This is a genomic window from Bacillus sp. GMa5/1 (genome assembly GCF_050172015.1).
Taxonomy (GTDB): Bacteria; Bacillota; Bacilli; order Bacillales; family Bacillaceae_G; genus Bacillus_A; species Bacillus_A cereus.
Map to the genome: position 1 here is coordinate 1 of NZ_JBNLYC010000033.1, position 41,551 is coordinate 41,551.

Here is a 41,551-nt window from a genome sequence, read left to right on the forward strand (position 1 = left end):
TAGCATCTAAAATAAAAATTGACGTTTCACGTTGTTTGTTTCGTTTAGTTTTCAAAGTTCAATATCGCGTTTCAGCGACTTTTATAATATATCATAGTATATTATTTTCGTCAACAAGTTTTTTCGATAAGTTGTATCTCTTATTTGCTGACTCTGCCTATTATATAGGCTTTCTCTTCCCTATGCAAGTATTATTATAAAAAAATAAAGAGAGGGAAAATCCCCTCTCTTATTCTTCTGAAGAAACCTCTTCACTCGTTTCTTCCTCTTCATCTTTTTGTGCTTTTGCTACCGTCGCTACCTCTTGGTCTTCCTCTAATCGAATTAGACGAACACCTTGTGTATTACGTCCCATTTGAGAGATTTGATCAACTGGCATACGAATAATAACGCCTGCCGCTGTAATTAACATAATATCTTCTTCACCTGTAACAGATTTAACAGCTACTAATTTACCGTTCTTATCTGTAATGTTACAAGTTTTCAGACCTTTACCACCGCGGCTTTGCAGACGGTATTCATCAATCGGTGTACGCTTTCCGTAACCATTTTTCGTTACAATTAGAACATTTACATCCTCTTCGACAATTTCCATACCTACAACTTGGTCTTCATCGCCCAACGTAATAGCTTTAACACCTGCAGCATTACGTCCCATAGAACGAACATCTTGTTCATTGAAACGAATTAGCATACCGTTACTTGTCCCGACAATAATATCCTTATCACCCGATGTTAAACGTACAGATATTACCTCATCCTCTTCACGAAGAGAAATTGCAATTAAACCATTTGTACGTATATTTGCAAATGATGAAAGTGGCGTTCTCTTAGAAACCCCTTGTTTTGTCGTAAAGAATAAGAACTGATCGTCACCAAATTCACGAATCGGAATAATAGCGTTAATCCACTCACCCTTATCTACCCCTAATAGGTTAATAATTGGTAGTCCTTTTGCAGTACGACTATACTCTGGAATTTCATATCCTTTCGTACGGTATACTTTACCCTTGTTTGTAAAGAATAAAATATGATCATGAGTAGACGTTGTTAATAAATGTTCAACAAAGTCATCATCATTCGTACCCATTCCTTGCACACCACGTCCCCCACGGTTCTGTGTTTTGTACGTAGAAGCTGGTAACCTCTTAATATAACCGTTATGAGTTAACGTAATCGCAATGTTTTGTTCAGGAATTAAATCTTCATCTTCAATAAATTCCATACCGCCAATTGTAATTTCTGTTCGTCTCTTATCATTGAAACGCTCTTTTACTTCTGTTAATTCTTCACGAATAATCTCAAGAACTTTTTCTTCATCTGCTAAAATCGCTTTTAATTCAGCAATTAACTTCATTAAGTCTTGATATTCTTGCTCAATTTTTTCACGTTCTAATCCAGTTAAGCGTTGCAGACGCATATCTAAAATCGCTTGCGCTTGTTTCTCACTTAAACCAAAACGTTCCATTAAGCCTTGCTTGGCAATATCTGCCGTTTTTGAACTACGAATTAACGTAATAACTTCATCAAGATGATCTAAAGCAATTCGTAATCCTTCTAAAATATGAGCACGTGCTTCTGCTTTTTCTAATTCATAAGCAGTACGTCTACGAATTACTACCTTCTGATGCTCTAAATAATGATATAGATTTTGTTTTAAATTTAGTACTTGTGGCTCCCCATTTACAAGAGACAACATATTAATACCGAAACTTGTTTGAAGCGCTGTATGTTTATATAGATTGTTTAATAGTACGTTTGCATTAGCATCACGACGTACTTCCATGACAATACGCATACCATTACGATCTGATTCATCACGTAAATCTGTAATACCTTCAATTTTCTTATCGCGAACTAATTCTGCGATTTTTTCAATTAATCGTGCCTTATTAACTTGATAAGGTAGTTCAGTTACGATAATAGATTGTTTACCGTTTGACTTCTCTTCAATTTCAACCTTAGCACGAAGCATAATGGAACCGCGACCTGTTTCATAAGCTCTTCGAATTCCACTTCTTCCTAAAATTAAACCTGCCGTCGGAAAGTCTGGACCGGGAATGTATTCCATTAATTCCGCGATAGTAATATCAGGATTATGACTTAATGCCAGCACACCATCAATTACTTCGCCAAGCTGATGCGGCGGTATATTTGTTGCCATACCAACAGCAATACCTGTTGTACCGTTTACTAATAAATTAGGGAAACGCGCTGGTAGTACTATCGGTTCTCTTTCGGAACCATCATAGTTATCTTGATAATCAATTGTATTTTTTGAAATATCACGTATTAATTCCATAGAAATCTTAGACATTCTTGCCTCTGTATAACGCATTGCAGCTGCTGAATCTCCATCTACAGAACCGAAGTTACCATGCCCATCTACAAGCATATAACGTTGACTAAAATCTTGCGCCATACGTACCATTGTTTCATAAACGGCTGAATCACCATGAGGGTGATACTTACCGATTACTTCACCGACAATACGTGCTGATTTCTTATACGCTTTATCAGCTGTAATTCCTAAATCATTCATCGCATATAAAACCCTACGATGCACAGGTTTTAATCCATCACGAACATCTGGTAATGCACGAGATACGATAACACTCATTGCGTAATCTAAAAATGAGGTACGCATTTCATGACTAATATTAATTTCTCGAATTCGTGCTTGTTGTTGATTGTCTGACATCAACGAGCACCTCCTCTTACATTTCCGTTACACATACATTGATTTATATGTAGAAGACAGGAATACTTAGATTCCTGTCATTACTCATTTAAATATCAAGGTTCTTCACGTATTTTGCATTCTCTTGGATAAAGTTACGACGTGGCTCTACTTTATCTCCCATTAAAATTTCAAATGTTTCGTCTGCTTCAATTGCATCTTGAAGGGAAACTTGAAGTAATGAACGTACTTCTGGATCCATTGTCGTCTCCCATAGCTGAGTTGGATTCATTTCCCCTAGACCTTTATAACGCTGAATCCCTGGCTTAGGTTGGGCCGGTAATTCTGCTAAGATTTTTTCAAGTTCCTTATCGTTGTAAGCATATTGAATTTTTTTACCTTGTTGTATTTTAAACAACGGCGGCTGTGCAATATAGATATAACCACACTCAATTATTTGACGCATATAACGATAGAAGAACGTTAATAATAGGGTACGAATATGTGCACCATCAACATCGGCATCGGTCATAATAATAACCTTATGATAGCGTGCTTTTTCAATATCGAAGTCTCCACCAATATTTGTACCAATCGCCGTAATAATTGTACGAACTTCATCATTTGATAAAATCTTATCTAAGCGTGCCTTTTCCACATTAATAATTTTACCCTTCAGCGGTAAAATTGCTTGGAAATGACGATCGCGTCCTTGTTTTGCAGATCCACCCGCAGAGTCACCCTCTACGATGTAAATTTCACTAATTGCTGGATCTTTCGAAGAGCAATCAGCTAATTTACCAGGTAAACTTGAAACTTCTAACGCACTCTTTCGACGTGTCAATTCACGCGCTTTTTTCGCAGCTACACGTGCACGTGCAGCCATCGTACCTTTTTCTACAATTTTTCGCGCTACATTAGGATTTTCTAGTAAGAACTTTTCAAACGCCTCTGAGAATACAGACTCTGTAATTGTTCTCGCTTCACTATTCCCAAGTTTTGTCTTCGTTTGTCCTTCAAATTGTGGATTTGGATGCTTGATTGATACAATTGCTGTTAAACCTTCACGAACATCCTCACCAGTTAAATTACTGTCCGCATCTTTTAAAATGCTATTTTTACGACCATAGTCGTTGATTACACGAGTTAAAGCTGTTTTAAAACCTACCTCATGTGTACCACCTTCATACGTATGGATGTTATTCGTAAATGAGTAAATATTATTTGTGTATCCCTCGTTATATTGAAGAGAAACCTCAACCTGAATACCATCTTTTGAACCTTCTACGTACACAGGCTCTTCATGAATCGGTTGTTTTGAGCGATTTAAATGCTCAACGTATGATTTAATTCCACCTTCGTAATGGAATTCTTTCTTTTGCTTATGTTCACGTTTATCTTCAATTGTTAATTTAATATTACGATTTAAAAACGCTAATTCACGCATACGAGTTGCTAGCGTATCAAAATCGTATACTGTTGTTTCTTGGAAAATTTCCGGATCTGGTTTAAATCGAGTTATTGTTCCTGTTTGATCTGTGTCACCAATGACTTTTAAATCCGCAACCGGAATACCTCTTTCGTATTTTTGGTAATGGATTTTACCTTCACGATGTACAAATACTTCTAATTCTGTTGATAGAGCATTTACAACCGATGCCCCAACACCATGTAAACCACCAGAAACTTTATAACCGCCACCGCCAAATTTACCACCGGCGTGGAGAACAGTCATAATAACTTCTACAGCTGGACGTCCCATTTTTTCTTGTATACCAACCGGAATACCACGCCCATTATCCGTTACACGAATACTATTATCTTCTTCGATACTAACATTAATTTCATCACAATAACCTGCAAGTGCTTCATCAATACTATTATCTACGATTTCCCACACAAGATGGTGAAGCCCTTTTCCACTTGTAGATCCAATATACATACCAGGGCGTTTCCGAACTGCCTCTAGTCCTTCAAGCACCTGTATCTGACTTTCATCATATGCATTTTCTTGCATTTGCTTTTGTTCCATTGACACAAAGATCACCTACTTTTCCATTTAAACAGGGGTTATTCCCTATCTATTTCACAATCTACAGTGCCGTTCGTTACATGAATTGTTTTCGCTTCTTTTAATGTTTCGTGTTCAATTCCGTCGACACTCGTCGTTGTAACAAATGTTTGCACTTTTCCTTGAATTGTATTTAAAAGATGTGATTGACGATAATCATCTAATTCTGATAAAACATCATCCAACAAAAGGATTGGATATTCTTTAACCTCTGAATAAATCAATTCAATTTCAGCTAATTTTAGGGATAGTGCGGTCGTTCGTTGTTGTCCTTGCGAACCAAAGACTTGAACATTTTTACTATTAACGAAGAATTGTAAATCGTCACGATGAGGACCAATTAAAGTCGTACCACGGAAAATTTCACGTTGTTTCACAGATTGAAAACTTTCATAGTATACTTCTTTTATTTTCGACAAATCCATTGATTCTGATACATCTACACTTGGTTTATAGACAATTTCTAACTCTTCTAATCCACGGCTTATACCTCGATGAATTGGAGCTGCCCATTCCTGTAGCAAATGCAAAAATTCAAAACGTTTTTGCAGTATTTTCGCACCATGCTCAATTAGTTGAAGTGTAAATACATCCAACATCGTTTCCTCATTCTTACTATTCCCTTGCATTTTTTTCAACAAGTGATTTCGTTGCGTGAGCACCTTTTGATATTGACTTAATTCATACAAATATACAGGAGCTATTTGTCCTAATTCCATATCTAAAAAGCGTCTTCTTACTTGAGGGCTTCCTTTTACAAGATTTAAATCTTCTGGGGCAAACATGACAACGTTCATCACGCCAATATATTGACTTAACTTTTGTTGTTCAAGTTGATTTAATTTTGCCTTTTTACCTTTTTTCGAAATATTTAATTCCAAAGACAAAGAACTGTTTCTTTTTTGTAATTTCCCCTTTATTTGACCAAAATCTTCATCCCAGCGGATAAGTTCGCGATCATTAGAGGTTCTATGAGATTTCGCCATCGCTAAAACATAAATAGCTTCCATCAAATTTGTTTTCCCTTGTGCATTTTCGCCGATAATTACATTTACCTTATCTTCAAAGGAAAGCTCTAATTTTTCATAATTGCGATAGTTTTTTAATTGTATTTCTGAAATAAACAAAGGGCTCCCCCTTTATGCCTGAACTTGGAAAGTTCCGCTTCCTGGAATTTCAATAACATCATTCGCATATAGTTTGCGACCTCTTCTATTTTCAAGTTCGTTGTTCACGTACACTTCATATTCTTGTAAAAACCATTTTACAGCGCCACCTGTATCAATTACATCAGCTAACTTTAAAAATTGTCCTAGTGTAATATACTCTGTTGAAATTTTAATACGTTTCATAAAATCGCTCACTTTCTGAAAGTGTTCATTCTTTCATTGTACTAAATAAACTAGCATTAGGAAAGTAATACCCAAAAATCAAATAAGGGCCACTAGCATCTTTAAACTAGCAACCCTTATTCCTTACCTAGTAAGTACGAACCGGTAAAATTAATTGAATAATTGAATCATCATTTACTGTACGAATTAAGAACGGTCTCATTGCTCCAGTAAAGCTAACTTTAATCTCTGTACTATCCAAAGCTTTTAATGCATCCATCATATATTTTGCACTAAAAGATATTTTTAACTCTTCTCCATCTACTTTTTCACATTGTACTTCTTCGACAACTTTTCCGATTTCTGGTGAATTTGAAGAAATCTCTAGCATTTCTTGCTCTAAAGTTGACAATTTAACAACGTTATTGCGGCCATCTCTTGCTAATAGTGAAGCACGATCAATTGCTTGTAGGAATTCTTTTGTATTTACAAAAATATCCGTTTTACTCTCTGCTGGAATTAAACGTGTCGTATCAGGATAATTTCCTTCTAACAATCTTGAGAAGAATAATAAATGTTTTGTACGGAATAATACTTGATACTCCGTAATAACGATATCTACCATTTCTTCAGACTCATCTAAAATTTTACTTAATTCATTTAAGCTCTTACCTGGAATAACAACATTAGCTTGGAATTCATCTGCAATGTTATGTCCTTCAATTTTTGCTTTTCGAAGTGCCAGTCTATGACTATCTGTTGCAATACAAGTTAACTCGCTGTTATATACCTTCCAGTTTACACCTGTCAAGATCGGTCTTGTTTCAGAAGTAGAAACTGCAAATACAGTTTGTCTGATCATATGCTTAAGTAAATCTGTTGGTATCTTAAATACATGATGTTCTTCAATCTGTGGCAATAACGGATATTCTGCAGAATCTAAACCATTTAAGTTAAACTCTGATTTTCCAGATTTTATTTTTGTCATAAAATGATTTTCTACAGAGATTTCGACAGTGTCTTTAGGTAGTTTTTTTACAATCTCACTAAAATATTTTGCCTGTAAAACAATGCTTCCTGATTGAGCAATTTCTACGATTTCTTTTCCATCTTCTTCGACTGGAATAAACGATTCAATAGAAATATCAGCATCGCTTCCTGTTAATGTAACCCCTTCTTCAGTAGCTACAACTTTAATTCCCGTAAGGATGGGGATTGTTGTACGAGAAGAAACTGCCTTCATTACATCTTGTACACCTCTTACAAGATAGTCTTTTTGTATTGTAAAACGCATAAAGAAAAACCTCCGGTAAGTATAAGATTTTATTTAATTAATAAAGATAAAAAAATAGTAGTAATAGTAATAGGGCTTGTGGATATGTGGATAACCCCTATAAAGGATGTAAAAACAGTCTATCTACATGTGGATAGACTGTGCGTAAAACAAGGTAAGTTATTCACACTATTCAGCTACTACTTTAAAATACCATTAATTTCTTCAACTTGCTTTTGTAATTGCGTATCGGTTTTTAGTAGTTTAGAGATTTTTTCATGGGCATGGATAACTGTTGTATGATCACGTCCACCAAATTCTTCACCTATTTTTGGTAAAGAGGAATCTGTAAGCTCGCGCGATAAATACATTGCAATTTGGCGAGGAAACGCAACTGATTTGGTACGTTTTTTCGCTTTAAAATCTTCTAATTTCACTTGATAAACATCCCCGACAGCTTTTTGAATATCATAAATAGAGATAATTTTTGGCTTAGAATTTGGAATAATATCTTTAAGTGCTTCAGCTGCTAAATCAGCATTAATATCTTTATTAATTAAAGATGAATAAGCTACAACTCGGATAAGTGCACCTTCTAATTCACGAATATTTGAATCAATTTGATTTGCGATATAAAGCATAACTTCATTTGGTATATCAAGCCCTTCAGCTTTTGCTTTTTTGCGTAAAATCGCAATTCGTGTCTCTAAATCTGGCGGCGTAATATCTGTAATAAGCCCCCATTCAAAGCGGGAACGAAGACGATCTTCTAAAGTCGGAATTTCTTTTGGTGGTCGATCACTAGAAATTACAATTTGTTTACTTTCTTCGTGTAATGCATTAAATGTATGGAAAAACTCTTCTTGAGTTTGTTCTTTTCCAGCAAGAAATTGAATATCATCTATCAATAAAACATCTACGTTGCGATATTTATTACGAAAATCAACAGCCTTATTATCACGAATAGAGTTAATAAATTCATTTGTAAATTTTTCTGATGATAAATATACAACTTTTGCATTTGGATTATGTTCAATTACATAATGACCAATTGCGTGCATTAAATGCGTCTTTCCAAGCCCAACTCCCCCGTAAATAAAGAGTGGGTTATACGCTTTAGCTGGCGCCTCGGCTACAGCTAATGAAGCTGCATGGGCAAAACGGTTACCAGAGCCGATAACAAATGTATCAAATGTATATTTTGGATTTAACATGCTCTGTGGTAAATGAGCTGAATCATCTTGTGCTGGATTCGGCTTAACTGGAGGCAGATCAATATCCTCTTCAGCTTGACTTTGAGGAATAATAAAGCGAATTGCTAATTTTGCCCCTGTTAAATCGTATAGTGTTTCTGAAATTAGTTCGGAGTAATGAGATTCTAGCCAGTCACGAGCAAATTCATTTGGAGCTGTAATCGTTAATACGTCTTTCTTCAAGTTATGAGCCGTTGTTGATTTTAACCATGTCTCATAACTAGGCTTGCTTACCTTTTTTTCTAATTCTTTTAAGGCACTATTCCATAAATCAGAGATATTTTCCAAAGGTGTCCCTCCTTTACTAAGATGGTAAAAGAATAAGGTTGCGCAACAAATGTACAACCCAATAAATATAAAATGTATATTTATACGAAACGTATTTTAAAACCTAAAAACGTCGTTTGTATATGAGATAGGGTTTTCGACAAAAAAAGCAAATGTGGACAACTATTTACCCACATGTGATTAAAACTGTCCACATGTTATACACAAACTGTGGATAAAATAAAGGTGTGGAAAACTTATTCAAAGTGAAAACACAACTATAATATCAAAAAAAAGTGGCTATAGCAATGAATTTAAGAAAGTTATCCACAAAATCAATACCTTGTGGAATAAACTTGTCCACAACACGATATACTGTGTAAAAGTGCGAAAAAAGTTTGTGGATATAAAAAACGTGAAAAAACATTTATCCACAAGGAAATATAGGTGCTGTGTAAAAGTATGTGAATAGGTTCAAAATGAATATTTGATGAAAATTTCTAGAACCATTGACATTTTCCTAGTTGATTAACTATAATTTATAGGACTGTCTTTAACAGATATTCCTCAGGGAGGTGTCATATAATGAAAAGAACTTACCAACCAAATAAACGTAAGCGCAGCAAAGTACATGGTTTCCGCAGCCGTATGAGCACAGCGAACGGACGTAAAGTGCTAGCAGCTCGTCGTCGTAAAGGAAGAAAAGTATTATCTGCGTAGACCACTGATCGTTCAGTGGTCTTTTTTTCTAATAATAGTGAATTTCCGCTGATGAAATACAGGAGTGTCAATTGATATGAAGAAAAAACATCGTATAAAGAAGAATGATGAATTCCAGGCGGTTTTTCAAAAAGGAAAATCAAATGCGAATCGTCAGTTTGTTGTATACCAATTAGATAAAGAAGAACAGCCAAACTTTCGCATCGGCCTTTCTGTTAGCAAGAAAATTGGAAATGCAGTAGTTCGTAATCGAATTAAGCGCATGGTCCGTCAGGCTATTACAGAGTTAAAAGATGAGATAGATTCTGGGAAAGATTTTGTTATAATAGCAAGGAAGCCTTGTGCAGAGATGACATATGAAGAAGTAAAGAAAAGCTTAATTCATGTCTTTAAACGCTCTGGTATGAAAAGAATAAAAAAGTAGCGTAAGGAAATGAATTACACTATATACATACCGATACAAGGAGGAGTAGGCTTTGAAAAAGAAATTAGGTTTACTAGCCATGGTCGTTGCATTAATGGCGATTGCCACCGGTTGTAGTGAAACGGGTCAGCCGATTACATCGAAAAGTACTGGGATTTGGAATGAATATTTCGTATATCCGCTTTCTCAGTTAATCACGTATTTTGCCGACTTATTTAACAGTAATTACGGTTTAGCAATTGTTATTACAACTCTTATCATTCGTTTTGCATTATTACCACTAATGATTAAACAAACGAAGAGTACGAAAGCGATGCAAGCGTTACAACCGGAAATGGTGAAGTTAAAAGAGAAATATAGCTCTAAAGATCAAGCGACACAGCAAAAACTGCAGCAAGAAATGATGCAGTTATATCAAAAAAATGGTGTAAATCCATTAGCTGGTTGTTTACCAATCTTTATTCAAATGCCAATTCTGTTCGCTTTTTATCATGCAATTATGAGAACAGCTGAAATTAAACAACATAGTTTCTTATGGTTCGATTTAGGACATGCAGACCCGTTCTATATCTTACCGGTCGTTGCAGCAATTACGACATTTATTCAGCAAAAGCTTGCAATGGCAGGAACAGCTGGTCAAAATCCGCAAATGGCAATGATGCTTTGGCTTATGCCGATTATGATTTTAATCTTTGCAATTAACTTCCCAGCCGCATTATCACTTTACTGGGTTGTTGGTAATATCTTTGGTATTGCTCAAATGTACTTTATCAAAGGGCCAGAAATTAAGGCTAGCAAAGCTGGAGGCTCAAGCAAGTGAGTGTAATTACTGCTAAAGGACAAACAGTCGAGATGGCAGTAGAGGATGCTTTAAGGCAATTAAATACATCAAAAGATCGAGTAGATATAAATATTGTCGATGAGGGTAAAAGAGGATTCTTAGGTTTATTTGGGAATCGTCCTGCAGTAGTAGAAGTTGTATTGAAGAAAGATCCAATTCAAGAATGTGAAGAATATTTAAGAAATGTTATTCACGATATGGGTGTGGAAGTTGAGATTAGTAAAATTGTAAAAGGACGCGAAATTGAATTTACAATTTCTGGTGATAATGTAGGTGTTTTAATTGGGAAAAGAGGTAATACATTGAACTCTTTACATTATTTAACAAAACTTGTCGCGAATCGTAACACGAAGCAGTATATCGGTATTACACTAGATGCTGAAAATTATCGTAGTAAAAGAAAAAGTACGTTAGAATCACTTTCTTATCGATTAGCGAAACAAGTATTTAATACGAAAAAAAGAGTTATTTTAGAACCGATGCCATCTTTTGAACGAAAAATTATTCATCAGGCATTATCAAATCATCAAGGTATCAATACAACTTCTGAAGGAAATGAACCACATCGGCATGTTGTAATATCTCCTAAATGACCGGTTGCTCAAATGAGTGCCGGTTTTTTTGAGCGGAAAATAGATGTGGATAACTAAAAAACACTAAACTTATCCACTGTGAATAAGTTTAGTGTTTTTTACATGGGGATATAATAAAATGAGTTATTCTTCTTTTGTAGATAGGTTCGTTATGGTATCCTAATAATTTAGTGAAAGAAATAATCATGTTGAAATAGAGATAAATAAGCAAGTGAGGTGAAAGGACATGGAATTTGATACAATTGCTGCGATTTCCACAGCGCTTGGAGAGGGTGCAATTGCCATTGTTCGAGTAAGTGGGGATGATGCGGTTGAGAAAGTTAATCGTATTTTTAAGGGGAAGGATTTAACAGAGGTTCCTTCTCACACTATTCATTATGGTCATATTGTTGATTTAGATACAAATCAAGTTATTGAAGAAGTTATGGTGTCTATTATGCGCGCACCAAGGACTTTTACACGTGAAAATATAGTGGAAATTAACTGTCACGGTGGACTTGTTTCAGTAAATAAAGTATTGCAACTTATTCTAGCACAAGGAGTACGATTGGCAGAACCGGGCGAATTTACAAAACGTGCTTTTTTAAATGGACGTATCGATTTATCACAAGCAGAAGCTGTTATGGATTTGATTCGAGCAAAAACAGATCGTGCGATGAATGTAGCAATTAATCAAATGGAAGGGCGATTATCTAAATTAATTGGTCTTTTGCGTCAAGAAATATTAGAAACATTAGCTCATGTTGAGGTAAATATAGATTATCCAGAATACGATGATGTAGAAGAGATGACACATAATATTTTAATTGAGAAAGCGACGCATGTTCGTTCGGAAATCGAAAAAATATTAGAAACATCAAAACAAGGGAAAATTTTACGTGAGGGTATTGCTACAGCAATTATCGGTAGACCCAACGTTGGGAAATCATCGTTATTAAATAGTCTTGTTCAGGAGAAAAAGGCAATTGTAACTGATATTGCAGGAACAACTCGTGATGTTATTGAAGAGTACGTTAACGTGCGTGGTGTACCTCTTAAACTTATAGATACAGCCGGTATTCGGGAGACAGAAGATGTTGTTGAACGAATTGGTGTGGAACGTTCAAAAGAAATGATGAGCCAAGCGGATTTAGTATTAGTTGTTGTCAACTATAGCGAGGCTTTAACAAATGAGGATGAAGATCTATTCCGTGCGGTACAAGGAAAAGACTTTATTGTTATTGTGAATAAGACTGATTTACCGCAAGCGATTGATATGGAACGTGTTACAGAGTTAGCCGCGGGAAATCGTGTTATTACAACATCCTTAATTGAGGAACAAGGGATAGATGAACTCGAAAAGGCAATAGCTGATTTATTCTTTGAAGGAACAATCGATTCTGCAGATATGACATATGTTTCTAATGCGAGACATATTGGATTATTAACACAAGCAGGAAAAACAATCTGTGATGCAGTTGAGGCGATTGAAAATGGTGTACCAATTGATATGGTACAAATTGATTTAACAAGAACGTGGGAAATACTTGGTGAAATTACTGGGGACACAGTGCATGAAAGCTTAATTGACCAGTTGTTCTCTCAATTTTGTTTAGGAAAATAATATAGTGAAGTTGTAGAAAGATAGAGATTATTAGGAGGAATAAACAATGGGATACAATGCCGGTTCATACGATGTCATAGTAATCGGTGCAGGTCATGCAGGATGTGAAGCTGGTCTTGCGGCAGCACGAATGGGCTCAAAAACATTAATGTTAACAATTAACTTGGATATGGTAGCATTCATGCCATGTAACCCTTCTGTTGGTGGACCAGCAAAAGGGATTGTTGTTCGTGAAATTGATGCATTAGGCGGAGAAATGGGACGTAATATTGATAAAACTCATATTCAAATGCGTATGCTAAATACAGGTAAGGGACCAGCCGTACGTGCACTTCGAGCGCAAGCTGATAAATTCTCTTACCAACATGAATTAAAGAAAACAATTGAAGAAACACCAAACTTAACGTTGTTCCAAGGAATGGTAGAGCGTTTAATCGTTGAAGAAGGTGTATGTAAAGGGGTAGTTACACAAGCTGGTGCAGAATATACAGCAAAAACAGTTGTAATTACAACTGGAACATTTTTACGCGGCGAGATTATCATGGGCGACTTAAAATATTCAAGTGGTCCAAATAACCAGCAACCGTCTATTACATTATCTGAGCATTTAGAGGAGCTTGGATTTGATCTTGTGAGATTTAAAACAGGGACACCTCCTCGTGTAAACAGTAATACAATTGACTACAGTAAAACAGAAATTCAACCAGGTGATGATAAGCCACGTGCATTCTCTTTTGAAACAACGAAATTTATTATGGATCAAATTCCATGTTGGTTGACATATACAAGTACAGAAACACACCGTTTAATAGATGAAAATTTACATCGTTCAGCTATGTATTCTGGTATGATTAAAGGAACAGGTCCTAGATACTGTCCTTCTATTGAAGACAAAGTAGTAAGATTTAATGATAAACCACGTCATCAAATTTTCTTAGAGCCAGAAGGGCGTAATACACAAGAAGTATATGTACAAGGTTTATCCACAAGCTTACCAGAAGATGTACAACGTGACATGCTTAGAACAATTCCAGGCCTAGAAAATGTTGAAATGATGCGTACAGGTTATGCAATTGAATATGATGCAATCGTGCCAACACAACTATGGCCAACACTTGAAACGAAAAAGATTAAAAATTTATATACAGCAGGACAAATTAATGGAACTTCTGGTTACGAAGAGGCGGCCGGACAAGGGCTTATGGCTGGAATTAATGCAGCATGCCGTTCTTTAGGTAAAGAAGAAGTTGTTTTAGGTCGCGAGGATGCTTATATTGGCGTCTTAATTGATGATCTTGTAACGAAAGGTACAAATGAACCATATCGTTTATTAACGTCTCGTGCAGAATACCGTCTATTATTACGCCACGATAATGCTGATCTTCGTTTAACTGAAGTTGGTCGTAAAATTGGATTAATTAAAGAAGAGCGCTATGAGCGATTTACAAATAAAAAATTACAAATTGAACAGGAAAAGGAACGTTTAAGCAGCATTATTATTAAACCACGTCCTGAAGTTCAAGAATTAATTCGCAATATTGGCGGAAGTGAATTGAAAGATGGAATACGTGCAAGTGACTTATTACGTCGTCCAGAGATGACATATGAGCATATTCATCTTTTAGTACCAAGTGAAGTAGAATTAAGTGATGAAGTTAAAGAACAAGTTGAAATTCAGATTAAGTATGAAGGATATATTGAAAAATCTTTACAGCAAGTAGAGCGTATGAAGAAAATGGAGAATAAAAAAATCCCTGTAGATATTGATTATGATGCGATTTCTAGCATTGCTTCAGAAGCTAGACAGAAATTGAAAGATGTTCGTCCACTTTCAATGGGGCAGGCTTCACGTATTTCTGGCGTAAATCCAGCGGATATTTCCATTTTACTTGTGTATATAGAACAAGGAAAAATTGCACGCGTATCGAACCAATAAATAGTAAGGAGATATTGCTAGATGAACATAGAACAATTTCAATCTATGCTAGAAGAGAAGGGAATCACCCTCTCTTCTAGACAGTTAGAGCAGTTCAAAATCTACTTTGAAACATTAGTAGAGTGGAATGAAAAAATGAACTTAACGGCTATTACAGAAAAAGAAGAAGTATATTTAAAACACTTTTTTGATTCCATTACAGCTGCTTTTTATTATGATTTTTCAAAACCATTCTCAATTTGCGATGTTGGTGCAGGGGCTGGATTCCCAAGTATTCCTTTAAAAATTTGTTTCCCGCATTTAAAAGTAACAATTGTAGATTCGTTGCAAAAACGTATTAATTTCTTAAATCACTTAGCACAAAAGTTAGAATTAAGTGATGTTGCATTTTGTCACGATCGTGCTGAAACGTTTGGGAAAAAAGAAGGTGTACGTGAATCATACGATATTGTAATGGCACGTGCAGTTGCGCGTCTTTCTGTATTAAGTGAGCTATGTTTACCGCTTGTAAAAGTTGGAGGAACATTCATTGCAATGAAAGGTGCAGCAGCAAACGAAGAAATTGAAAATGGCAAGTATGCTTTAGAGGTGCTAGGCGGAGAGTTAAAAGAGATGTCTACGTTCCAATTACCGTTTGAAGAGAGTGAACGTAATATTTTATTAATCGAGAAAAAGCGCAAGACACCAAAGAAATATCCACGCAAACCGGGAACACCCAATAAATTACCTATTGAAAAATAAATCTTATTAGACGTAAGATTAAATTATATAAATGAAAACGTAAATGTTTCATAGGAAACATTTTATGGAGAATAGTCAATAGGCCTAAAAGGTGGTGGAATATGTATGAAAAATACGTTTTCTCGTTTATTTGGCTTTGGAGATAAAGAGAGCGAATTCGAATTACAAGACGAAAGCCATGAAGAGATAGATAAAAAGGTATATGAAGAAATACAAGAAATTCCGATAGTAAATATTACCCCTAACCGTTATCAACCAAGAACAGTTTTTGATGATGCGCGTATTGATGAGCTAGCATTAACAATTCGTACACATGGACTTATTCAGCCGATTGTTGTAAGGCAATATGAGGATGATAAGTACGAGATTATTGCTGGAGAAAGACGTTTTCGCGCGGCAACAAAGTTAGGTTGGGAAAAGGTTCCTGCAATTATAAAGAACTTAAATGATACAGAGACAGCTTCTGTAGCTTTAATTGAAAACTTGCAACGTGAGGAACTAACGGCAATCGAGGAAGCTGTGGCATATCAAAAGCTGATTGAGTTACATAATTTAACACAAGAAGCATTGGCACAACGACTTGGAAAAGGACAATCTACAATCGCAAATAAGTTGCGATTGTTAAAGTTGCCTGAAGAAATAAAAAGTGCATTATTAGAAAAAAGCATTACAGAACGTCATGCCCGCGCTCTCATTCCTTTAAAAAATGAGGAATTACAACTGAAAGTTTTACAGGAAATTGTGGAGAAACAACTAAATGTAAAGCAAACAGAAGAACGAATTGCGAAGTTACTAGAGGAAGCGAAACCGAAGCGTAAGGCAAAGCAAAAAGCAGTAAGTCGAGATACGAGGATTGCTATGAATACAATTAGACAATCTTTACAAATGGTTACTGAAAGTGGTTTGAATGTTAATTCTGAGGAAGAAGAATTTGATGAGTACTATCAAATTACAATTAAAATTCCAAAGAAAAAATAATAATGACGTGCTAGAGACCTTATCCTATTGGAGAGGTCTCTTTTACTATATTTTCTTGTTAAATGAAGAAGGAGTTTAGAAATAAATTTTGAAGTTTAATAAAGGACGTAAAAGAAAAAGTTTTATTTCATGTTACAATAAACGTAATTGTTACTAGAATAAGATAGAAAGGTTGAAAGTAGGTGACATCATGGGAAAAATCATTGCTATTGCTAATCAAAAAGGCGGTGTTGGAAAAACAACAACATCTGTTAATTTAGGGGCTGGATTGGCGCAAGTAGGTAAAAAAGTCCTTCTTGTAGATATTGATGCTCAAGGAAATGCAACGACTGGTGTGGGAATTGAAAAATCTGAATTAGATCAATGTATTTACAACGTTCTTGTGGAAGATGCAGATGTTCAAGGGGTTATACAGAAAACCGCAACTGAAAACTTAGATGTTCTACCCGCTACAATTCAATTAGCTGGTGCTGAAATTGAATTGGTACCGACTATTTCCCGGGAAGTACGTTTGCAAAGAGCATTACAGCCAGTTCGTGATGAATATGACTATATTATTATCGACTGTCCCCCATCTTTAGGGTTATTAACGATTAATGCATTAACAGCAGCAGATTCTGTTATTATTCCTGTACAGTGTGAATATTACGCACTAGAAGGGTTAAGTCAGCTATTAAATACAGTTCGACTTGTACAAAAACATTTAAATAAAAATTTAGCAATTCAAGGTGTATTGTTAACAATGTTGGATGCCCGTACAAATTTAGGAATCCAAGTTATAGATGAAGTGAAAAAGTATTTTAGGGATAAAGTATATCGCTCGATTATTCCGCGTAATGTACGCTTGAGCGAGGCTCCAAGTCATGGGAAACCTATTATGCAGTATGACGCTAAATCAAGAGGAGCAGAAGTATATATAGATTTAGCAGAGGAAGTGATTGCAGGTGGCTAAAGGATTAGGAAGAGGAATTAATGTGTTTTTTCCTGATTTAGATGTGAAAGAAGAGGAAACAATTCAGGAGATTCTTGTAACTGAATTAAGGCCGAATCCATATCAACCGCGTAAACACTTTAATAAAGAGGCGATTCAGGAATTAGCAATTTCGATTAAGGAACACGGTATTCTACAACCATTAATTGCTAGGAAGAGCATTAAAGGATATGAAATTGTTGCAGGTGAAAGACGATTTCGTGCTGCGAAAGAGGCTGGTTTAGAAAAAGTACCTGCGGTTGTAAGACAATTAAATGAACAGCAAATGATGGAATTTGCTTTGTTAGAAAACTTACAACGAGAAGATTTAAATCCTATGGAAGAGGCAATGGCATACCAGATGTTAATGAATGAGCTAAATGTAACGCAAGAACAATTAGCGAAACGTCTTGGTAAAAGCAGACCTTACATTGCAAATTATACTAGGTTATTAAGCCTACCTTCTTTTGTACAAGATATGATTGCAAATGGTCAACTTTCAATGGCTCATGGGAGAACTTTACTTACGATAAAAGATGAAGAACAATTGAAGTCCTTATTGAAACGCATTGAAAAAGAAGGATTAAATGTTCGTCAATTAGAGAAAATCGTCCAAGAGATTAATCAACACGTTTCACGTGAAACAAAAAAAGTGAAAAAAGAGCGAAATATATTTTTCGTAGAACGTGAAACGTTCTTAAGAGAAAAGTTTGGCACAGATGTGAAAATTAAAGAGACGAAAAAAGAAAAAGGTAAAATCGAAATTGAATTTTTTAATAAAGAAGATTTAAATCGTATTTTAGAACTATTAGCACAGAAAAATTAAAAAGCAAACCATCTTATTATTTATAGATGGTTTGCTTTTTTTAATGCGGATAATTTTTGATCCGTCTCTTTTATACTTTGTGCGATTACATCAGCCATTTTCATGACTAAACTTAATCTTGTATTTTGAAGAACGAAAAACTCCATAAACCCATTTAGATTGACGATACCGTGTATGTGCAAATCACCAACTGCAGGTAATTTCTTATTCATAGCAGCTCCAGGTTTACTAGGTCCCTTTCCAGTAGTGATTGATCCGATATTTTGGGACTTTCCTAAACATGCATCAACAGCAATTATAAATGCAGTAGGATATTCTTTCTGTATATTCTGAATTTTCTCTTCTAAATTTAGCGCATGTACTGGCTCATCTAGTGTACCGAATACTTGGAGGTTTTGGATGTCTATTTGTTCAAGTTTTGTACCAACTAATGGGCCGAGTGCGTCACCTGTAGAGCGATCTGTGCCGATACAAACGAGAATGAGTGGTATATTAGTTTTAATAGGAATATGGGTAAGTAAGAAATTACTGATTATCTCGGAGGCTTCTAGATCTTGGTGCATAACGTTTTGAGTTTCTTTCTCAAAAAATGGTAAGCGAAAACTTCCAATATTCATGAAGCACCCATCCTTTTAATAAATTTTCAATATATGTTATATGGTGAGGAAAATGGAAAGTTATAAGTGCGTAATTTTTGCAAAATGTGAATGAAAACGGAAATAATAGTACTAGTATATATATATTCGTTCCATTTTATACCTGGATGTCGGGGATAAAATAGGATTAAAATCATAAAATTTTTTCAGCAATTAGGGGACTTCTGATACAATAATAAGGGTAACTAAAAAGAAATTTTAGCTAGAGAGGTAGAGGTACATGGATTTATTAGCGAAGTGGTTTAATTCTATGAAACAGTATTTATTAGATGCTGATCGTTGGGCTCATATTGGAGTTGCGACATTAAAAATATGTATTATTTTAACAATTGGTGCAGTTGTTGTGCGTATTGCAAGAGCGGTTGTACGAAATGCGTTTCGCATGGGAAGTCGTTCTCCAATTCAAATTTCAGAACGTCGTACAGTTACAGTAGCGAAATTACTTGAAAATATTGTAGCGTACGTTGTTATGTTCATTATGCTAATTGCGATTTTAGGTGTGTTTGATATTAATGCATCAGGTTTATTAGCGGGTGCTGGGGTAATTGGTTTAGCAGTCGGATTTGGTGCTCAAAGTTTAGTGAAAGATGTTATTACAGGTTTATTTATTTTGTTAGAAGATCAGTTTTCGGTTGGCGATTATGTTAAAATCGGTCAATTTGAAGGAGTCGTTTTAGAAATTGGACTTCGTACAACGAAAGTAAAGAGTTGGACAGGTGAAATTCATACTTTACCAAATGGAAGTATTGTTCAAGTTACTAACTACTCAGTTAGTAATAGTGTAGCGTTTGTTGATGTATCTATTTCATATGAGGCTGATATTGCGAAAGCAGAGCAAGTTATTGAAGATTTATTAGTAGAATTACCTTCAAAGTACGAAAAAATGGTAACAACACCTCAATTATTAGGTGTGCAAACATTAGCTGCATCAGAAGTTATATTACGTGTTATTGCTGAAGTAGAACCGATGCAACATGCAGTTATTGCAAGGGCACTTCGTAAAGAGATTAAAAATCGTCTTGATTTACATGGAATTGAAATTCCATATCCACGTATGGTTTTATATAATCGTGAAGAATTAGTTAGTGGAAAAGCAATTTAGTATGGAGAGGAGTTTGGAGAGTGGAGCAAAAGGAATATAACTTGTATGATGTTGTGGAAATGAAGAAAGCCCATCCATGTGGCGAGAATCGTTGGAAAATTATTCGTATGGGAATGGATATCCGCATTAAGTGCGAGGGGTGTGACCATTCAGTAATGATTCCTCGAAGAGAGTTTGATCGTAAGGTGAAAAAAATACTTGTGAAGCACGAAGAATAGAGGGAGAGTAACAGTTACAGTAGGTAACTGTTACTTTTTTTCGTTTGGCGGAAACTTGTCATTTTTTTCGTTACTATCTATAATGATGAAAGATTGAGACATAGGAGTGAAAAATATGGGATTAACGGCTGGGATTGTTGGATTACCTAACGTAGGGAAGTCCACTTTATTTAATGCAATTACACAAGCAGGAGCAGAATCTGCGAACTATCCATTCTGTACAATTGATCCAAACGTAGGGATTGTAGAAGTACCAGATGAGCGTTTAAATAAATTAACGGAATTAGTAGAACCGAAAAAGACTGTTCCGACTGTATTCGAGTTTACTGATATTGCAGGTATTGTAAAAGGTGCTAGTAAAGGTGAAGGTTTAGGAAATAAATTCTTATCTCACATTCGTCAAGTAGATGCAATTTGCCAAGTTGTTCGTTGTTTTGAAGACGAAAATATTACGCACGTTTCAGGGAAAGTAGATCCAATTGATGATATTGAAACAATCAATTTAGAGCTAATTTTAGCGGACTTAGAGTCTGTTGATAAGCGTATCGAGCGTGTTGCGAAATTAGCAAGACAAAAAGATAAAGAAGCGGTATATGAGCATGAAATTTTAGTTCGTTTAAAAGAAGCTTTTGAAGAGGGAAAACCAGCTCGTACTGTTGAATTTACAGAAGAGCAGATGAAGGTTGTTAAAGGCCTTCATTTACTTACAACAAAAGAAATGTTATACGTAGCGAATGTAAGTGAAGACGATGTTATCGATCCTTCGGAAAATAAATACGTACAAATGGTAAAAGAATTTGCAGCAAATGAAAATTCTCAAGTAATCGTTGTATGTGCAAAAATCGAATCAGAAATCGCTGAATTAGACGAAGAAGAGAAAAAAGTATTCCTTGAAGAATTAGGAATTGAAGAGTCTGGTTTAGATCAATTAATTCGTGCAGCATATGACCTATTAGGACTTGCTACTTACTTTACAGCTGGCGTTCAAGAAGTACGTGCTTGGACATTTAAACAAGGAATGAAGGCACCGCAATGTGCTGGTGTTATTCATACAGACTTTGAGCGTGGATTTATTCGTGCAGAAACAGTTTCTTACGATGACTTAATGACAAACGGTTCTATGACAGCTGCAAAAGAAGCTGGAAAAGTACGTTTAGAAGGAAAAGAATATATCGTAAAAGACGGAGATGTTATGCACTTCCGTTTTAACGTTTAATTTAATATTTCCTAGGAAAAATAAAGATATGAGCTTGGCAAATATATTATATGTTTGCCAAGTTTTTTATGTATTGGTGAGTTGATTCATATAACTTACTATGATATAATCTAAACTCGTGAGTAATTACTATAAATTAATTGCTCCTTGCCCATTACGGGCCGTTTAGACCAAAAGGAGGTGAAAGTGTAATGAGAAAGTACGAAATTATGTACATCATTCGTCCTGGCGTTGAAGAAGAAGCTCAAAAAGCTTTAGTTGAACGTTTTGCAGGTGTTTTAACAAACAATGGTGCAGAAATCATTAACACGAAAGAGTGGGGTAAGCGTCGTTTAGCTTACGAAATCAACGACTTACGTGAAGGTTTCTACATGATCTTAAACGTGAAATCTAACGCAGAAGCGATTAACGAATTCGACCGTTTAGCTAAGATCAACGAAGACATCCTTCGTCATATCGTTGTTAAAGAAGAAGAAAAATAATTGATATATAAGGGAGAGTGGTTCGATTGATGAATCGTGTTATCCTCGTTGGTCGTTTAACTAAGGACCCTGACTTACGTTACACGCCCAATGGTGTTGCAGTAGCTACTTTTACGTTAGCTGTGAATCGCGCATTTGCCAATCAACAAGGTGAGCGTGAAGCTGACTTTATTAATTGTGTAATATGGCGTAAACAAGCAGAAAACGTAGCAAATTATTTGAAAAAAGGTAGCTTAGCAGGCGTAGATGGACGTCTTCAAACTCGTAATTACGAGGGACAAGATGGTAAACGTGTATACGTAACAGAAGTTCTTGCGGAAAGCGTGCAATTTTTAGAGCCGCGTAATGGCGGTGGGGAGCAACGTGGTTCATTTAATCAGCAACCATCAGGAGCTGGTTTCGGTAACCAAGGCTCTAACCCATTTGGTCAATCTAGTAATTCAGGTAACCAAGGTAACTCTGGATTTACGAAGAATGACGATCCATTTTCAAATGTAGGTCAACCGATCGACATTTCCGACGACGATTTACCGTTCTAATACAGTAAATTTGTTAGTTTTAACAAAGAATGGAGGGAAATAGACATGGCAGGACGCAAAGGTGGACGTGCGAAACGTCGTAAGGTGTGTTTCTTCACAGCTAACGGCATCACTCGCATTGACTATAAAGATGTTGATTTATTAAAACGTTTCGTTTCTGAGCGTGGTAAAATTTTACCTCGTCGTGTAACAGGAACAAGCGCGAAATACCAACGCAAACTTACAGTTGCAATTAAACGTGCTCGTCAAATGGCACTTTTACCATATGTTGGTGAATAATAGCGTATGAAATGCACAGTAGAGTCGGACTCTACTGTGCATTTTGCTATGCTTTTCTTTTTTGAAAGAGAGGTTAAAATGTGAAACAAGCAAGATTTATTACTGAAGGTGCCGCGTTGTTGGCTATATATGCAATGTTATTGCTTATATCTATGTATGTTCCGATTTTGGGTACAGTTGTAACTTTTGCGTTGCCGTTACCATTTATACTATTAATGATAAGACATAAACTATCTAATGTGCTCGTGGTTTTTGTAGCGGCACTTTTTGTTACTGTTATTGTGAGTCAACCGATGAATTTAGTGAAGACAATTATGTTTGGATTGATAGGGATTGTTTTAGGATATATGTATAAAACAAGAAAAAAGCCAGTGGAAATCTTAATAGCTGGGACGCTTGCATACTTAATTGGTTTTGTACTTATTTATGTTGCGAGTATAAAGTTTTTCAACATAGATATAATGAAGCAAATGCAAAGTATATTTAGTGAAAGTATGGCGAAAAGCGAAAAGATAGTAAGTGCTACAGGTATGCCGATTAGTAAGGAACAAAAAGAGTTACTTGCACAAATGAACGATATATTACAATCGTTACTTCCGAGTATACTTGTGCTAGTTTCAGTATGTTTTTCTTGGATTACAGTGATAATATCAGGTAGTGTTTTGAAAAAGTTAAAACATGACGTTATATCTTGGCCTAAATTTAAAGATATACAATTACCAAAGAGTATCATTTGGTATTACGTTATATTTATTTTGTTAGCAACTTTTATAAAAGTAGAACCAACATCATATTTACATATGGTATTTTCTAACCTAAATGTCATATTTGCACTATTGCTTGTACTGCAAGGTCTGACATTTATCGCCTTTTTAGCGTATAGAAAAGGTTTTACTAAAGGGGTTCCTATTATTAGTTTTATTGCATGCATGTTTATTCCGATGCTGTTTCCTCTTGTGACAATCTTAGGTATAATTGACTTAGGGATTTCATTGCGTTCTAAAATAGGTGGATAAAATAATATTCCTTATACTATTTTAATCTGTTTAACTAACTGGAAGGTGAGTTAGTTTTACTTTATAGGAGTTGTATACATGCCTGAATTTGATAAGAAACAGTGGTTTTTATATCCTGTTTATGTATTGGCATTTTTTGTGTTTGTGCTCATTTCAATTCTCTGTTATTTTCATTTAATTATGGGGATAGCTGCTTTTGTCATTTTTTGTATCGTATTCTTTATCGTTATACGATTTGAACTTAATTTTCAAAGGAATTTTGAAAAGCATACGACAGATATGATTACAAGAGTAAAGAAAGTAAGTAATGAAGCATTTAACCAAATGCCGATTGGTATTTTGTTATACAATAAGGATTATGGGATTGATTGGGCAAATCCTTATTTATCTTCATGTCTGGGACAGCATGCATTAGCTGGATGGCACCTTTACGATGTATCAGAAACATTACTTCTTTTCATTAAAGGAGAAACTTCTGATGATATAGTCTCTTTAAATAATCGAAAGTTTCGCGTTTTTGTAAGGAAAGAAGAAAAGTTAATTTATTTCTTTGATGTAACGGAACAAACAGAAATCGAAAAGATGTACGAGGATCAAAGGACTGTTTTAGCTGTCATCTATTTGGATAATTATGATGAAGTTACACAAGGATTAGATGATCAATTACGTACGAATATAACAAGTCTTGTGACATCGCGACTAAATGAATGGGCACTTAAGTATGGGGCGTATTTAAAACGTGCATCTTCAGAAAGATTCTTCGTTGTGCTAAATGAAAGTATTTTGACGCAGATGGAAAAAGGGAAATTTAGCATTTTAGATCAGGTGCGTGAAGAAACATCTAAAAGGAATATACCACTTACATTAAGTGTGGGTGTCGGATCAGGTGATTTACCTTTATCAGAGCTTGGAGCAATGGCTCAATCTGGTTTAGATCTTGCGCTTGGGCGTGGGGGAGACCAAGTAGCTATTAAACAAGCGACAGGTAAAGTTAAGTTCTATGGAGGTAAGACAAATCCGGTTGAAAAACGTACCCGTGTACGCGCTAGGGTCATTTCGCATGCGTTAAAGGATTTAGTATTAGAAAGTAGTAATGTCATTATTATGGGGCATAGGGCTCCCGATATGGACGCAATTGGTGCTGCGATTGGTATTTTAAAAGTGGCTCAATTAAATGAGCGTAAAGGATATATTGTGTTAGATGAAAATGATTCCGATAAAGGAATTAAGCGTTTGATGGACAAAGTGAAACAAAATGAGGAGTTATGGTCTCGTTTTATTACTCCAGAGCAAGCGATGGAATTTGCAAATGATGAGTCGTTACTTGTTGTTGTCGATACGCATAAACCTTCTATGGTGATGGAGCAAAAACTGTTACATAAAATTGAAAATGTAGTAGTTATTGATCATCATCGCCGTGGAGAAGATTTTATTGAAGACCCATTGCTAGTTTATATGGAACCATATGCTTCTTCAACAGCAGAATTGGTTACAGAATTACTTGAGTATCAACCTAAAAATTTAAAGATGACAATGTTAGAAGCGACGGCATTGTTAGCGGGTATTATTGTCGACACGAAAAGTTTCACATTCCGGACAGGGGCTCGTACATTTGATGCTGCTTCTTATTTACGCTCACATGGTGCAGATACTGTACTTGTACAAGAACTTTTAAAGGAAGATATGGATCAGTATTTACGGGTTGCAAAAGCTATAAAAAATGCGTACATTTATAAAAATGGAATTGCGATTGCTAAAGTTGATAGTGATGATTACTACGATCAAGTGCTTATTGCGCAATCGGCAGACACGTTATTAACGATGACAGGGATTATTGCATCATTTGTTGTTGCGAAACGTGGCGAGAATCTTATTGGAATTAGCAGCAGGTCTTTAGGTGAAGTGAATGTGCAGCTAATTATGGAAAACTTAGGCGGTGGCGGGCATTTGACGAATGCAGCCACACAAATGAAAAATGTTACAGTAGATGAAGCTGAGGAGAAGCTTCGATTTGTTATTGATGACTATTTACAGGGAGGCACACAATCATGAAAGTAATTTTTCTAAAAGACGTAAAAGGTAAAGGTAAAAAAGGAGAAGTAAAAAACGTACCGGATGGCTATGCAAATAACTTCTTACTAAAACAAGGATTGGCTGCTGAAGCAACAAATAGCAGTATGAAAACTTTAGAAGCTCAAAAGCGTAAAGAAGAAAAAGATGCAGCAGCAGAGCTTGAAAATGCAAAAGAGTTAAAAGAGACTTTAGAGAAATTAACTGTAGAATTAAAGGCGAAATCTGGAGAAGGTGGCCGTTTATTTGGTTCTATCACAAGCAAACAAATCGTGGATGCAATGCAAAAATCACACAAGATTAAGCTTGATAAACGTAAATTTGAAATGGACGATGCAATCCGCGCGTTAGGTTATACAAACGTTACTGTGAAATTGCATCCACAAGTAACAGCAACAGTAAAAGTTCATGTTAGTGAACAATAAAAATAAATTAAGCAAGGAGGATTGCGTATGAGTGATGTACTTGCTGATCGTACCCCTCCGCATAATATAGAGGCTGAGCAGGCGGTTTTAGGGGCCATATTGATTGATCAAGATGCGTTAACTTCAGCATCAGAGTTATTGGTACCTGATTCGTTCTATCGAACGAAACATCAAAAGATTTTTGAAGTCATGCTTGGGCTATCTGATAAGGGAGAGCCGATCGACTTAGTAATGATGACATCAGCAATGGCTGATCAAGGATTATTAGAAGAAGTTGGTGGGGTTTCTTACTTAGCAGAGTTAGCAGAGGTTGTGCCAACTGCAGCTAACGTAGAATATTACGCACGCATCATCGCTGAAAAGGCGCTTTTACGTCGTTTAATTCGCACGGCGACTCATATTGTATCGGATGGATATGAGAGAGAAGATGATGTGGATGGTCTTTTAAATGAGGCTGAGAAAAAAATATTAGAAGTATCCCATCAAACGAATGCAAAAGCATTCCAAAACATTAAAGATGTTCTTGTAGATGCTTATGACAAAATTGAACTTTTGCATAATCAAAAGGGTGAAGTTACTGGGATACCAACTGGGTTTACTGAATTAGATAAGATGACAGCAGGTTTCCAACGAAATGATTTAATTATCGTGGCAGCACGTCCATCAGTAGGGAAAACGGCATTTTCATTAAATATCGCACAAAACGTAGCGACGAAAACGGATGAAAATGTAGCGATTTTTAGTTTGGAGATGGGTGCTGATCAGCTTGTTATGCGTATGCTTTGTGCAGAAGGGAATATTGATGCACAAAGACTTCGTACTGGTTCATTAACTTCCGATGATTGGGCAAAATTAACAATGGCAATGGGGAGTCTCTCAAATGCTGGTATATATATTGATGATACGCCAGGTATTAAAGTAAATGAGATTCGAGCAAAATGTCGTAGATTAAAGCAAGAACAAGGTCTTGGTATGATTTTGATCGACTATTTGCAGCTTATTCAAGGAAGTGGGAAATCAGGAGAAAATCGTCAGCAGGAAGTATCTGAGATTTCTCGTACCTTAAAAGGGATTGCACGTGAATTGCAAGTACCTGTTATTGCTTTATCACAGTTATCTCGTGGTGTAGAATCTCGTCAAGATAAACGCCCGATGATGTCTGATATTCGTGAATCTGGAAGTATTGAGCAGGATGCTGATATTGTAGCTTTCCTATATCGTGAAGACTACTATGATCGAGAAACGGAAAACAAAAATACAATTGAAATTATTATTGCAAAACAGCGTAACGGTCCAGTAGGTTCAGTGGAACTTGCATTCGTCAAAGAGTTCAATAAGTTCGTTAACTTAGAACGTCGTTTTGAGGATGGACATGCTCCGCCGGCATAAAGGCAGTATAAAAAAGAAACACATTTCTTATAATAAGATGTGTTTCTTTTTTTTTTATAAGAAAGATAAGGCTTTCATAAGTTAAATATATAATTCTTACGAACGAAAAAGTTTTTTTATGAAAAAATGTTCGCTTTTCGGTTGACTTCTTTTTCGGTTTTGGTACAATTATATTGTTTGAATAGATCGTTTGAAAATTGCGGAGGTGCTTTAATAATGTCTTCAGTAGTAGTTGTAGGAACACAATGGGGCGACGAAGGAAAAGGTAAAATCACTGATTTTCTTTCTGAGCATGCGGAAGTAGTTGCAAGATATCAAGGTGGAAATAACGCGGGACATACAATTGTTTTCGGCGGAGTTAAATATAAATTACACTTAATTCCATCTGGTATTTTCTATAAAGAGAAAATTTGTGTAATCGGAAACGGATTAGTAGTAGATCCAAAAGCATTACTTGAAGAGTTAAAATACTTACACGATCGTGGTGTAAGTACTGATAATTTACGTGTAAGTAACCGTGCACATGTTATTTTACCTTACCACTTAAAGCAAGATGAGTTAGAAGAAGCAAGTAAAGGTGATAACAAAATCGGTACAACGAAAAAAGGTATCGGTCCTGCATATATGGATAAAGCTGCTCGTATTGGTATTCGTATGGCTGATCTTTTAGACCGTGAAGCATTTAAAGAGAAGCTTGAGCGCAATTTAGTAGAAAAAAATCGTTTATTTGAAAAAATGTACGATACAGAAGGTTTCACTGTAGAAGAAATTTTCGAAGAGTACTTCGAGTACGGGCAACAAATCGCGCAATATGTATGTGATACGTCTGTTGTATTAAATGATGCATTAGATAATAATCACCGTGTATTATTTGAAGGTGCGCAAGGTGTTATGCTTGATATTGACCACGGTACGTACCCGTTCGTTACATCTTCTAACCCAATTGCTGGTGGTGTAACAGTTGGAACTGGAGTTGGTCCTGCGAAAGTTACTCGCGTTGTAGGTGTATGTAAAGCATATACAAGCCGCGTTGGTGATGGTCCATTCCCTACTGAGCTTCATGATGAAATTGGTCATCAAATTCGTGAAGTTGGTCGCGAGTATGGAACGACAACTGGTCGTCCACGCCGCGTAGGTTGGTTCGATAGCGTTGTTGTAAGACATGCACGTCGTGTTAGTGGTTTAACGGATCTATCATTAAATTCTATCGACGTTTTAACAGGTATTCCAACTCTTAAAATTTGTGTTGCTTACAAATACAATGGTGAAGTTATTGATGAAGTTCCAGCTAACTTAAACATTTTAGCAAAATGTGAGCCTGTATATGAAGAGCTTCCAGGTTGGGAAGAAGATATTACTGGTGTAAAATCATTAGATGAACTTCCTGAAAATGCACGAAAATACGTAGAACGTGTTTCTGAGTTAACAGGAATTCAAATATCTATGTTCTCAGTTGGACCAGATCGTAACCAAACAAATATTGTTCGTAACGTATACGAAGCTTAATTAATAGTGTTTAGAAAAAACTCATGTCCGCATGAGTTTTTTCTTATTCTTTTATAAAAAAATGAAAAAAGTATTGCAATAAATACAGAATACATGTTATGATACATCTTGTCGTCACGAAAATATGACGTTGGTGAGTATGAGCCATTAGCTCAGTTGGTAGAGCATCTGACTTTTAATCAGAGGGTCGAAGGTTCGAGTCCTTCATGGCTCACCATTTTATTTTTCGTGGCCCGTTGGTCAAGTGGTTAAGACACCGCCCTTTCACGGCGGTAACACGGGTTCGAATCCCGTACGGGTCATGTTTTTTTTTGCTTATTTTTGGTCCCGTGGTGTAGTGGTTAACATGCCTGCCTGTCACGCAGGAGATCGCCGGTTCGACCCCGGTCGGGACCGCCACTTTTGTTTATACCACCATTAGTGGTTTTATATATAGTTTTGGCTCGGTAGCTCAGTCGGTAGAGCAGAGGACTGAAAATCCTCGTGTCGGCGGTTCGATTCCGTCCCGAGCCACTCTCAGGATATTAAGTGGGCCCACTTAATATCCTTTTTATTTATGTAATTTTACAAAACTGAGTAGTTATTTTAAAATAGAACGAGGAGCCTCTAGCAGTTGAAGCTAGAGGTTTTTCTATAGATCGTATAAGATGCCGTGTAAAAGTGGATCATACATGAGTCTATGAGAATAGAGGAGAAAATACTTAAACAAAGGATGCGGTCATATAGGACATACTATGTAAACATCAATATGTTTAGGGATTATTGACCATATTTTTATAAGGAGGAAATAGACGATGATGGGAAAGAAAATTTTAGTAGTTGATGATGAAAAGCCGATTGCAGATATTTTGAAGTTTAACTTAGAAAAAGAAGGTTTTGAAATAGTAATGGCGCATGATGGTGATGAAGCAATTGAAAAGGCTAATGAAGAGCAACCAGATATGGTTTTATTAGATATTATGCTACCAGGTAAAGATGGCTTAGAGGTTTGCCGTGAAATACGTAAAAGCTCAGAAATGCCGATTATTATGCTTACAGCAAAGGACTCTGAGATTGATAAAGTATTAGGGCTTGAGCTTGGGGCAGATGATTATGTAACGAAGCCATTTAGTACGAGGGAATTACTTGCTCGTGTGAAGGCGAATTTACGTCGCCATCAACAAGGTGGTGCTGCGGAAAAAGAAGAAAATACAGAAATGGTTATTGGACCAATTGTGATTAATCCAAATGCATATAGTGTAACGAAGCGCGAGGAAAATATCGAGCTTACACATCGTGAATTTGAGTTGCTACATTATTTAGCGAAACATTTAGGACAAGTTATGACACGCGAACATTTATTACAAACAGTTTGGGGTTATGACTATTTTGGAGATGTGCGCACAGTAGACGTTACAGTACGTCGTTTGCGTGAAAAAATTGAAGATAATCCAAGCCATCCTACTTTAATTGTAACTAGACGTGGAGTAGGGTATTACTTGCGTGACCCAGAGCAGGAATAGTATATGAAGAAAGTTGGTTTTTTTCAATCTATTCATTTAAAATTTGTGCTTATATATATGCTATTAATATTAATAGCGATGCAAGTTATTGGAGTATATTTCGTAAGGGAATTAGAGAAGAGCTTAGTACAAGGTTTTAGGGATTCTTTAACGCAGCAAACAAACTTATTATCATATAATTTGAAGCAAGAGTTTAAAAAAAGTTATACAAAAGCAGAAACAGAGTCAACAGATGAAACGATTAAAACGTCAATTCGAAAATTTGCCTCTGATCAGAAGAAAGTTATACAAGAGGTAAGCGTATTTGATTCGCACAGAAAGTTACTGGCTATTTCAGATGAATCAAAGCAGAATAAGGTGAATCGAACATCAACTGATATAGCTGTTCAGCGAGTGTTAGTACAAAAAAAGCCAGAAGTGAAAATTGAGAAGGATGGTAGTACAGGTCATCGTGTTCAAGTTATGCTTACTCCGATTCTAGATGATAACGGTAAGGATGCGCTTGGTGTTATTTACATTGTGGCATCTATGGAAGATGTATATAAACAAATGAAGGATATAAATCAAATTTTTGCTACGGGAACAGTAATTGCTTTATTAGTAACGGCCGTACTTGGGATTTTATTGGCTCAAACAATTACAAGACCAATTTCAGATATGCGGAGACAAGCAATCGAAATGGCAAAAGGAAATTATTCCAGAAAAGTAAAAGTGCATAGCCATGATGAAATTGGACAACTGGCATTATCCTTCAATAATTTATCGAAAAAATTACAACAAGCTCGTTCTTCTACAGAAAGTGAAAGGCGTAAATTATCATCTGTTTTATCACATATGACAGATGGAGTAATTGCTACTGATCGAAAAGGGGATATTATTTTACTAAATGACCCTGCGGAAAAGATGTTAAATGTTTCTCGTGAAACAGCGCTCGATCAATCTGTTTTAGAGGTATTAGGGATACAGGAAGAATTTACGCTCGATCATTTATATGAAGAGCCAGATTCTGTTTTATTAGATTTTAGTACGAGAAATGAACCATATATTTTACGTGCTAGTTTCTCTGTTATTCAAAAAGAAACAGGGAAGGCAAACGGCTTAATTGCTGTACTATATGATGTAACAGAGCAGGAACGTATAGAACGGGAACGCCGTGAGTTTGTGGCAAATGTCTCTCATGAATTAAGGACGCCATTAACGACGATGCGCAGTTATTTAGAGGCACTTACAGATGGAGCATGGCAGGATCCAAATATTGCACCACAATTTTTAACGGTTACACAAGAAGAAACAGAAAGAATGATTAGACTTGTAAATGCGTTGTTACAGCTATCTAAACTGGATAGTACAGAGCATCGTTTAATGAAAGAATGGGTCGACTTTACTGATTTCTTTAATAATATTATTGATCGCTTTGAAATGTCTAAAGAGCAAAATGTAAGTTTCAAACGATCTTTCTCTAAGAAATCTAGATTTATTGATATGGATACTGACAAAATTACTCAAGTGCTGTATAACATTATTTCTAACGCATTAAAGTATTCACCAGAAGGTGGAACAGTAACATATCGTTTACGTGATCGCGGTGATTTATTAGAAATTAGTGTAAGTGACCAAGGAATGGGTATTCCAAAAGAAAACGTTGATAAAATCTTTGAACGTTTTTATCGCGTAGATAAAGCTCGTTCAAGACAAATGGGTGGTACGGGACTTGGATTAGCAATTGCAAAAGAAATGATTGAGGCACATGGTGGCTCTATTTGGGCGAAGAGTGAAGAAGGAAAAGGGACAACTATTTATTTCACGTTACCAATGGCAGCAGATGAAGAGGACGATTGGGAATGAGTATGGAAAACTTTAAAACAATAGTTTTAATTAACCTAGTTGTAATTAGCCTATTTCTTACTTTTAATCTATGGACGTATGTGCCAGATTCTACATCCATGCAAAACGCGAAATTTGTACAGGGGAATGAAGGAATGAACCAAACTAAAATTTCCGATGTTGTCCGTCCTACTTCTATCATCGTGCATAAAGATAAAAATCATTATGGGAGCAGAAGAGAGGCAGATATAGAATCAATCTATAAGCCTCTAGAATTAGGGGAACTACATGATTTTAGAGAGATATCAATCACTAAGGGTGATTTCCTTTCATATGTGCATGGTGAAGGGAAAGTTGAATTTGTTTTCCCTACCGATATCCCATTTGATGCAGTTAAATCCATGTTCAACATGAAAGAGAAAAGTACAGATAAGCCTAAACATTTTAATCGTATTCTCCTTGATCCTTCTAGAAGTAAGGATCAAGAAATTAAAATTAACTTTGTTTCTGATGGTGATAACTTTAAAATATACGAGGCAAAATTAAGTGGCTTGTATTTAAAAGATATTGTAAATGCCCAAAATCAATTTATAGTATCAGCAAAACCTTATTTTGATTATCAACTTAATGATATGAAAAAATTATTTTTACCAGATGGAACGACAGAGTTAAGCAATATAACATATATTTCATCTAATTTAGCAGTTGATACGTTTAAGAATGCTCTGTTTAGTGATCCTCGTTATTTAAGTCCGATTACCGAGATGTCGAAAGAAACATTTACAGATGGTATTAGATCCATGGAAATTGAAAACGATCGTCACATGCTAAAGTATAAAAACTCTTCTGTCTTAACTGAGAAAACGATAGATAATTTAATGCTTTTACAAAAAAGCTTTGAATTTGTAAGTGGTCACAGTGGGAGTTTGGATTCATATCGTTTGGACTATATGAATAAAGGAGAGACAGTATTTCGCTTAAATGAAGATGGATATCCAGTATTCAATGCAGATGGATTAGCGGAATTAAGACAAGTATGGGGATCAGAAGAAGTAATGGAATATGAAAGACCGTTGCTGTCTTTAAATACTAAAGGTATAGAACAGAAGGTTACTCTTCCGTCAGGGCATGTTGTAATAGCATCCCTAGAAAATAATCCAGAGATAAAGAAACAAGTAATTAAGGATATTGGCATTGGATACAAGTTATCACTAGATGGGCAAGTGGTTAGACTACAACCAATTTGGTATGTAAAGCTTGTTGAAGATGAAACAGGTAAACAGAAAATCTATGAGTGGAGTGAGGGAGGACTAAATGGATTGGGATCGGATTAAAACCATATTTATTGTGACCTTTTTTGTTTTGGACCTCTTTCTCATTTTCCAATTCATTCAAAAGCAAGATAGTAATCAATTGGAGCTTATTGCAGAAACAAAGATAGATCAAGAATTAAAAGCAAATAAAATTACGATGGGAAATATCCCTAAAGAACCGAAAAAAGAGTCATTTATTAGAGCGGAAAATAAAGCCTTTAAAGAAGAAGATATACAGTCTTTGAAAAATCAAACGGTGCATATACAAAATATGTACAAGATAGAAAGTAAGCTAAAAGAGCCTTTTTTAAATACGAAATCATTATCAAAAGATAAGTATAATGAATTTTTGAAGAACTATGTATTGGATGGACAAAAGTATGAATTTGGAGCGGTGAAAGACTCTAAAATTTATTTCTTCCAAAAATATAAAGATAAGCCTATTTTCTATAATAATCAGGCGATGATTGTTGTGGAATTAAATGAAAAAAATGAACTTGTTTCATATACGCAGACAATGCTAACTGATTTAAAAGAAATGGGCGAAGGTGAAAAAACGAAAGAGCAAGAAATTATTACGGCTCAAACAGCTTTAGAAAATTTGTATTTAAAAAATAAAATTCATGGAAATACGCATGTTAAAGAAGCGCAAATTGGTTATGCCACTCTTACCGCATCTACTTCTAATAACCAAGTACTTGCTCCAACGTGGAATTTAAAAACGGAGCAGAAGCAGGACTTCTTTGTGAATGCAATTGAAGGACAAGTTATGGAATTAGGAGAAAAGGAAAATCAAGTGGTTGATGAACATACTGGAGTGAGAAAGAATGGGGTTGCATTTTAGCGTACTTGCAAGTGGAAGTACAGGAAATATGCTATACGTAGGAACCGATGAAAAAAAATTACTAGTCGACGCAGGTTTAAGTGGTAAAGCAACAGAGGCTTTATTTAAACAAGCAGAACTAAATATAAATGATGTATCAGGTATTCTTGTAACGCATGAGCATAGTGATCATATTAAAGGATTAGGTGTATTGGCACGTAAATATGATTTACCTGTTTATGCGAATGAGAAAACATGGAATGCAATGGAACATTTAATAGGAAATATCCCAACTGAACAAAAGTTTATTTTCTCAGTTGGTGATGTGAAAACATTTGGTGATATTGAAGTCGAGTCATTTGGAGTTTCTCATGATGCGGCAGAACCGATGTTTTATGCTTTCCATAACAATAATAGGAAATTAGCGCTTATTACAGATACGGGATACGTAAGTGACCGTATGAAGGGCGTTATTAAGGGAGCTAATGCTTTTGTATTTGAAAGTAATCATGATGTAGAAATGCTTCGTATGGGACGTTATCCATGGAGCATTAAACGACGTATTTTAAGTGACGTTGGGCATGTTTGTAATGAGGATGCTGCATTAGCGATGGCAGATGTAATTACAGATGAGACAAAGCATATTTATTTAGCCCATTTAAGCTTAGATAATAACATGAAAGAACTAGCGCGTATGTCAGTATCACAAGTACTAGAGGAAAAAGGATTTGGAGTGGGTGAATCCTTTGAAATTCACGATACAGATCCAAAAATGCCTACAAAAATTCAATACGTATAATTCTTCATTTTAGTAAACAATAAAGGTGAATATAGTTGTTTTCAGGAAGATAGGTGAACAAATATGTCCTTTATTGATGAAGAAAGTTATCGTATGAAACGTGCAGGAAAAAAGAAGCACAAAGGTATAGTTCTTTCGAGTATAGCGGGAACAATTGTAGGAGCTTCTTTATTTGCGTTTGGAGCGCCTTTATTTTCGAATTCTGCTGATACGCTTCCGCAAGCTGAAGCAAGCGGAAGTAATATGGCTGAAGCTCAAGGGATTAAACAGATTAGCTTTGTAGATGCTGTTGATCGTGCATCTGAAGCTGTTGTGGGTGTTATTAACATTCAACGAGATAATTTTTCAGAGGCAGATTCAGAGGCCGGTACAGGATCAGGAGTAATTTATAAAAAGACAGATGGTCAAGCTTATATTGTAACGAATAATCATGTTGTAGCTGGAGCGAATCGTATTGAAGTAAGTCTAAGTGATGGTAAGAAGGTTCCTGGAAAAGTATTAGGAACCGATGTAGTCACAGATTTAGCTGTATTAGAAATAGATGCAAAGCATGTGAAAAAAATAATTGAAATTGGCGATTCTAATACTGTTCGCAGAGGAGAACCAGTTATTGCGATTGGAAACCCACTTGGACTGCAATTTTCTGGAACAGTTACACAAGGTATTATTTCAGCTAATGAACGTATTGTCCCTGTAGATTTAGATCAAGATGGACATTATGATTGGCAAGTAGAAGTGTTACAAACAGATGCAGCGATTAATCCGGGGAATAGTGGTGGTGCGCTTGTAAATGCAGCAGGACAATTAATTGGTATTAATTCAATGAAAATTGCTGCAAAAGAAGTAGAAGGAATCGGCCTTGCTATTCCGGTGACTAGAGCTGTTCCGATTATGAATGAACTTGAGAAGTATGGAAAAGTAAGAAGACCGTATGTTGGGATTGAACTTAGGTCATTAAATGAAATCCCAAACTATTATTGGTCAAAAACATTACATTTACCAGGTACTGTAACAGAGGGCGTTTGTATTTTGGATGTGAAAAGTCCTTCGCCAGGTGCGGATGCTGGTTTAAGAGAACATGATGTTATTGTGGCAGTAGATGGAAAACCGATTCGCGATATTATTGGATTCCGTACGGCCTTATATGATAAGGAAATTAATGATAAAATGACTCTTACGTTTTATCGTGGTACAAAAAGAGTAACAACAACAGTGAAATTAGGCATTCAAAAGTATTAAAAACAGGAGGGCCTACCTCCTGTTTTCTATTGTAGAAAAGTGAGGTGTAGAAAATGAATTTACCTTGTTGTTTAGAACATGTTGAATTAGCGTTAGATATTATTGTGGATGAGTGTGAAGTTGCACCAGTTATCAACAATGTGGATAACTCAGGAAAAGAGAAAAAAACATGTGAATTTTGTCAAAATGAGGCGACATATGTTGTATCGAACACAGATTCTCACACAATATGTGGGTAGTATTTGTGGATATGTGGATAAGTTTTGTGGATAACATGTTTGTAAGGTGGAGGATACGTGTGAATATCTCGATTATTTCAATTGGGAAATTAAAAGAAAAATATTTGAAACAAGGTATAGCAGAATACTTAAAACGATTATCTGCATACGCAAAAGTAGAAGTAATTGAATTACCTGATGAAAAGGCGCCAGAAAATTTAAGTGAAGCAGAAATGTTAATTGTAAAGGAAAAAGAAGGTATACGTATACTCGATAAAATTTCTGATGACACGCATGTGATTGCATTAGCTATAGAAGGAAAGCAAAAGTCATCAGAAGAATTTGCGGTAAGTCTAGATCGCCTTGCTACATACGGAAAGAGTAAAGTCGCATTTGTAATTGGTGGATCACTTGGACTAAGCTCAGAAGTGATGAAGCGTTCAAATGAATCACTTTCTTTTTCAAAGATGACATTACCACACCAATTAATGCGATTAGTGTTGCTTGAGCAAGTGTATAGAGCGTTTCGGATTAATCGTGGAGAACCGTATCATAAGTAATGTATTCTATGTAAAACACTGATATTATCATATTTATTTTATTATGCCTATAATTGGAGGCTATGTGAATGGTAAGTGATCAGACGAGATATTCTAGACTCGCAAATATAACAAAAATAATAAATACGAAATTAGAACTACGTGACGTATTGCAGCGTGTGACAATGGCGATATCAGAGGAAATTGTTAGGTGCGATGCTGTTGGAATTTATTTACCCCAGGAAGATGGAACATTTAGAGGGTTTGCAGGAAAACCAGAGACTATAAATGGCGTAACGCTCGATACTCAAGTAATTGATCCTGAAATAGACTTACTGGCAAAAGAGGTTATTGAAACGAAAAAAACCATCTATATTCCTGATACCTCAAAGGATCATCGACCAGATCCGAGACCGGTTAATGCATTCAAAATTAAGTCCTTATTAGCTTTGCCTATCTCATTTGGGCAAGAGTTATTTGGTCTAGTTTTTTTATTTGATTATGGAATTCCGATGAACTTAACAGATTCAGAAATTCAAAGTGTTGAAGCTTATGTAAATATGGCTGCGGTTGCAATTCAAAACACAAATAATTTAAAACAAAAGGAAAACCTTATTGCTGAGAAGCAGCTGTTACTAAATGTTACACGTGATTTATCAATGTGTTCCTCGATACAGGAGAGTTTTGATAAATGCTTTTTTTACCTAGAACAGATTTTAGAGAGTAAAAATATGACTGCCCATCTTCTAGATCCGCTAGATAAAACAACAATTAAAACAACGAAATTAAGTAAGGGTTGTCATTGGACAGAAGCGGATTGGACAGAGAAAAGCTATGAAGCCAAGATTCAAGAAGTTATTCAAACAAAAAATATAGATAGTAAGGGTCTATTGATGATTCCATTGGTTTCAATTGGAGAAGTATTAGGGGTAATCGTCGTTGGCAAAGAAGGAAAAGCTCACAATTATGATCATTCTCAACTTCAACTAGCAAAATCTATCGTTGATGCCACAGCCCCTACGTTTTCGAATTTGTCATATATGGATCAACTAGAAAGCATAGTGGAAGAGCGAACGAGAGAGCTAGCTGCTGCTAATGAAAAAGTTACAAGTGTGATTGAATGTATTACGGATGGATTTTTTATTTTAAATAATAAATGGGAATTTACGTACGTAAATAAGCACCAATATTTTCCGAAAAGAAAAACAGCAAAAGATGTATTAGGAAAGAATATATGGGATGTTTTCCCGAGTGAAATCGACACAGTTATGTATAAGGAATTTCATCGTGCGATGTCAGAGCGAACTACAGTTCATTTCGAATTTCTTTCTACTGCAGATGAATATTGGCACGAAGTTATTGCATACCCGTATGATGATGGTATTTGTTGTATTTTTAAAAACATAACGGAAAAAAAGAAATATGAACAGGAATTGAAAAGATTATCCAACATAGATTTAATAGGGCAAATGGCAGCAGGTATCAGCCATGAAATTAGAAATCCAATGACAACAGTACTAGGATTTTTACAGTTATTAAAAGAAGAGAATACCTATGAGAAACATAATAAGTACTTTCATTTAATGATTGAAGAACTTAACCGTGCCAATTCTATTATTACTGAATTTCTCTCAATGGGTAATACAAGGAAATCGGATTTGCAGATGTTAGATTTAAATTCAATTATCCGCGATATTATTCCTTTAATAAAGATTGATACGTACAATCAAAATAAATATATTCAAGTCGATACAAATGACATTCCAGAATTACTTTTAAATCGTAATGAAATACGGCAATTATTAATGAATCTATATCGTAATGGCTTAGAAGCGATGAATACAGGGAAAGTTCTAACCATTAGCACTTACAAGGAATGTCAAAATTGTGTGGTGCTTGTAGTGCGGGATCAAGGAAAAGGTATCAGGCCTGAAGTATTAGAGAAACTGGGTACGCCGTTTTACACGACCAAAGATAATGGAACTGGATTGGGGTTAGGTGTATGTTATGCCATTGCTGCCCGCCATAATGCAAAAATAGAAATTCAAACAGGATCGGAAGGCACTACCTTTTTTGTTAAATTTAATTATAAAAATAATAAAAAATAACCTTATTTAGAATAGTTACGATGAACCGTATCATAAATAAATTTATTCTTTGCATATAAAAGGATAAAAAGACCATTGGACAAAAATTACCGATGGTCTTTTAAATATTATTAGATGGTATGTAGATTTCCTAAAATAAGTATGTTTCTATTTCCATAAAAATATGCTGTAATATGAAGAGGAAAAAGTATAAGTAGTTAGAGAAGTGAGGAATTAAAGGTGAAGAAGTTTAAGAAGTTTTACTTGGAGATTACGAGTGTATGTAATCTTGCGTGTAGCTTTTGTCCGCCGACGGAAAGGCAGAAGCAATTCATTTCTGTGGAGGATTTTGCTAAAAGATTAGACCAAATTAAACCTCACACAGACTACATTTATTTGCACGTGAAGGGTGAGCCGTTGCTCCACCCGAAAATAGATCAACTATTAGACTTAAGTCATGAAAAAGGGTTTAAAGTTAATATTACAACGAACGGAACGTTAATTAATAAGAGAAGACATAGGCTGTTAAATAAGCCTGCGTTAAGACAAATGAATTTTTCACTGCATAGTTTTGATGGACATCCAGGTTCGCAAGATAAAGAGGGCTATGTAAGGAGTATACTTTCCTTCATTAGGGAAGCGACAAGTCAATCAGATTTAATTGTATCGTTAAGGTTATGGAATTTAACTCAGGATAATAAAACGAATGCTGAAATCCAGAAAAATAGAGAGTTATTATCTATAATTGAAAATGAATTTGATCTATCTTATCAAATTGAAGAGAAGCTTACACCAGGAAAAGGTATAAAAATTGCAGAACGTGTCTTTATTAATCAAGACTATGAATTCCAGTGGCCAGCATTACATGAAGAAGAGGATGATGGGAAAGGATTCTGTCATGGACTTCGTAATCAAGCGGGTATTTTAGCGAATGGAACAGTTATTCCTTGTTGTTTAGATGGTGAAGGGATTATTAACCTTGGGAATATTAATAATGATTCATTTTCTAACATTATCGAAGGTGAAAGAGCAACAAACATTGTCGATGGATTTTCGAAAAGAGTTGCGGTTGAAGAACTTTGCAGGAAATGTGGATATCGCAAACGGTTTGGGAAGTAAATATGAAATAAGCCCTCATAAAGCGAGGGCTTATTTTTTATACTTGATAAGAATGCTCTAATTTATCAATTAATGAACCAACGTAAGAAACAGCTTTACGGATTGCGTCTGGTTTTGACATATCTACTCCGGCATGTTTCATTGTACCACCAGCGATCAATAGCAGGTTGTCCTTCCTCTTTAATCATTTGAGCTACTGCAGTGGATGCAGTGTGTGCTGCCTTTTTTGTAGTATTTCTAGTAACGATTTACGGAAAGGTTCAAGTTTTGTTTCTTCAGTTAAATATTTTTCAATTGTTCCTTCGCCGAATATGAGGATTTCATTATGAATAAAGGATAGTGCAGTATGTACTTTCGTCCATAAAGCAGAAATTTTGGAAGAGTTCGCTTGAATACTTGGATTTGTACGATCAGTAGATTCTTTTAAATTTGCATATGAGTACAGTTTTGTTAACGTCATTAAAAGTTCTTCTTCTAAAAGTAGGCAATTTAATAAAGTGTGGGAGCTAGTATGTAAATGTCCTTTAAATGAATCAAGTTTCTGTATATCATTTTCCAATGCGTTTAATGCAGTATGCTATTCGGCATCAGAATTATACAAATCGGATAAATCCCAGGTTAGTTCAGCAGGTACCTCTGCGCAATTAAGACGATTTTCTATTACATTTTTCAAGTCGTATATC

39 protein-coding genes, 4 tRNA genes and 1 pseudogene are annotated in these 41,551 nt (G+C 35.6%); 35 read left to right on the forward strand and 9 right to left on the reverse strand.

Going from position 1 to position 41,551, the window contains the following annotated elements; translation table 11 throughout:
- Positions 1-229 precede the first annotated feature (229 nt).
- From gyrA to dnaA, 6 genes are all read right to left on the reverse strand, one after another.
- Entirely contained in the window at positions 230-2,701 is a 2,472-nt protein-coding gene (gyrA, locus tag ACQGSG_RS10720; RefSeq protein ID WP_001282864.1) for a DNA gyrase subunit A, read from the reverse strand.
- Positions 2,702-2,789: 88 nt separating this feature from the next.
- The gene (gyrB, locus tag ACQGSG_RS10725) at positions 2,790-4,712 is read right to left on the reverse strand and encodes a DNA topoisomerase (ATP-hydrolyzing) subunit B (protein ID WP_000435982.1); all 1,923 of its coding nucleotides are present in this window, start codon (positions 4,710-4,712) and stop codon (positions 2,790-2,792) included.
- Between the two features lie 38 nt (positions 4,713-4,750).
- Positions 4,751-5,878 carry a DNA replication/repair protein RecF gene (recF, locus tag ACQGSG_RS10730; RefSeq protein ID WP_000470745.1) on the reverse strand — a complete coding sequence of 376 codons (1,128 nt, stop codon included), beginning with the start codon at positions 5,876-5,878 and terminating at the stop codon, positions 4,751-4,753.
- Positions 5,879-5,890: 12 nt separating this feature from the next.
- On the reverse strand, positions 5,891-6,103 hold the full coding sequence (gene yaaA, locus ACQGSG_RS10735) for a S4 domain-containing protein YaaA (RefSeq protein ID WP_000821364.1): 213 nt from the start codon (positions 6,101-6,103) through the stop codon (positions 5,891-5,893).
- A gap of 127 nt (positions 6,104-6,230) precedes the next feature.
- Positions 6,231-7,376 (reverse strand): DNA polymerase III subunit beta, encoded by a 1,146-nt coding sequence (gene dnaN / locus ACQGSG_RS10740; protein ID WP_001212884.1) that lies wholly within the window; start codon positions 7,374-7,376, stop codon positions 6,231-6,233.
- 179 nt (positions 7,377-7,555) lie between these two features.
- Positions 7,556-8,896: a chromosomal replication initiator protein DnaA gene (gene dnaA / locus ACQGSG_RS10745; protein ID WP_000428017.1), complete on the reverse strand. Its 1,341-nt coding sequence runs from the start codon at positions 8,894-8,896 to the stop codon at positions 7,556-7,558.
- 564 nt (positions 8,897-9,460) lie between these two features.
- On the opposite strand from dnaA, the gene rpmH reads away from it, so the two are divergent.
- The 10 genes from rpmH to spo0J all read left to right on the forward strand — a co-directional run bounded on the left by rpmH (position 9,461) and on the right by spo0J (position 18,507).
- A complete protein-coding gene (gene rpmH, locus ACQGSG_RS10750) occupies positions 9,461-9,595 on the forward strand; it encodes a 50S ribosomal protein L34 (protein WP_000831901.1) in 135 nt (44 codons plus the stop codon).
- Between the two features lie 76 nt (positions 9,596-9,671).
- Positions 9,672-10,019, forward strand: a complete 348-nt coding sequence (gene rnpA, locus ACQGSG_RS10755) for a ribonuclease P protein component (RefSeq protein WP_000726621.1) — start codon at positions 9,672-9,674, stop codon at positions 10,017-10,019.
- 52 nt (positions 10,020-10,071) lie between these two features.
- The gene (gene spoIIIJ / locus ACQGSG_RS10760) at positions 10,072-10,839 is read left to right on the forward strand and encodes a YidC family membrane integrase SpoIIIJ (RefSeq protein ID WP_000727737.1); all 768 of its coding nucleotides are present in this window, start codon (positions 10,072-10,074) and stop codon (positions 10,837-10,839) included.
- A complete protein-coding gene (gene jag / locus ACQGSG_RS10765; protein ID WP_325842996.1) occupies positions 10,836-11,453 on the forward strand; it encodes an RNA-binding cell elongation regulator Jag/EloR in 618 nt (205 codons plus the stop codon). The genes spoIIIJ and jag overlap by 4 nt, the downstream gene beginning before the upstream one ends.
- A 226-nt stretch (positions 11,454-11,679) precedes the next feature.
- Complete coding sequence (mnmE, locus tag ACQGSG_RS10770) at positions 11,680-13,056, forward strand: tRNA uridine-5-carboxymethylaminomethyl(34) synthesis GTPase MnmE (protein ID WP_098869458.1); 1,377 nt, start codon at positions 11,680-11,682, stop codon at positions 13,054-13,056.
- Positions 13,057-13,102: 46 nt separating this feature from the next.
- Positions 13,103-14,992, forward strand: a complete 1,890-nt coding sequence (mnmG, locus tag ACQGSG_RS10775) for a tRNA uridine-5-carboxymethylaminomethyl(34) synthesis enzyme MnmG (RefSeq protein WP_000541055.1) — start codon at positions 13,103-13,105, stop codon at positions 14,990-14,992.
- Between the two features lie 21 nt (positions 14,993-15,013).
- Positions 15,014-15,733, forward strand: a complete 720-nt coding sequence (gene rsmG, locus ACQGSG_RS10780) for a 16S rRNA (guanine(527)-N(7))-methyltransferase RsmG (RefSeq protein ID WP_001019628.1) — start codon at positions 15,014-15,016, stop codon at positions 15,731-15,733.
- 105 nt (positions 15,734-15,838) lie between these two features.
- Positions 15,839-16,711 (forward strand): nucleoid occlusion protein, encoded by an 873-nt coding sequence (noc, locus tag ACQGSG_RS10785; protein ID WP_000799016.1) that lies wholly within the window; start codon positions 15,839-15,841, stop codon positions 16,709-16,711.
- Between the two features lie 190 nt (positions 16,712-16,901).
- On the forward strand, positions 16,902-17,663 hold the full coding sequence (soj, locus tag ACQGSG_RS10790; RefSeq protein WP_000516114.1) for a sporulation initiation inhibitor protein Soj: 762 nt from the start codon (positions 16,902-16,904) through the stop codon (positions 17,661-17,663).
- Complete coding sequence (gene spo0J / locus ACQGSG_RS10795) at positions 17,656-18,507, forward strand: stage 0 sporulation protein Spo0J (RefSeq protein ID WP_001051829.1); 852 nt, start codon at positions 17,656-17,658, stop codon at positions 18,505-18,507. Before soj ends, spo0J begins: the two co-directional genes overlap by 8 nt.
- A 20-nt stretch (positions 18,508-18,527) precedes the next feature.
- Here spo0J and yyaC read toward each other — a convergent pair whose 3' ends face one another.
- Positions 18,528-19,124 (reverse strand): spore protease YyaC, encoded by a 597-nt coding sequence (gene yyaC / locus ACQGSG_RS10800; protein WP_001020715.1) that lies wholly within the window; start codon positions 19,122-19,124, stop codon positions 18,528-18,530.
- A 259-nt stretch (positions 19,125-19,383) separates the two neighbouring features.
- On the opposite strand from yyaC, the gene ACQGSG_RS10805 reads away from it, so the two are divergent.
- The 25 genes from ACQGSG_RS10805 to ACQGSG_RS10925 all read left to right on the forward strand — a co-directional run bounded on the left by ACQGSG_RS10805 (position 19,384) and on the right by ACQGSG_RS10925 (position 40,868).
- A complete protein-coding gene (locus ACQGSG_RS10805) occupies positions 19,384-20,265 on the forward strand; it encodes a mechanosensitive ion channel family protein (RefSeq protein ID WP_000364815.1) in 882 nt (293 codons plus the stop codon).
- A gap of 20 nt (positions 20,266-20,285) precedes the next feature.
- Positions 20,286-20,483 (forward strand): DUF951 domain-containing protein, encoded by a 198-nt coding sequence (locus ACQGSG_RS10810; RefSeq protein ID WP_000435485.1) that lies wholly within the window; start codon positions 20,286-20,288, stop codon positions 20,481-20,483.
- Positions 20,484-20,598: 115 nt separating this feature from the next.
- Positions 20,599-21,699, forward strand: a complete 1,101-nt coding sequence (gene ychF / locus ACQGSG_RS10815) for a redox-regulated ATPase YchF (protein WP_000524672.1) — start codon at positions 20,599-20,601, stop codon at positions 21,697-21,699.
- A gap of 191 nt (positions 21,700-21,890) precedes the next feature.
- Positions 21,891-22,181, forward strand: a complete 291-nt coding sequence (rpsF, locus tag ACQGSG_RS10820) for a 30S ribosomal protein S6 (RefSeq protein ID WP_001233778.1) — start codon at positions 21,891-21,893, stop codon at positions 22,179-22,181.
- A gap of 26 nt (positions 22,182-22,207) precedes the next feature.
- Positions 22,208-22,720, forward strand: a complete 513-nt coding sequence (gene ssb / locus ACQGSG_RS10825) for a single-stranded DNA-binding protein (protein WP_000981966.1) — start codon at positions 22,208-22,210, stop codon at positions 22,718-22,720.
- A 45-nt stretch (positions 22,721-22,765) separates the two neighbouring features.
- Positions 22,766-22,999, forward strand: coding sequence for a 30S ribosomal protein S18 (gene rpsR, locus ACQGSG_RS10830; RefSeq protein ID WP_000918873.1), 234 nt, complete (start codon positions 22,766-22,768; stop codon positions 22,997-22,999).
- Between the two features lie 80 nt (positions 23,000-23,079).
- On the forward strand, positions 23,080-24,015 hold the full coding sequence (locus tag ACQGSG_RS10835) for a YybS family protein (RefSeq protein WP_000806422.1): 936 nt from the start codon (positions 23,080-23,082) through the stop codon (positions 24,013-24,015).
- A 78-nt stretch (positions 24,016-24,093) separates the two neighbouring features.
- Positions 24,094-26,067 (forward strand): DHH family phosphoesterase, encoded by a 1,974-nt coding sequence (locus ACQGSG_RS10840; protein ID WP_001113788.1) that lies wholly within the window; start codon positions 24,094-24,096, stop codon positions 26,065-26,067.
- Entirely contained in the window at positions 26,064-26,510 is a 447-nt protein-coding gene (gene rplI / locus ACQGSG_RS10845) for a 50S ribosomal protein L9 (RefSeq protein WP_000864228.1), read from the forward strand. Before ACQGSG_RS10840 ends, rplI begins: the two co-directional genes overlap by 4 nt.
- A gap of 27 nt (positions 26,511-26,537) precedes the next feature.
- Positions 26,538-27,899: a replicative DNA helicase gene (gene dnaB / locus ACQGSG_RS10850; RefSeq protein ID WP_001286148.1), complete on the forward strand. Its 1,362-nt coding sequence runs from the start codon at positions 26,538-26,540 to the stop codon at positions 27,897-27,899.
- A 216-nt stretch (positions 27,900-28,115) separates the two neighbouring features.
- Positions 28,116-29,405: an adenylosuccinate synthase gene (locus tag ACQGSG_RS10855; RefSeq protein ID WP_000100238.1), complete on the forward strand. Its 1,290-nt coding sequence runs from the start codon at positions 28,116-28,118 to the stop codon at positions 29,403-29,405.
- A gap of 141 nt (positions 29,406-29,546) precedes the next feature.
- Positions 29,547-29,622: transfer RNA gene (locus ACQGSG_RS10860), tRNA-Lys, on the forward strand.
- Positions 29,623-29,635: 13 nt separating this feature from the next.
- A tRNA-Glu gene (locus tag ACQGSG_RS10865) sits at positions 29,636-29,707 on the forward strand.
- 21 nt (positions 29,708-29,728) lie between these two features.
- Positions 29,729-29,804, forward strand: a tRNA-Asp gene (locus ACQGSG_RS10870).
- Between the two features lie 41 nt (positions 29,805-29,845).
- Positions 29,846-29,918: transfer RNA gene (locus ACQGSG_RS10875), tRNA-Phe, on the forward strand.
- A gap of 281 nt (positions 29,919-30,199) precedes the next feature.
- A complete protein-coding gene (walR, locus tag ACQGSG_RS10880; protein ID WP_000971865.1) occupies positions 30,200-30,907 on the forward strand; it encodes a cell wall metabolism DNA-binding response regulator WalR in 708 nt (235 codons plus the stop codon).
- A gap of 3 nt (positions 30,908-30,910) precedes the next feature.
- Positions 30,911-32,752 carry a cell wall metabolism sensor histidine kinase WalK gene (walK, locus tag ACQGSG_RS10885; RefSeq protein ID WP_000755367.1) on the forward strand — a complete coding sequence of 614 codons (1,842 nt, stop codon included), beginning with the start codon at positions 30,911-30,913 and terminating at the stop codon, positions 32,750-32,752.
- Positions 32,749-34,065 (forward strand): YycH family regulatory protein, encoded by a 1,317-nt coding sequence (locus tag ACQGSG_RS10890; protein ID WP_098869457.1) that lies wholly within the window; start codon positions 32,749-32,751, stop codon positions 34,063-34,065. The genes walK and ACQGSG_RS10890 overlap by 4 nt, the downstream gene beginning before the upstream one ends.
- Positions 34,046-34,888, forward strand: a complete 843-nt coding sequence (locus tag ACQGSG_RS10895) for a two-component system regulatory protein YycI (RefSeq protein WP_000383740.1) — start codon at positions 34,046-34,048, stop codon at positions 34,886-34,888. Before ACQGSG_RS10890 ends, ACQGSG_RS10895 begins: the two co-directional genes overlap by 20 nt.
- The gene (locus ACQGSG_RS10900) at positions 34,872-35,666 is read left to right on the forward strand and encodes an MBL fold metallo-hydrolase (RefSeq protein WP_000522837.1); all 795 of its coding nucleotides are present in this window, start codon (positions 34,872-34,874) and stop codon (positions 35,664-35,666) included. Before ACQGSG_RS10895 ends, ACQGSG_RS10900 begins: the two co-directional genes overlap by 17 nt.
- Before the next feature lie 63 nt (positions 35,667-35,729).
- Positions 35,730-36,905 carry a S1C family serine protease gene (locus tag ACQGSG_RS10905; RefSeq protein WP_000008042.1) on the forward strand — a complete coding sequence of 392 codons (1,176 nt, stop codon included), beginning with the start codon at positions 35,730-35,732 and terminating at the stop codon, positions 36,903-36,905.
- Positions 36,906-36,958: 53 nt separating this feature from the next.
- Entirely contained in the window at positions 36,959-37,144 is a 186-nt protein-coding gene (locus ACQGSG_RS10910) for a CxxH/CxxC protein (protein ID WP_001052831.1), read from the forward strand.
- A gap of 59 nt (positions 37,145-37,203) precedes the next feature.
- Entirely contained in the window at positions 37,204-37,683 is a 480-nt protein-coding gene (gene rlmH, locus ACQGSG_RS10915; RefSeq protein ID WP_001027003.1) for a 23S rRNA (pseudouridine(1915)-N(3))-methyltransferase RlmH, read from the forward strand.
- 68 nt (positions 37,684-37,751) lie between these two features.
- Positions 37,752-39,770: an ATP-binding protein gene (locus ACQGSG_RS10920; protein WP_325843004.1), complete on the forward strand. Its 2,019-nt coding sequence runs from the start codon at positions 37,752-37,754 to the stop codon at positions 39,768-39,770.
- Between the two features lie 219 nt (positions 39,771-39,989).
- A complete protein-coding gene (locus ACQGSG_RS10925) occupies positions 39,990-40,868 on the forward strand; it encodes a radical SAM/SPASM domain-containing protein (RefSeq protein WP_000713633.1) in 879 nt (292 codons plus the stop codon).
- A 37-nt stretch (positions 40,869-40,905) separates the two neighbouring features.
- Here ACQGSG_RS10925 and ACQGSG_RS10930 read toward each other — a convergent pair whose 3' ends face one another.
- Both ACQGSG_RS10930 and ACQGSG_RS10935 read right to left on the reverse strand, forming a co-directional pair.
- Entirely contained in the window at positions 40,906-41,010 is a 105-nt protein-coding gene (locus ACQGSG_RS10930; protein ID WP_009327392.1) for an oligoendopeptidase F, read from the reverse strand.
- A gap of 60 nt (positions 41,011-41,070) precedes the next feature.
- Positions 41,071-41,541 (reverse strand): annotated as a pseudogene (locus ACQGSG_RS10935) (oligoendopeptidase F); the annotation flags it as partial.
- Between the last annotated feature and the right edge of the window lie 10 nt (positions 41,542-41,551).

Coding starts and splice junctions, on each gene's coding strand:
- gyrA (WP_001282864.1), bottom strand. CDS start 2,701: ATGTCAGACAATCAACAACAAGCACGAATTCGAGAAATTAATATTAGT.
- gyrB (WP_000435982.1), bottom strand. CDS start 4,712: ATGGAACAAAAGCAAATGCAAGAAAATGCATATGATGAAAGTCAGATA.
- yaaA (WP_000821364.1), bottom strand. CDS start 6,103: ATGAAACGTATTAAAATTTCAACAGAGTATATTACACTAGGACAATTT.
- dnaN (WP_001212884.1), bottom strand. CDS start 7,376: ATGCGTTTTACAATACAAAAAGACTATCTTGTAAGAGGTGTACAAGAT.
- rpmH (WP_000831901.1), top strand. CDS start 9,461: ATGAAAAGAACTTACCAACCAAATAAACGTAAGCGCAGCAAAGTACAT.
- rnpA (WP_000726621.1), top strand. CDS start 9,672: ATGAAGAAAAAACATCGTATAAAGAAGAATGATGAATTCCAGGCGGTT.
- mnmE (WP_098869458.1), top strand. CDS start 11,680: ATGGAATTTGATACAATTGCTGCGATTTCCACAGCGCTTGGAGAGGGT.
- mnmG (WP_000541055.1), top strand. CDS start 13,103: ATGGGATACAATGCCGGTTCATACGATGTCATAGTAATCGGTGCAGGT.
- rsmG (WP_001019628.1), top strand. CDS start 15,014: ATGAACATAGAACAATTTCAATCTATGCTAGAAGAGAAGGGAATCACC.
- noc (WP_000799016.1), top strand. CDS start 15,839: ATGAAAAATACGTTTTCTCGTTTATTTGGCTTTGGAGATAAAGAGAGC.
- soj (WP_000516114.1), top strand. CDS start 16,902: ATGGGAAAAATCATTGCTATTGCTAATCAAAAAGGCGGTGTTGGAAAA.
- yyaC (WP_001020715.1), bottom strand. CDS start 19,124: ATGAATATTGGAAGTTTTCGCTTACCATTTTTTGAGAAAGAAACTCAA.
- ACQGSG_RS10805 (WP_000364815.1), top strand. CDS start 19,384: ATGGATTTATTAGCGAAGTGGTTTAATTCTATGAAACAGTATTTATTA.
- ychF (WP_000524672.1), top strand. CDS start 20,599: ATGGGATTAACGGCTGGGATTGTTGGATTACCTAACGTAGGGAAGTCC.
- rpsF (WP_001233778.1), top strand. CDS start 21,891: ATGAGAAAGTACGAAATTATGTACATCATTCGTCCTGGCGTTGAAGAA.
- rpsR (WP_000918873.1), top strand. CDS start 22,766: ATGGCAGGACGCAAAGGTGGACGTGCGAAACGTCGTAAGGTGTGTTTC.
- ACQGSG_RS10840 (WP_001113788.1), top strand. CDS start 24,094: ATGCCTGAATTTGATAAGAAACAGTGGTTTTTATATCCTGTTTATGTA.
- rplI (WP_000864228.1), top strand. CDS start 26,064: ATGAAAGTAATTTTTCTAAAAGACGTAAAAGGTAAAGGTAAAAAAGGA.
- dnaB (WP_001286148.1), top strand. CDS start 26,538: ATGAGTGATGTACTTGCTGATCGTACCCCTCCGCATAATATAGAGGCT.
- ACQGSG_RS10855 (WP_000100238.1), top strand. CDS start 28,116: ATGTCTTCAGTAGTAGTTGTAGGAACACAATGGGGCGACGAAGGAAAA.
- walR (WP_000971865.1), top strand. CDS start 30,200: ATGATGGGAAAGAAAATTTTAGTAGTTGATGATGAAAAGCCGATTGCA.
- walK (WP_000755367.1), top strand. CDS start 30,911: ATGAAGAAAGTTGGTTTTTTTCAATCTATTCATTTAAAATTTGTGCTT.
- ACQGSG_RS10890 (WP_098869457.1), top strand. CDS start 32,749: ATGAGTATGGAAAACTTTAAAACAATAGTTTTAATTAACCTAGTTGTA.
- ACQGSG_RS10895 (WP_000383740.1), top strand. CDS start 34,046: ATGGATTGGGATCGGATTAAAACCATATTTATTGTGACCTTTTTTGTT.
- ACQGSG_RS10900 (WP_000522837.1), top strand. CDS start 34,872: ATGGGGTTGCATTTTAGCGTACTTGCAAGTGGAAGTACAGGAAATATG.
- ACQGSG_RS10905 (WP_000008042.1), top strand. CDS start 35,730: ATGTCCTTTATTGATGAAGAAAGTTATCGTATGAAACGTGCAGGAAAA.
- ACQGSG_RS10910 (WP_001052831.1), top strand. CDS start 36,959: ATGAATTTACCTTGTTGTTTAGAACATGTTGAATTAGCGTTAGATATT.
- ACQGSG_RS10920 (WP_325843004.1), top strand. CDS start 37,752: ATGGTAAGTGATCAGACGAGATATTCTAGACTCGCAAATATAACAAAA.
- ACQGSG_RS10930 (WP_009327392.1), bottom strand. CDS start 41,010: ATGAAACATGCCGGAGTAGATATGTCAAAACCAGACGCAATCCGTAAA.